39 protein-coding genes, 1 pseudogene and 1 riboswitch are annotated in these 44,299 nt (G+C 70.9%); of the genes and pseudogenes, 20 read left to right on the top strand and 20 right to left on the bottom strand.

Annotated features, from left to right (window positions below; all coding sequences use genetic code 11):
- Window positions 1–97: 97 nt before the first annotated feature.
- From cutA to ABZ664_RS14790, 6 genes are all read right to left on the bottom strand, one after another.
- On the bottom strand, window positions 98–2,488 hold the full coding sequence (gene cutA, locus ABZ664_RS14765) for an aerobic carbon-monoxide dehydrogenase large subunit (protein ID WP_362508600.1): 2,391 nt from the start codon (window positions 2,486–2,488) through the stop codon (window positions 98–100).
- Entirely contained in the window at window positions 2,485–2,961 is a 477-nt protein-coding gene (locus ABZ664_RS14770; RefSeq protein WP_362508603.1) for a (2Fe-2S)-binding protein, read from the bottom strand. Before ABZ664_RS14770 ends, cutA begins: the two co-directional genes overlap by 4 nt.
- A complete protein-coding gene (locus ABZ664_RS14775; RefSeq protein WP_362508606.1) occupies window positions 2,954–3,823 on the bottom strand; it encodes an FAD binding domain-containing protein in 870 nt (289 codons plus the stop codon). The genes ABZ664_RS14770 and ABZ664_RS14775 overlap by 8 nt, the downstream gene beginning before the upstream one ends.
- Window positions 3,820–5,208, bottom strand: a complete 1,389-nt coding sequence (locus tag ABZ664_RS14780; protein ID WP_362508608.1) for a solute carrier family 23 protein — start codon at window positions 5,206–5,208, stop codon at window positions 3,820–3,822. Before ABZ664_RS14780 ends, ABZ664_RS14775 begins: the two co-directional genes overlap by 4 nt.
- A gap of 211 nt (window positions 5,209–5,419) precedes the next feature.
- A complete protein-coding gene (locus ABZ664_RS14785) occupies window positions 5,420–5,701 on the bottom strand; it encodes an RNA-binding S4 domain-containing protein (protein WP_362508611.1) in 282 nt (93 codons plus the stop codon).
- A gap of 28 nt (window positions 5,702–5,729) precedes the next feature.
- Window positions 5,730–7,301, bottom strand: a complete 1,572-nt coding sequence (locus tag ABZ664_RS14790; RefSeq protein WP_362508614.1) for a PucR family transcriptional regulator ligand-binding domain-containing protein — start codon at window positions 7,299–7,301, stop codon at window positions 5,730–5,732.
- A 189-nt stretch (window positions 7,302–7,490) separates the two neighbouring features.
- Between ABZ664_RS14790 and ABZ664_RS14795 the strand changes: the two genes are divergently transcribed.
- The 5 genes from ABZ664_RS14795 (at window position 7,491) to ABZ664_RS14815 (ending at window position 15,240) form a co-directional block, all read left to right on the top strand.
- Window positions 7,491–8,402, top strand: a complete 912-nt coding sequence (locus ABZ664_RS14795; protein WP_362508617.1) for a DUF2877 domain-containing protein — start codon at window positions 7,491–7,493, stop codon at window positions 8,400–8,402.
- Window positions 8,389–9,846, top strand: coding sequence for an FdrA family protein (locus ABZ664_RS14800; RefSeq protein WP_362508620.1), 1,458 nt, complete (start codon window positions 8,389–8,391; stop codon window positions 9,844–9,846). The genes ABZ664_RS14795 and ABZ664_RS14800 overlap by 14 nt, the downstream gene beginning before the upstream one ends.
- Window positions 9,847–9,976: 130 nt before the next feature.
- Window positions 9,977–11,386, top strand: a complete 1,410-nt coding sequence (locus tag ABZ664_RS14805) for a DUF1116 domain-containing protein (protein WP_362508623.1) — start codon at window positions 9,977–9,979, stop codon at window positions 11,384–11,386.
- A 215-nt stretch (window positions 11,387–11,601) separates the two neighbouring features.
- Window positions 11,602–13,689 carry a protein kinase gene (locus tag ABZ664_RS14810; protein ID WP_362508626.1) on the top strand — a complete coding sequence of 696 codons (2,088 nt, stop codon included), beginning with the start codon at window positions 11,602–11,604 and terminating at the stop codon, window positions 13,687–13,689.
- A gap of 243 nt (window positions 13,690–13,932) precedes the next feature.
- Window positions 13,933–15,240 carry an MFS transporter gene (locus tag ABZ664_RS14815; protein WP_362508629.1) on the top strand — a complete coding sequence of 436 codons (1,308 nt, stop codon included), beginning with the start codon at window positions 13,933–13,935 and terminating at the stop codon, window positions 15,238–15,240.
- Between the two features lie 82 nt (window positions 15,241–15,322).
- Here the strand turns inward: ABZ664_RS14815 and ABZ664_RS14820 are convergent, their stop codons facing one another.
- The 3 genes from ABZ664_RS14820 to ABZ664_RS14830 all read right to left on the bottom strand — a co-directional run bounded on the left by ABZ664_RS14820 (window position 15,323) and on the right by ABZ664_RS14830 (window position 20,234).
- Complete coding sequence (locus ABZ664_RS14820; protein WP_362508632.1) at window positions 15,323–16,918, bottom strand: bifunctional 3'-5' exonuclease/DNA polymerase; 1,596 nt, start codon at window positions 16,916–16,918, stop codon at window positions 15,323–15,325.
- A 35-nt stretch (window positions 16,919–16,953) separates the two neighbouring features.
- Complete coding sequence (locus tag ABZ664_RS14825; RefSeq protein ID WP_362508635.1) at window positions 16,954–18,462, bottom strand: metallophosphoesterase; 1,509 nt, start codon at window positions 18,460–18,462, stop codon at window positions 16,954–16,956.
- Between the two features lie 197 nt (window positions 18,463–18,659).
- Window positions 18,660–20,234, bottom strand: a complete 1,575-nt coding sequence (locus ABZ664_RS14830; protein ID WP_362509228.1) for an FAD-binding oxidoreductase — start codon at window positions 20,232–20,234, stop codon at window positions 18,660–18,662.
- Window positions 20,235–20,280: 46 nt separating this feature from the next.
- On the opposite strand from ABZ664_RS14830, the gene ABZ664_RS14835 reads away from it, so the two are divergent.
- The 4 genes from ABZ664_RS14835 (at window position 20,281) to ABZ664_RS14850 (ending at window position 23,909) form a co-directional block, all read left to right on the top strand.
- Window positions 20,281–20,883: a TetR/AcrR family transcriptional regulator gene (locus tag ABZ664_RS14835; RefSeq protein ID WP_362508638.1), complete on the top strand. Its 603-nt coding sequence runs from the start codon at window positions 20,281–20,283 to the stop codon at window positions 20,881–20,883.
- Complete coding sequence (locus ABZ664_RS14840) at window positions 20,880–22,415, top strand: glycerol-3-phosphate dehydrogenase/oxidase (protein ID WP_362508641.1); 1,536 nt, start codon at window positions 20,880–20,882, stop codon at window positions 22,413–22,415. The genes ABZ664_RS14835 and ABZ664_RS14840 overlap by 4 nt, the downstream gene beginning before the upstream one ends.
- A 126-nt stretch (window positions 22,416–22,541) precedes the next feature.
- Window positions 22,542–23,489: a sucrase ferredoxin gene (locus ABZ664_RS14845; RefSeq protein ID WP_362508644.1), complete on the top strand. Its 948-nt coding sequence runs from the start codon at window positions 22,542–22,544 to the stop codon at window positions 23,487–23,489.
- A gap of 105 nt (window positions 23,490–23,594) precedes the next feature.
- On the top strand, window positions 23,595–23,909 hold the full coding sequence (locus ABZ664_RS14850) for a WhiB family transcriptional regulator (protein WP_012893126.1): 315 nt from the start codon (window positions 23,595–23,597) through the stop codon (window positions 23,907–23,909).
- A gap of 182 nt (window positions 23,910–24,091) precedes the next feature.
- Here the strand turns inward: ABZ664_RS14850 and rsgA are convergent, their stop codons facing one another.
- Both rsgA and glyA read right to left on the bottom strand, forming a co-directional pair.
- Window positions 24,092–25,210 carry a ribosome small subunit-dependent GTPase A gene (gene rsgA / locus ABZ664_RS14855; RefSeq protein WP_362508649.1) on the bottom strand — a complete coding sequence of 373 codons (1,119 nt, stop codon included), beginning with the start codon at window positions 25,208–25,210 and terminating at the stop codon, window positions 24,092–24,094.
- A 355-nt stretch (window positions 25,211–25,565) separates the two neighbouring features.
- Complete coding sequence (glyA, locus tag ABZ664_RS14860) at window positions 25,566–26,822, bottom strand: serine hydroxymethyltransferase (protein ID WP_362508652.1); 1,257 nt, start codon at window positions 26,820–26,822, stop codon at window positions 25,566–25,568.
- Between the two features lie 32 nt (window positions 26,823–26,854).
- A riboswitch (ZMP/ZTP riboswitch) is annotated at window positions 26,855–26,933 on the bottom strand.
- A 15-nt stretch (window positions 26,934–26,948) separates the two neighbouring features.
- Between glyA and ABZ664_RS14865 the strand changes: the two are divergent.
- Window positions 26,949–27,044, top strand: a pseudogene (locus ABZ664_RS14865) (IS5/IS1182 family transposase); the annotation flags it as partial.
- A gap of 89 nt (window positions 27,045–27,133) precedes the next feature.
- Here the strand turns inward: ABZ664_RS14865 and ABZ664_RS14870 are convergent.
- Genes ABZ664_RS14870 through ABZ664_RS14880 form a run of 3 tightly spaced genes read right to left on the bottom strand, consistent with a single transcriptional unit; the run spans window position 27,134 to window position 30,002 of the window.
- Window positions 27,134–28,681: an MFS transporter gene (locus ABZ664_RS14870; RefSeq protein WP_362508655.1), complete on the bottom strand. Its 1,548-nt coding sequence runs from the start codon at window positions 28,679–28,681 to the stop codon at window positions 27,134–27,136.
- Window positions 28,678–29,379, bottom strand: coding sequence for a hypothetical protein (locus tag ABZ664_RS14875; protein ID WP_362508658.1), 702 nt, complete (start codon window positions 29,377–29,379; stop codon window positions 28,678–28,680). The genes ABZ664_RS14870 and ABZ664_RS14875 overlap by 4 nt, the downstream gene beginning before the upstream one ends.
- A complete protein-coding gene (locus ABZ664_RS14880; RefSeq protein ID WP_362508661.1) occupies window positions 29,376–30,002 on the bottom strand; it encodes a helix-turn-helix domain-containing protein in 627 nt (208 codons plus the stop codon). The genes ABZ664_RS14875 and ABZ664_RS14880 overlap by 4 nt, the downstream gene beginning before the upstream one ends.
- 114 nt (window positions 30,003–30,116) lie before the next feature.
- Between ABZ664_RS14880 and ABZ664_RS14885 the strand changes: the two genes are divergently transcribed.
- Entirely contained in the window at window positions 30,117–30,767 is a 651-nt protein-coding gene (locus tag ABZ664_RS14885; RefSeq protein ID WP_362508664.1) for a DUF998 domain-containing protein, read from the top strand.
- 77 nt (window positions 30,768–30,844) lie between these two features.
- On the opposite strand, the gene ABZ664_RS14890 is transcribed toward ABZ664_RS14885, so the two are convergent.
- From ABZ664_RS14890 to ABZ664_RS14900, 3 genes are all read right to left on the bottom strand, one after another.
- A complete protein-coding gene (locus tag ABZ664_RS14890; protein ID WP_362508667.1) occupies window positions 30,845–31,120 on the bottom strand; it encodes a hypothetical protein in 276 nt (91 codons plus the stop codon).
- A gap of 98 nt (window positions 31,121–31,218) precedes the next feature.
- Window positions 31,219–32,229 (bottom strand): YihY/virulence factor BrkB family protein, encoded by a 1,011-nt coding sequence (locus ABZ664_RS14895; RefSeq protein ID WP_362508670.1) that lies wholly within the window; start codon window positions 32,227–32,229, stop codon window positions 31,219–31,221.
- A gap of 92 nt (window positions 32,230–32,321) precedes the next feature.
- Window positions 32,322–32,720 (bottom strand): YccF domain-containing protein, encoded by a 399-nt coding sequence (locus ABZ664_RS14900; RefSeq protein WP_350946724.1) that lies wholly within the window; start codon window positions 32,718–32,720, stop codon window positions 32,322–32,324.
- 190 nt (window positions 32,721–32,910) lie between these two features.
- On the opposite strand from ABZ664_RS14900, the gene ABZ664_RS14905 reads away from it, so the two are divergent.
- The 7 genes from ABZ664_RS14905 to ABZ664_RS14935 all read left to right on the top strand — a co-directional run bounded on the left by ABZ664_RS14905 (window position 32,911) and on the right by ABZ664_RS14935 (window position 38,417).
- Window positions 32,911–33,036, top strand: a complete 126-nt coding sequence (locus ABZ664_RS14905) for a hypothetical protein (RefSeq protein WP_350946723.1) — start codon at window positions 32,911–32,913, stop codon at window positions 33,034–33,036.
- 392 nt (window positions 33,037–33,428) lie between these two features.
- Window positions 33,429–35,111, top strand: coding sequence for a nitrite/sulfite reductase (locus tag ABZ664_RS14910; protein WP_362508675.1), 1,683 nt, complete (start codon window positions 33,429–33,431; stop codon window positions 35,109–35,111).
- 58 nt (window positions 35,112–35,169) lie between these two features.
- Window positions 35,170–35,313, top strand: a complete 144-nt coding sequence (locus tag ABZ664_RS14915) for a hypothetical protein (RefSeq protein WP_012893136.1) — start codon at window positions 35,170–35,172, stop codon at window positions 35,311–35,313.
- Window positions 35,310–35,486: a hypothetical protein gene (locus ABZ664_RS14920; RefSeq protein WP_362508679.1), complete on the top strand. Its 177-nt coding sequence runs from the start codon at window positions 35,310–35,312 to the stop codon at window positions 35,484–35,486. Before ABZ664_RS14915 ends, ABZ664_RS14920 begins: the two co-directional genes overlap by 4 nt.
- On the top strand, window positions 35,483–36,211 hold the full coding sequence (locus tag ABZ664_RS14925) for a phosphoadenylyl-sulfate reductase (RefSeq protein ID WP_350946719.1): 729 nt from the start codon (window positions 35,483–35,485) through the stop codon (window positions 36,209–36,211). The genes ABZ664_RS14920 and ABZ664_RS14925 overlap by 4 nt, the downstream gene beginning before the upstream one ends.
- Window positions 36,208–37,011, top strand: a complete 804-nt coding sequence (locus ABZ664_RS14930) for a sirohydrochlorin chelatase (RefSeq protein WP_362508682.1) — start codon at window positions 36,208–36,210, stop codon at window positions 37,009–37,011. The genes ABZ664_RS14925 and ABZ664_RS14930 overlap by 4 nt, the downstream gene beginning before the upstream one ends.
- A 164-nt stretch (window positions 37,012–37,175) precedes the next feature.
- Complete coding sequence (locus ABZ664_RS14935) at window positions 37,176–38,417, top strand: transposase (RefSeq protein WP_362509231.1); 1,242 nt, start codon at window positions 37,176–37,178, stop codon at window positions 38,415–38,417.
- Window positions 38,418–38,532: 115 nt separating this feature from the next.
- On the opposite strand, the gene ABZ664_RS14940 is transcribed toward ABZ664_RS14935, so the two are convergent.
- From ABZ664_RS14940 to ABZ664_RS14950, 3 genes are all read right to left on the bottom strand, one after another.
- Window positions 38,533–39,327 (bottom strand): hypothetical protein, encoded by a 795-nt coding sequence (locus ABZ664_RS14940; RefSeq protein ID WP_362508685.1) that lies wholly within the window; start codon window positions 39,325–39,327, stop codon window positions 38,533–38,535.
- A gap of 1 nt (window position 39,328) precedes the next feature.
- Complete coding sequence (locus ABZ664_RS14945; protein ID WP_362508687.1) at window positions 39,329–39,826, bottom strand: SigE family RNA polymerase sigma factor; 498 nt, start codon at window positions 39,824–39,826, stop codon at window positions 39,329–39,331.
- Between the two features lie 107 nt (window positions 39,827–39,933).
- Window positions 39,934–40,710 carry a DUF1707 domain-containing protein gene (locus tag ABZ664_RS14950; RefSeq protein ID WP_362508690.1) on the bottom strand — a complete coding sequence of 259 codons (777 nt, stop codon included), beginning with the start codon at window positions 40,708–40,710 and terminating at the stop codon, window positions 39,934–39,936.
- Between the two features lie 144 nt (window positions 40,711–40,854).
- On the opposite strand from ABZ664_RS14950, the gene ABZ664_RS14955 reads away from it, so the two are divergent.
- A complete protein-coding gene (locus tag ABZ664_RS14955; protein ID WP_362508693.1) occupies window positions 40,855–42,312 on the top strand; it encodes an ankyrin repeat domain-containing protein in 1,458 nt (485 codons plus the stop codon).
- 293 nt (window positions 42,313–42,605) lie between these two features.
- A complete protein-coding gene (locus tag ABZ664_RS14960; protein WP_362508697.1) occupies window positions 42,606–44,225 on the top strand; it encodes an isovaleryl-CoA dehydrogenase in 1,620 nt (539 codons plus the stop codon).
- Window positions 44,226–44,299: the final 74 nt, after the last annotated feature.

Below are 44,299 nucleotides of genomic sequence, written 5' to 3' on the forward strand. Positions count from 1 at the left end.
CATACCGGCAGGTGGGCGGTCTCGATGAGGGGCACCTCGGCGGCGTAAGGCATCAGGAAGTCCATGAACGAGGCGTTCAGCAACTGGCCGTCGGAGGTCAGGTCGTGGCGGCGCGGCGGAGGTCGAAGAGGTCCGACGGGGAGATGGGCATCTTGTCGATCCTGATCCCCTCGGCGTCCTCGATCGCCGAGGCGAGCACCGCCGAGACCGGGATGACCCCCGCCTCGCCCGCCCCCTTGATGCCGAGCGGGTTGAGCGGGGAGGGGGTCTCCAGGTGCGCGGTCTCGATGTGGGGCACCTCGGTGGCGTACGGCATGAGGAAGTCCATGAAGGAGGCGTTCAGCAGCTGGCCGTGGCCGTCGTAGATCATCTTCTCGTACAGGGCGCCGCCTACGCCCTGAGCGACCCCGCCGTGGATCTGACCCTCGACGATCATCGGGTTGATCAGCTTGCCGCAGTCGTGGACGACGGCGTAGCGCAGGATGCGGATCTCGGCGGTCAGCGGGTCGGTCTCGACGATGGCGGCGTGCATACCGGAGGCGAAGGTCGAGCGGATCGGCGAGTAGTAGTCGCGGCCCTCCAGCCCCGGCTCCTCCCCGTCGGCCACCGGCGGCCGGTCGTAGGACGCGGCGCCGGCGAACTGGGTGGCCCGCGCCGCCTCCTCGTCGAAGGCGTAGCGCAGCGGGTTGGACAGCACCGCCACGGTCGCCAGCGGGATCGAGGCGCCGGGGGTGCCCGCCACCCGCACCTCCCCGTCGACGATCTCCAGGTCGCGGGGGTCGGCCTCCAGCGCGTCGGCGGCGATCCGCAGGGCCTTCTCCCGCACCTTCCTGCAGGCCAGCGCGATCGCGTTGCCGCTCATCACCGCGGCGCGCGAGGCGAACGTGCCGACCGCGTAGCCGAACCTGCGGGTGTCGCCGGTGACGACCGAGACCCGTTCCATCGGTACGCCCAGCTCGGACGCGGCGATCTGCGCGAACACCGTCTCGTGGCCCTGGCCCTGGGAGGTGAGGCCGGTGGAGACGTGCACCCGGCCGTCGGAGGTGATCTGGACGTGCCCGCCCTCGTACGGGCCGACGCCGGTGCCCTCGACGTAGCAGCCGACGCCGATCCCGATCGTGCGGCCCTCCTCGGCCGCGCGGGCCTTCAACGCCGGGAAGTCGTCCCAGCCGATCAGCTCCTTGAGCATCCGCAGCGACTCGGGGTAGTCGCCGCTGTCGTAGATCAGCGGGCGGCCGTCCTGGAAGATCAGGCCCTGGTCGTAGGGGAACTCGTCGGGCTGGATGAAGTTGGCCGCGCGCACCGCCGTACGGTCGGCCCCCAGATACTCGGCGATGTGGTCCATCGTCCGTTCCATGCAGAAGACCCCCTGGGGGCGGCCCGCCCCGCGGTACGGGGTGACCTGCACGGTGTTGGTGTAGATCGAGGAGAACTCGACCCGGTAGGCGCCGATCCGGTAGGGGCCGAGCAGCTGGGTGGAGGTGATGATCGGCACGATGATCCCGTACGGCGTGTAGGCGCCGTGGTCGTGCAGGATCTCGACGTCCAGGCCGAGTACCCGGCCCTCGTCGTCGAAGCCGACCCGGACCGACTGCACCTGGGCCCGCTCGTGCGCGGAGGAGACGAAGTGCTCGCGCCGGTCCTCGGTCCACTTCACCTCGTGGCCCAGCGTCATCGCCGCCCACGGGACCAGGATCTCCTCCGGCCACGGGTGGACGATCTTCACGCCGAACCCGCCGCCCACGTCGGGGGCGATCACCTCGACCTTCGGCAGCGGCAGGCCGAGCTTGGCGGCGATGGCCATGCGGACGCTGGTGGAGGTCTGGGTGCTGGAGTGGACGCGCAGGGAGCTGTCGTCGGCGTCCCAGCGGGCGTGCACGCCGCGTCCCTCCAGCGGCATGGACGCGCTGCGCTCGATGTCGAGCCGGAAGGAGAGCGTGTGCGGCGCGGCGTCGATCGCCTCGCGCGCGCCGAGCCCGGCGTCCGAGGGCACCTCCTGGACCAGGTGCGCGCCGACGTTGCCCGGCACATCCTCGTGGACGAGCTGGGCGGACTGCGCGGCCTCCTCCACGCCGACCACCGGCTTGAGGATCTCGTAGTCGACCTGGATGAGCGCGCAGGCGTCCTCTGCGAGGTAGCGGTCGCGGGCGACGACCATCACGACGGGCTCGCCGACGTGCCTGACGATCTCGCGGGCGAGCGGGTACGCGGTGCGGCCGTGGGTGAGCGCCGGGTGCGGGATGAGCAGCGGCAGCGGCTGGGCGAGCGCGCCCGGCAGATCCTCCCAGGTGTAGATCGCCACCAGTCCCTCGACCTCGATGGCGGCCGAGACGTCGATGTCGCGGATCCTGGCGTGGGCGTGCGGGGAGCGGACGAACGCCGCCTCCAGCGCCCCGGCTCCCAGGTCGTCCAGGTACAGGCCCCTGCCGGTGAGCAGCCGGGGGTCCTCGCGCCGGATGACCGGTTCGCCGAACAGTCTCGTGGTCACGGCTCCTCCGCCATGATCTCGGCCGCGCGGTGGACGGACTTGACGATGTTCTGGTAGCCCGTGCACCGGCACAGGTTGCCGGAGATGCCCTCCAGCACCTCCTCGTCGGTCGGCGCCGGGTTGTCGCGCAGCAGCGCGGTCACCGTGCACAGGAAGCCGGGGGTGCAGAAGCCGCACTGCAGGCCGTGGCACTCGGCGAAGGCCCGCTGCACCGGCGAGAGCGTGCCATCCTCGTCGGCGAGTCCTTCGACGGTGGTGATGTCGCGCCCGTCCACGGTGACCGCGAACGTCAGGCAGGAGCGGACGGGCTCGCCGTCCAGCAACACCGTGCAGCACCCGCAGACGCCGTGCTCGCACCCGACGTGCGTACCGGTCAGGCCGAGGTCGTGCCGCAGGCAGTCCGACAGCAGCCGCCGCGCGGGGACCTCGGCCTGCCGGAGCACCCCGTTGACGGTCAGCGTGATCTCATGCATCCGCGGCCTCCCTGGCGGCGTCACGGAGTGCCTGCTCGGTGAGCACTCCGGCGAGGTGCCGCCGGTAGGCGGCGGTCGCGTGGATGTCGGCCTCGGGGTCGACCCGGTCCCGTACGACGCGGGCCGCCGAGGCCCAGTCGGCCGAGGCGGCCGGGCGGTGACCGACGGCCTCGGAGACGTCGACGAGCAGCGGCACCGGGCCCAGGCTCACGCACGCCACCGTCGCCGAGGTGATCCTCAGGTCGTCGTCCAGGACGACGAGCGCCGCGATCCCGGCCAGGGCGTAGTCGCCGTGCCTGCGGGCGACCTCGCGGAACGCGGTGCCCGAGCGCGGGGGCGGCGCGGGGAAGAACGCGGAGACGGCCAGCTCGCCGGGGGCGACCGCCGACTCCAGCGGGCCGGTGAAGAAGTCGGCGGCGGGGACGTCCCTGACGGCGCAGGGCCGCGCCAGGCGTACCGAGCCCCGCAGCAGGGCGAGGACGGCGGGCAGTTCGGCGGCGGGGTCGGCGTGGGCCAGGCTGCCGACCACGGTTCCCCGGTTGCGGATCACCGGGTGGGCCACCAGCCGGAGCGCCTTGCCCAGCAGCGGCTGGGCGGCGGCGGCCGATCCGTCGCGTTCCACCTGGGCGTGCCTGGCGAGGGCTCCGACGCGGACGCCCTCCGGTGTGACGTCGACGAACGCCAGCTCCCGCAGCCGGTTGATGTCGACCAGGTGGGCGGGGGCGGCGAGCCGCATATTCAGCATCGGGATCAGGCTCTGCCCCCCGGCGAGCACCTTGCCGTGCTCCCCGGCCTCGGCGAGGGCGTCGAGCGCCTCGCCGAGGGAGCGGGGAGCGTGGTATTCGAACGGGGCTGGCTTCACCCGGTGGCCTCTCGTTGCGGCTCCGACACCTGCGGACCGGCACCGCCGCCGCTGCCGCCCCGCCCGGCGATGACCCGGAGCAGGTGGTAGCCGGCCACCACCACGATGGTGCCGAGGGCGATGCCCTCCAGCGTGAAGTCCGAGCTGATCATATGCTTGACCGGGCCGATGGCGAGGATGATCCCCGCCCCGATCGGGACGAGGTTGACGGGGTCGGCGAAGTCGACCCGGTTCTCGATCCAGATCTTCGCGCCGAGCAGGCCGATCATGCCGTACAGGATGACGGTGATACCACCGAGCACGCCGCCCGGCGTGGCCGCGACCAGCGCGCCGAACTTCGGGCAGAGGCCGAACAGGATCGCGATGACGGCGGCGATGTAGTAGGCGGCCGTCGAGTAGACGCGAGTGGCGGCCATGACGCCGATGTTCTCGGCGTAGGTGGTGGTCGGGGAGCCGCCGAAGGTGCTGGCGACGACGGTGGCGGCGCCGTCGGCGGCGACCGCCCGGCCCATGTAGGGGTCGACGTCGGTCTTGGTCATCTCGCCGACGGCCTTGACGTGGCCGACGTTCTCGGCGACCAGCGCGATCACCGCCGGAAGGACGAGCAGCACGGCGGAGAACCTGAAGTCGGGGAAGTGCATGCTCGGCAGGCCGATCCAGTCGGCCGCCGCCACGCCTTCGAAGCTCACCCTGGGGTGCGTGTCGACCGCGCCGGTGCCCGCGTTGAAGGCGGTGATGTTCCCGAAGACCTTGTCGGCCAGCCAGGAGAGCGCGAAGCCGATGATCAGACCGAGCAGGATGGCGATCCTGCCGATGAAGCCCTTGAAGAGCACGATGATGACGAAGGTGACGGTCATCGTGATCAGGGCGATCCACTGGTCCTGCGGCCAGTAGATGTCGGCGACGACGTACGCCAGGCCGAAGCCGATCAGCATGACGACGGCGCCGGTGACGACCGGCGGGAAGACACGGTTGATGATCTGTACGCCGAGGAAGTGGATGGCCACGCCCACGAGCGCGAGGACGAGTCCGGCGACGAGGATGGCACCGGTGACGATCGCGTCGGTGGCGGGGGTGTCACCGCCCATGAGCGCCCGGATCGCGAGCACGCCGCCCACGAAAGACGCGCTGGTCCCGAGGTAGCTGGGGACCTTCCCCTTCACGATGAGCAGGAACATGATCGTTCCGACGCCCGAGAACATGATGGCGACGTTAGGGTCGAGTCCCATCACCAGGGGGAAGACGAAGGTCGCGCCGAACATCGCGACGACGTGCTGCGCCCCGAATCCGACCATCCGCGGCCATGACAGCCGCTCGTCGGGTTTGACCACCTCTCCTGGAGCGAGCGTCCTGCCGTCGCCGTGTTTCGTCCAACCTGCAACCATCGAGCCCCACCTTTCACCGGGCCGTCGGTCGGTGAACCACCCCGCGGGCTTCCCTCCGGCGAATCCCCTTACAGCTGTTGCGGGCACGTTAGGACCGAAAGCATGCCCTTACACCGTCATGATCTGCCAAATCTGCGGGGCGTACCAGTGGACAGCTCGCACACCGCGCACCTGCCGCCCCGGTGAGAGCCGCCCGCGGACCGCGGAGCGGTCACTTCCCGACCACGTGGATCTCGAAGCCGTCGCCGCTCACCACCTGGCCTTCACGGATCTTGCAGGTCTTGCGGAGCTCGACCTCGCCGTCCACCAGCACGTTGCCGTCGGCGATGAAGTGCTTGGCCTGACCGCCCGTCTCGGTGACGCCGCAGTATTTGAGCAGGTCGCACAGCGGGATGTATTCGGTTTCCAGCTCGAAGGTCTCGTTCACGCCGAACAGCTTAGATCCCGGGTACGCGCCCTCCTCGCCGCACCGGGCGCCGTCGTCGGATGCCACCGTCGGATGCCATCACCGGATGCCACTGTCAGATGCCGCGCATCCGCAGGACGTGCAGGGCGAGGGTGAGGTTCAGGCGCAGGTGGGCGTCCTCGGTGAAGCCGCCGAGCATGCGCTCCAGCTTGCCGATCCGGTAGCGCAGCGTGTTGTAGTGGAAGTGCAGCCTGCGCGCCGTCTCGGCCACGTTGAGGTTGGTCTCCAGCAGCACCTGCAGCGTACGGCGCAGGTCGGCGTTCTCCGCGTCGTCGTCGGAGGCGAGCGGGCCGAGCGTCTCGCGGACGAAGGCGTGCAGCTCGGCGGTGTCGTTGACCAGCGACAGCAGCCGGTAGACGCCGAGCTGGTCGAAGTTCGCGACCGCGCCGTTGCCGTGGAGCTGGCGGCCCACCCGCGCGGCCTTCAGCGCCTGGCCGTACGCCTCGGGCAGCGCCTCGGCCCCGATGGCGGTGCGGCTCGCGCCGGTGGAGAAGGTGGCGGGCAGGGACTCGGCGAAGGCCGCGGCGGCGTCCTTGGCGAGGCGGCCCGCGTCGACGGACGCGTCCACGATGGTGACGACCTCGTGGGAGAACCCGGCCACCGCGCCGCGGGCGTCGTGGCGGCGCATCGCACCGGTCCAGCAGGTGACGAGGCGATCCTGAGCGGCGCGCTCGTCGCCCTCGGGGTCGAGCTCGGCCACCAGCACGGTGACCGGGCGCTGCAGGTCCCAGCCGAAGGCCCTGGCCCGGGAGGCGACCCGTTCGGAGCCTCCCGCCCTGCCGGTGAGCACGTCGCGCAGGAAGTCGGCACGATACTTGCTCTCGACGGCGTTGACCGCCTCCTGCCGGGTGACCACCAGCGCGGCGACCGTAGCGGCACGTTCCAGAATTCCGACGTCGCTGTCACCGATCGCCCCGACCGGGCCGCAGGCGACGATCCTGCCGTGGTGGTGGCCGCCCGCCACGACCGGCACCGAGGCGTGGCGCCCGTCGGGGCGCTTCGAGGCCTCGCGCAGCGCGGCCACGTGTTCGACCGGCCCCGCCGCGGCCAGCACGTGCCCCGCCCCGTCCAGCACGGCCACCCCCGCGCCCAGCAGCCCGGCGACCTCGGCCGTCACCTCGCGCAGTCCTCCCCCGGCGAGCACGACCTGGACCAGTGCCCGGTGCGCCTCCTCGGCCCTGGCCAGCACCGCGGCCTGGCGGTTGAGGATGTCGGTCAGGACCTGGTTGAGGATGTCGTCGAAGCCGACGTCGTCGGGAAGCTGGATCAGCGGGAATCCCAGCCGGTCGGCCTGCTCCACCATCTCCTCGGGCAGTTCGTCGAGATAGCGGCCGAGTTTGATGGCGAGCGCGGCCAGGCCGCGCTCGTCGAGGTCGGCCACGAGCCTGCCGAGCGACTGGGGCGTGTTGCGCAGCGGGTAGCCGGTGGTGAGCAGCAGCTCGTGCGGCTTGACCCAGGCCAGGACGTCGGGCACCTCCATCACGTTGAGGCGCTGCACGACACGGTCCAGGCCCCGCTCCCCCGCGATCAGCCGGGCTCCCGCCAGTGTCGAGACGCCGAGGACCTCGCCGACGGCGACGCCGTGAATGATCGTTCCAGTGCTCGCCGGGCGTACGGGGGGTTCCATGAGGTGATTGTGACTGATGGACCCGTCTGTCAGGAAGAGCCAACCTTTGAGCGGAGTGTTGGCAGCTTTCTCCGTACGGCCTGCGTTCACGCCCGTTCTACCGTCTGCTCAATGGATGGGGGAGTCCGTGAGCGAGCGAACCGCTGGAGAGAGCACCTTCACACCTACGGGGCCTGCCGAGGAGCGCTCATGACCGTTGGAACACGCCCGAGGACGCCGAGGGCGCCGAAGACGCAGCGCGTACACCCGTGGACGCACGGGACCGGCGCGGCCAGTACGGCCCTGCGCCAGATGCTGGAAGCACCCCGCCGCCCGGCGCGGGTGCTGGCGGCCTTCCCGGCCGGCGTCTACCTTGAGGTACGCACGGAGATGGAACCGCAGGTCATCGCGGTGGTGACCGGGGAGGCCACCCGCCTGCCCAACGCGATGGTGGTCACCGACCCGATGCCTCGCGTCGCGGTGGGCGACGAGGCGTCCGTCGGAGACGGCTCGATCGACGTCGGACGGCTCAGCCTGCGGGCCCACCGCTGGTGGAACCCGGCCCCCCCGCTCGGCGCCGTGGAGGCGGCGCGGCTGGCCCGCTCGCTGCCCGCGATGGCGGAGTTGTGCGAGCGGTCGCCGAGGCGTCCCGGGCTGGAGGGCAACGGCGCGGCCGGCCTGCTGGCCCAGGGGTGCGCCGAGGGTTCGTTGCTGAAAAGCGTGATGGCCGCCGAGCAGTTGGTCGGCCTGGGTCCCGGGCTCACGCCGAGCGGCGACGACGTGCTCGCGGGGTTGCTGGTCGCGCTGCGTCACCTGGGCGGGGCGGTGGACGCGAGACGTGCCGTGTGGCTGGCCGACTGGCTCGCCGCCGCGGTCACCTTCGACGTGCGCGGCAGGACCACCCCCATCTCGGCGGCGCTGCTGCACTGCGCCGCCCGGGGCGAGGCGAGCGGTGAGGTGCTGGCCGTGCTGCGGGGTCTGGCGGGCCGGCACTCCCTGGAGCCGGCGCTGCACCGCCTCCTGCAACTGGGCCACACCTCCGGGGCCGATCTGGCGTGGGGACTGCGGATCGGGCTCGCGGCGGTGATCGATTTGGAAGGCGGGGGCAATGGCGAGTACTGACATGGTCCGGACGCGTACGGGGGTCTACCACGACTCCGTGAGCCTGATGCGGGTCAGCCGCACGGCGAGCGCGCTGCCCGGCGTGGAGGTCGCGGTGGTGGCGATGGCCACCGAACTCAACCTCCAGATCGCCTCCGAGCTGGGCTTCGACCTCCCCCAGGCCGGTCCCGCCGACCTGCTGATCGCGCTGCGCGGCGAGAGTGACGCCCTGGAGGCCGCGTCCGGGGAACTGGACGGGTTGCTGACCGCGCTGTCGGCCCCGTCCCCGTCCGCGGGCGGGGTCGGAGGCGGCGGCACCGCCGAGCTCCCTCCGCGCACCGTCCGCGCCGCGGCCCGCGAGCGCGCCGCCGACCTCGCCCTCGTCTCGGTTCCCGGCCCGCACGCGTTCGCCGAGGCGCTGGACGCGGTCGAGGCCGGACTGTCCGTAATGATCTTCAGTGACAACGTGCCGGTCGAGCAGGAGGTTCTGCTCAAGAGGCGCGCCGCCGAGCGCGGCGTGCTGGTCATGGGGCCCGACTGCGGCACCGCTGTGATCGGCGGGGCGGGCCTCGGCTTCGCGAACGTCCTGAGACCCGGCCCTGTCGGGCTGGTGGCGGCCTCGGGAACGGGCGCGCAGCAGGTGACCTGCCTGCTCGACCTCGCGGGAGTGGGGGTGTCCCACGTGCTCGGCGTGGGCGGTCGCGACCTGTCCGCGGACGTGGGCGGGCTGTCCACCCTGCGTGCCCTGGAGGCCCTCGACGCCGACCCCGCGACCGAGCTGATCGTCCTGATCTCCAAGCCTCCGGCCCCCCAGGTCGCGCGGGCCGTCGAGGAGGCCGTCGCGAGGCTCGGCACGCCGGTCGTGACCGCGCTGCTCGGTCCCGGCCAAACCGACCTCACCTCGGTGACCGAGGCCGCCCTGCGTGCCCTCGGCGTCCCGATCCCCACCTGGCCCTCCTGGCCCGCCCCCGGGACGACCGACGCGCCCCCCGGCCTCCCCGGCCTCCCCGAGACAGATGGCCCGGGCGCGGAAAGGAACGTGCGGGGAATCTACTCGGGCGGGACGCTGTGCGTGGAGGCGAGGCTCATCGCCGGGACCGGCGAGTTCACCGACTTCGGCGACGACGCCTACACGGTCGGCAGGGCCCATCCGATGATCGACCCGACGCTCCGCCTGGAGGCCCTGGCCGAGGTGCCGCCCGGCGACGTCGTCCTGCTCGACGTGGTTCTCGGCCACGGCTCCGACCCCGATCCCTCCGCCAGGCTCGCGCCCGCGATCGCCGAGGCCGTCGCCGGAGGCGTCACCGCGGTGGTGGCGCTGGTCGGCTCGGAAGGCGACCCGCAGGGGCTGGCCGCGCAGGCCGGGGCACTGAACGCGGCGGGGGCCGCGGTGTTCACGTCCAACGCCGAGGCGGCCGGGTACGCCGCGCGGGCGTCCGCCGGGATCACCGCGAACACTCGTTGATCGTTCGCCCTGTCCACACCGTTCGCACCTCCTCCTCGGAGGCGGAGGTTTCCGGGCTCGTTCCGGGCTCGTTTCAGGCTCGGGTCTCCGGGCCCGTTCCCGGCCCGGGTTTCAGCTTCGAGGAGAAGTGATGACGCTGTCCATGCTTTCCGGCGAGCCGGAAGTGATCACGGTGGGGGCCGACGTGCTCGGCGAGGCGCTGGACGCGCAGGCCGTCTCGCGGGTCCGGGTGGACTGGCGCCCGCCGATGCCCGGCACCGAGGCCGACCTGGCCAGGGTGCTGGCCGACCCGCGCAGGGTCCGCGCCAACGAGACGGCCGTGGGCCGCCTGGTCACGGCGCGGCCGCAGCTCGTCGGGGTACGGCCCGCGCACGAGGTGCTCGACCTGCCGAAGGGCACGTTCCTGCACGCCGGCCCGCCGATCGAGTGGGAGCGGGCGTCGGGACCGATGCGGGGCGCGCTCATCGGGGCGATGCTGCTGGAAGGGCTCGCCGCCGACCCCGAGGAGGCCGAGGAGCGGCTCGCCTCCGGGGGTGTCCGGTTCGACTCCTGCCACCACCACCGCGCCGTCGGGCCGATGGCGGGTGTGGTCACCCCGTCGATGTGGATGTTCGAGGTGCGCGACGCCGAGCATGGCGGCACCGCCTACTGCTCGCTCAACGAAGGGCTGGGCAAGGTGCTGCGCTACGGCGCGTACGGGCCCGAGGTGCTGGAGCGGCTGCGCTGGATGGCCGATGTGCTCGGCCCGGTGCTCCAGGCCACCCTGGAGCGGAGCGGGCCGCTCGATCTCAGGTCGCTCGCCGCGCAGGCCCTGCAGATGGGCGACGAGCTGCACAACCGCAACCGCGCCGCCACCTCGCTGATGGTGCGTGAGCTCGCCCCCGACGTGGTGGAGGCCGCGCCCGGCCACGCCGCCGAGGTCCTGCGCTTCGTCAACGGCAACGACCACTTCTTCCTCAACGCGGGCATGGCCGCGTGCAAGGTGAGCACGGACGCCGCGAGGAACGTCCCCGGTTCCACGATGGTCGTCGCGATGGCCCGCAACGGCACGGACTTCGGGATCCAGGTCTCCGGGCTGGGCGACCGCTGGTTCACCGGCCCCGCGGGCGTGCCTGACGGTCTCTATCTGGGCGCCTACGGCCCCGAGGACGCCAACCCCGACATCGGCGACTCGACGATCACCGAGACGGCGGGGCTGGGCGGCTTCGCGATGGCCGCGGCCCCGGCGATCGTGAGGTTCGTCGGCGGGAACGTGTCGGACGCGATGGCGGCCACCCGGTCCATGTACGAGATCACCCTGGCCGAGCATCCCGCGTACCAGATCCCGGGGCTGGACTTCCGGGGCACGCCGGTCGGCGTCGACGTCACGCTGGTGGCCAGGACCGGCCTGCTGCCCACCGTGAACACCGGTATCGCCGGACGGGTCTCGGGAACCGGGCAGGTCGGCGCGGGGCTGGTCAGTCCGCCCGCCTCGGCCTTCACCTCGGCCCTCGCCGCCCTCGCCGCGGCGGCCGATCATGAACACACGGCTACGTATTGATCTTTTGTCTATTAAGATTGGGTAAAGCTGACAATTTCTCCATCCGCCGGTAGCATTCGGCGACGTTCAGAGCGTGGACGCAAGATCAGTGATCTGAAGAGCACCGATCCTGACAAATACCGTCATACGCCTTCTCGGCATGCAAACTTCCATAACCAAATGCCCTCCCGATATCGTGTCCACCGCACAGGGCTGGTTTTGGGGAACGGGGAACGATGACCGATCGCTTGCTCGGGAGAAACCCCCTGGGGCCTGAGGGCGGCGATTCCGCGGGCGGAACACCGGAAGGCCAGGGCCGGCTGGTGGGCAGGCGCTACCGCCTGATGTCACCGGTCGGACGTGGCGGGATGGGCATGGTGTGGCACGCGCACGACGTCCTGCTCGACCGGGACGTCGCGGTCAAGGAGTTGATCCTTCCCTACGGCCTCGACCACGCGGGCAAGCAGGGAGCCCACCGGCGGATGCTGCGCGAGGCCCGCTCGGCGGCCCGGCTCAGCCACCCCGGCATCGTCACCGTCCACGACGTCGTCGAGGAGGACGGCCGCCCCTGGATCGTGATGGAGCTGGTCCGCGCCTGGTCGCTGGAGCAGGCCGTGCGGCAGAGCGGGCCACTGCCCGTGGTCCAGGCCGCGGAGATCGGCGTCCGGGTGCTCGACGCGCTCCGCCACGCCCACGCCGCCGGGATCATGCACCGCGACGTCAAGCCGGGCAACGTGCTGCTCACCTCCGACCGGGTGGTGCTCACCGACTTCGGCATCGCCGCGATCGAGGGAGACGTGACGGTCACCCAGACCGGCCTGATGATGGGCTCGCCCGCCTACATCCCGCCGGAACGGCTGTCGGGCCAGCCGTTCACGCAGGCCTCCGACCTGTGGTCCTTCGGCGCCACGCTTTATGCGGCGGTCGAGGGGCGCCCTCCCTACGAGGGACCGGACGCGGTGGCCGTGCTCGGCGCGATCCTCACCCAGGAGCCCAGCCGCCCGCAGCGGGCCGGTGCCCTCATCGCCGTCATCGAGGGCCTGCTCCGCAAGAACCCCGCCGACCGGATGAGCGCCTCGCAGGTGTCGGACCTGCTCGATCGGGTGCTGCGCAGCCACGGCTCCAGCACCCCGAACCGCGCGCCCAGCCCCATGCCCTCGTCGATGCCGATCCCGGGCGACTCCATGCCGATCCACCTGGTGCCCCCGCTGAACGTGCCGTCGGGGCCGCCCCCCTCCCGGATCATCGAGACGCCCTCGGGGCCGATCCGGGTCCCGTACGCCAACGACTCCTCGGGCGGCGACGCGCTCTCCGGCCCTTCGAGGTCGCACCGCGCGGACCTGCTCTCCTTCCCCGCCTCCGGCTCGGGCGGGTTCCCGCAGGCGGGCGGGGCCACCGGTCTGACCGGCGGGCACCAGCGCGGTTACGACGCGCTGCGCATCCCGGCCACCGGACCCGACGGCGACCCGTTCGACCCGCTGAGCAGTTTCTCCGGCGACCTGCACATCGCACCGTCGCCGGCACTGTCGCCCGCGCAGCCGTCCGCGCCGCGTCACGGCGGGCAGAGCGAGGCCTCCAGGGCTCGTGAGGCGACGCTCCGGCCCACCCCCTCGGCGCGGGAACCGTCCTCCCGCACCGCCGTACGGGACTCGCGGTCCGTCACCTCGCCCGGCCGGAGCGGGATGCGCGGGACCTCGCGCCGCGCCCGGGGAAACAGCGAGGGCGGCCCCGACTTCCGCCTGCTCATGCTCGGCGGGGGCGGCGTGCTGGCCATCGTGGTCGCCGGACTGCTCGTCTTCCTGCCCAGTGATACCTCCGACACCCCGGTCTCCACGATCCCGTCCCCGGCGATCTCCGCGGACGCGCCGGCGACGTCCACCGGGCCGAGCGAGGAGATCCCCGAGGGCTTCAAACTGGCGAGCGCCGCCGGCGTCTCCGGCGCGGTGCCCGGCGACTGGACGGTGAAGGCGAGCTCCGGCGGGGTGGTCACCTTCACCGGGCCGAAGAGCGGCGGGCAGACCATCGTCGTCGCCGAGGTGCCGGTCGAGGATCCGATGACGGCACTGGGCAGGGCCAGCAAGAAGGGCCTGGACGAATACACCGAGGTCGGCGTGACGGCGGTGAACTACCGCACGTGGAAGGCCGCGGACTGGGAGTACACCTACGTCCAGCCGAACGGCGTCCCGATGCACGGGCTGACGCGCTACGTCGCCCTCAACGGCCGGACCGCCTACCAGATCACGTTCAAGGTCCAGGACCTGGACTGGGAGAAGAACTCGGACATCCTGGAGACGTTCTTCGCCACCTTCAGCTCCGTCAGCTGATCTCGGCGACCGGCCGTCACCCCCGATCTTCCCGCCGTCCACCATCCTTCGCCTCACCACCGATCCCTCCCGCCGTTCGTCCTCCTTCGTCTCGTCACAGGTCTCATCGGCCGAACCCCGCCCCACCGTCCTTCACCCCCGCCTCACCGCCGTCCCGCCGCCGTCCCGGTCCCGCCCGCCGTCCACCATGCCGCTCCCGAAATGGTCTCGTGGCGCGGTCATGAGTGATGGCAGACTTCGCTCGTGACCGCGAACCCCACGAACACCACGCCCCCCGGCGCCTCCCCCGGCAGGAAGACGCGAGTCGCCGCCGTACAGCGGCGGACGCTCACCGTCCTGTCCGCCGCCCAGATCAGCGGCGGGATCGGAGTCGCCGTGGGGCTCACCTTCAGCTCGGTGACCGTGAGGGAGCTCTCCGGCTCCACGGCGCTCAGCGGGCTGGCCGGCACCGCGACCGTGCTGGGCGCGGCGCTGCTCGCGCTGCCCACCGCGAAATCGTCCGGGAGGAGTGGCAGGCGCGCCGGGCTCACCCTGGCCTACGGCTGCGCCCTGCTCGGCTGCCTGGTCTCGCTGCTCGCGGTCGCCCTGGGCTCCTGGCCGCTGCTGCTCGCCGGGCTGGTGCTGTTCGGCGCGGCCAGCGCGGGCAACCTCGCCTCGCGCTACGCCGCGACCGACCTGTCCCCGCCGGGGCACTCGGCCAGGCACCTCTCGCTGGTGGTGTGGGCCACCACCGTCGGGTCGGTCGCCGGGCCGAACCTGGCGGAACCGGCCGAGCGGTTCAGCACCGGGCTCGGGATGCCGTCGGGCAGCGGCCCGTTCGCCGTCGCCCTGGTGAGCTTCGCGATCGCCCTCGGCATCATCGTGGTCGCCCTGCGTCCCGACCCCCTGCTCCTGGCCCGCTCCGCATCTTCCGACGCGTCCCCCGACTCCGACACCCCCGCGCCAGGACCCGCCCCCTCGGGGAAGGGCGCCGGGACGTTCCGCACCGCCTGGCGGGTGCTGCGCGGGACACCCGTGGCGGCACGCGCGCTGGTCGCGATCGCGGTGAGCCACACCGCGATGGTCTCGATCATGTCCATGACCCCGGTCCACCTCGACCACGGCGGTTCGACGTACACGGTCATCGGGATCGTGATCAGCCTGCACATCGCGGGGATGTACGTCCTGTCGCCCGTGGTCGGCTGGCTGGCCGACCGGGTGGGCAGGACAACGGTGCTGGTAGCCGGGATGGGGTTGCTGCTGGCCGCGGCCGTCCTCGCGGGCGGGGCCGGGGCGCACGACGTCACGCAGGTGGCCATCGGGCTTCTCCTGCTCGGCCTCGGCTGGTCGTTCGGGCTGATCTCCGGCTCGGCGATGCTCAGCGAGGCCGTGCCGCTGGAACACCGCACCCCCGTGCAGGGCCTCTCCGACCTGCTGATGAACGTCTGCGGCGCGGCCGGCACCGTGATCGCCGGCGTGATCGTCGGTGGCCTGTCGTACGGCGTGCTCGGCGCGGCCGTCGCGGTCATGGTGACGGTCACCGGCGCCTGGCTCGCCCTCACCCGCGCCTGAGCCGCGACGGCCCTCACCCCGGTCCGCTCAACCGGCGCCCGGAAGTGTCCAAAACCGTCCGGGACGCCGGTCCCACCGGGCGTCACTTGGCGTCGGCGTAACACCTGACCGGGACGGCCAGCATGGGGAAGCGCACCGGGGTCGATCCGAACAACAACCGGGTCGCCTCCTCCGCGGCCTTGCCGACCGCCGCGACGACCTCCTCCGCCTGCTCGGCCGGGCAGTGCACCATCACCTCGTCGTGCTGGAAGAACACCAGCCTGGCCGGCTCGGGCAGCAGGCCGCGCAGCACGGCCATCAGCACGAGAGCCCACTCGGCCGCGGTCGCCTGGACGACGAAGTTGCGGGTGAACCGGCCGCGGTCGCGAGCCGCGCGGCCTCCCTCGGGGCCGGAGACCAGCTCCCGCCAGCGGGCGGAGGGCGGGGGCGAGGTGCGGCCCAGCCAGGAGCGGACCACCTTGCCCTCCTCCCCCGCCCTGGCGGCGTCCTCCACGAACTGGTAGGCGCGGGGAAAGCGCCGGCGCATCACGGCCAGCAGTTTGGGCGCGTCTCCGCTGGTGCCTCCGTACATCGCCGACAGCATCGCGATCTTGGCGTTGTCGCGCTCGCCGCCGAACGCCTGCGCCAGTGCCTGATAGAGATCTATCTGCCCGGCTGCCCTCGCGAGGCCGACGTCCCCCGCCATCGCGGCCAGCACACGCGGCTCCAGCTGGGCCGCGTCGGCGACGACGAGCGTCCAGCCGTCGTCGGCCACGATGACCTTGCGCATCAGCTTGTGGATCTGCAGGGCCCCGCCACCGTTGGTCGCCCACCGGCCCGTCACCACGCCGCCCACCACGTATTCGGGCCGGAAGCGGTGGTCGCGCACCCACTGGTCGGCCCAGGCCCAGCCGTGGAAGCTGTAGAACCTGGCCATCTCCTTGTAGGCGAGCAGGGGCGCGACGCCCGGGTGCTCGACCTGCTTGATGTCGTGGGCCCTGGTGGAGGCGACGGGCACGCCCGCCGCCTTGAACGCCCTCACGATCTGCTGCGGGGAGTCGGGGTTGAACGGCGTGCCGAACGCCGCCGCCACCTCGTCGGCCAGGGCCTGGAGCTTGGCGGGTCGCATGCCGTGCACAGGACGCGGGCCGAGCAGGCCGGTCAGCAGCTCGTCGTGCACGTCCCGACGCCAGGGCATCCCCTCCCTCGCCATCTCCGCGGCGACCAGCGCCCCGGCCGACTCCGCGGCGACCAGGAGCCGGAACCGCCCGGGGTCGGCGGTCGCCTCCACGCGCCGCAGCTGGTCGGCGTAGACCTCGGCGACCAGGTTCGCGTCCGGCGGGGGCGCCTCCTCCTCGAAAAGGGTGGCCTGCCGCGCCTGGGGTCCGTGGGGATCGTCGGGCACGGGCAGGCCGTGCAGCCGGGCGTAGGCCGCGGGGGCAGACCTCGGCTCGCCGAACCGCCCCTCGTGGGCGAGGAGCAGGCCCTCGGTCAGCGCGAGGTCGTGGCAGCGCGCGAGCCGCACCCCCGCGGCGAGCAAGGCGGGGTAGACCTCCCGCGTGTCGGCCCAGATCCAGCGCGGCCCACGGGCCTCCAGCTCGCGGACGGCCGAGGCCAGATCGGCGACGGCCTCGGCGGGCTCGCCGTCCACACGCAGCACGCCCCCACCCCCGGGAACCGCCGCGACCGACACGTGCATACGCCCACCCTGCCACGCCGGTACGACATTCTCGATCAGACGAGCGGTATGACGATCTCGTCCTCGACCGGGGGTTCGATCTCCTGCCGCAGGCAGCCGGTGGCGGCGAAGCAGCGGATCGTCAGAGCCTCCGAGGTGACCGAGACGTGCAGGAAGCTCTTGAAGAACGGCGGGGTGTCCCAGTCGGACAGCTCCGACAGGTAGCGGTGGAACGTCCTGCCCACCGGCAGCCGCAGCGGCATCGGCCAGCCGCCGAGGATCCTGGCGGCCCACCGCATCCGCCGGGTGATCGGCACGGCGGGGATGTCCCTCACCGGGGTGTTGCCGATCCGCCGGGACATCAGCGCCGCGCTCTCGTCGGGCGTGAGGTAGAGCCACCGCATGCGCAGCCGGTCGCTGTAGAGCCCGCTGTAGAACGAGAGCGAGTCACCGCGCAGCGGGTAACAGCGGTAGTCGTCCTCGTGCACACCGCCCACGGTGACCCTCGGGATGGTGTGGGTGGCGTGCATGAAGGCCCCTGAGCCGCCCGCCACGAGATACTGGATGGTCCGGTCCCCGACCTTGACCGGGAAGCGCTGGTAGTTGTGCACGTCGCCGCCTATCGCCGCGACGTAGTTGTGCGCGGGGTCGGTGACGATGTCGTCGATGGTGCCGCCGCCGGCCAGCTTCGACGGTTTGTAATCGTTACGGCTGTAGATGGGCTTTCCGGTGATCAGCACCTTGGGCCGGGGGTCGCGGGAGACCTCGCGCAGCCAACCGGCCTGCTCGGAGTCGATGTCGCCGCGGATACCGGTGTCCACCCCGACGATGAGCAGCCCCGGGGTCTCCATCGCCCAGTAGGGGGTGGGCTGCACGGCCCGCTGCTCCGGCTTCGCCCGCAGCTCGCGCGCCCTCGCCAGCCGGGCCTCGTCGATCTTCTCCGGCTTGCGCCAGAGCAGGCCGCGCAACCCCGAGGGCGACAGCTTGAACCCCTCGTTCTCGGCCTCCAGCGCCGGGGCCTCGCAGAAGACACGCATGAAACCACCGAGTCCGTCGTACCAGTCGTGGTTGCCGGGGATCGCGTAGATCGGCGCCCGATAGTCCTGGTACGGGCGAAAGAACTTGTCCTCGTACTCGTTGCCCGAGCCGGTGGGGTAGATCACGTCGCTGGCGACGACCGCGAACGCGGTGCCCTCACCGACTTTGAGCATGCCCGGCACCACGGCGTACTGCGAGGCGTCGCCCTCCCCTGTGTCGCCGAGGACGAGGAAGGAGAACTCGGGGCCGACGTCCATCGGGATGCGGAAGGAGGGGTCGACGCCCCGGTCCCGCTGCGAGCCCACCCAGCGCGCCCTCACCTGCCCCGAGGGGTCTCCGAACAGGATCGCGAGGACCTCGTTCCGTGACCGCCAGATGGTGCGCGGGTTCAGCCAGGAGAAGGTCTCCTTACTGGGCAGCAGGTCCTTGAAGGTGCCCGTCTCGGCGCAGGACCAGCCCGCCCCCTCCTTCGACACCCGGGAGGAGACCTCACGCCCGCGCTCCGCCGCCTGTCTTATGTCAACCATGGCCCATATCTTGGCAATGATCTTAAAGAGCCGCATACCTCTCGGGAAAGGCGGCCGATCTCGAAGCCGTCGGGGGCCGTCGGGGGCCGTCGGGGTAGGTCCGGGTCGCGGCCTGCGCGGCGGAGCGCCATCGAACGTGCGGGCCGGATCGGAGCCTGCCCTGCCCTTCCGTGCCCCTCTGTTACCCTCTGCGCCCGTTATCCACCCGGCGGGACGAGAACACCGGGGTTGAGGATGCCCTCGGGGTCGAGCCTGCCCTTGATCCCGCGCAGGATCTCCACGCCCAGGTCGCCGATCTCGGTCGCGTAGGCCTCCCGGTGGTCGCGGCCGACGCCGTGGTGGTGCGAGACGGTGCCCCCGGCCGCGACAATCGCCTCGTTGACCGACCGCTTGGCCTCCTCCCACTGCCCGACGGGGTCGTCGCCCTGCGCCGTGACGACCGTGAAGTACAGGGAGGCGCCGGTGCCGTACACGTGGGAGATGTGGCACATGACCAGCGGCGAGCCGAGCGAGGCGTGCAGCGAGAGCCGTACGGCGTCGTAGAGGCGGGGCAGGTTGGACCAGAACCCGGCCGTCTCCAGGGTCTCGACGGTCGCGCCGGCGGCGAGCAGCGAGTCGCGCAGATAGGGCGCCGAGTAGCGTCCGTGAACCCATGACTCCCCCGGATCCGTGCCGAGGGGGACGCCTCCGAGCCCGGACAGCACGGCGGCGACCCGCTCGCGCAGGGCGGGCACCTCGGAGAAGCCCTCGTATCCGGCGATCGCCAGACAACCCGCGCCGGTCGGCGAGGCGCCTATCTCGCCGGGGCGCGCCAGGCCCACCATCGTCTCGGTCTCGTCGGACAGGCGCAGCACGGTGGGCACGACGCCCTGCTGGACGAGGTGTCGCAGCGCGGCCGATCCCTCCGCGAACGACGCGAACCGCCACCCCTCGTAGACCCGTTCCTCGGGCGCGGGCCGGACGCGGAGTCTCAGGGAGGTGATCACGCCGAAGGCCCCCTCCGAGCCGAGGATCACCTGGCGCAGGTCGGGCCCGGCCGCCGACTTGGGCGCCCGGCCCAGCTCAAGGGTCCCGCGCGGAGTGGCCACGGTCATGCCGACCACCATGTCGTCGAAGCGCCCGTACCCGGCCGAGGCCTGCCCGCTGGAACGGGCGGCGGCGAAACCTCCCAGCGTGGCGTACTCGAACGACTGCGGAAAGTGACCTAGGGTGAACCCGTGCCCGGCCAGAAGCCGCTCGGCCCTCGGGGCCCGGAGCCCTGGCTCCATCTCCGCGACCATCGACTCGGCGTCGACGGCGATCAGCCGGTCCAGACGGGCCAGGTCCAGCGCGACGACACCGGCGAAGCCCTGTCTGCTCGCGACCAGGCCGCCGACCACGGAGGTTCCGCCCCCGAAGGGGACCACGGCGATCCGGCGGGCGGCGCAGACGGCCAGCACCTCCAGCACCTCGCGGTGCGAACCGGGCAGCACCACCGCGTCGGGCGCGTCGGAACCGTCTCCGGCGCGCATGCGCATCAGGTCGGGGGTGGACTTGCCACGGGTGTGCCGGACGCGGGCCTCGTCGTCGGAGCGCACGTGATCGGCGCCGACGACGCCGCACAGTTCCGCGTGCACGGGCGGCGAGAGGGTCACGGCGGGCAACCGCACCTCGCCGAACTCGGCGGCCCGCTCTGGACGCGGACTCACGCCCAGCACGTCGTGGAGCAGTTTTCTCACCGGTTCCGGCAGGTCGGCGGCCTTGCCGGGGTCCCCCCAGCCGGACCAGAGCATGGGCTCGGTGGCACTCGTCTGATTTTCCACGCTTACACTGTGACATATGACGTCTATTCGTCACAATGCGGACGCGGAGAGCGGTGGCCAGGTGCTGGACGCCGCCCGCGAGGTGGTCCTCGCGGTAGGGGTGCGACGCGCCACGCTCACCGACGTGGCACGCAGGGCCGGGCTGTCCCGCATGACGATCTACCGCCGCTGGCCCGACATGCGTGCCCTCGTCGCCGACCTGATGACCCACGAGTGGGTGCGCGTCGCGGACCGGTTCGCGACCGGAGACCCTGTCACCTCCGCGGTGGCGGCGGTACGGGCGCTGCGCGACCACCCGCTCTGGCGAAAGATCGTCGAGGTGGACCCGGAGCTGCTCCTGCCCTACCTGCTGGACCGCAGGGGGGCGAGCCACGAGGCCATGCTCGCGCTCGTCGAGGCGGCGATCGTCCGAGGCCAGGAGGGGGACACCGTGCGGCACGGTGACCCGGCGAGGATGGCCAGGGCCGTGTTGCTCACCGCCCAGTCGTTCCTTCTCTCCGGCCCGACCATGCTCGACCCTGCCGGTCCCGACACCCCGGACGGCACGGTCGGTCCGGTCAGCCTGGACGATCTGGACGCCGAGCTCGCCACGCTCCTGGAAAGGTACCTGCGACCGTGAACTCCTCTCTCAACGCCACCCGCCGCGCACGCGAGCTGACCGAGGTACGCGACCTCGTGGTGGACGTACTGGTGGTTGGGCTGGGCGCGACCGGCGCCGGGGCGGCGCTCGACGCGGCCTCCCGAGGCCTCTCCGTCGCCGCGATCGACGCCCACGACATCGCCTTCGGGACCTCCAGGTGGAGTTCCAAGATGATCCACGGCGGGCTCCGCTACCTGGCCAAAGGACAGGTCGGGGTGGCGTACGAGAGCGCGGTGGAGCGCGGGCACCTACTCGGGCGCACCGCGCCGCACCTGGTCAGCGCCCATCCCTACCTGCTGCCGCTCGCCCCCGAGGTCTCCCGCCGCCAGGCGGCGCTGCTGATGACCGGATACCGCCTCGGCGAGGGGCTGCGGGTCGCGGCACGCACGCCCCGCCACCTCCTGCCCGGCCCCTCACGGATCTCCGCCGCGCAGGCTCTCGCCCTCGCCTCGCCGCTGGACTCGCGCGGGCTGCGCGGCGCCCTGCTGTCATGGGACGGGCGCCTGACCGACGACGCCCGCCTGGTGATCGCTGTGGCCAGGACGGCCGCGGCCCACGGGGCGAGGATACTGACGCGCTGCCGTGCGCTGGAGCTGTCGGGCGACGGCGCGCTGGTCCGTGACGAACTCGACGGGGACATCTTCACCATCCGGGCCAGGACGGTGGTCAACGCCACCGGCGTCTGGGCCGCCGGACTGCACCCGGGCATCCGGCTGAGCCCTTCGCGCGGCACCCACCTGGTGCTGCGACCGGAGACGCTGCCCGGCCTGGCCGCGGGGCTGCACGTGCCGGTTCCCGGGGAGAGCAACCGTTTCGTCCTCGTCCTTCCCCAGCCCGACGGGCGGGTCTACGTCGGGCTCACCGACGAGGCGGTGGACGGCCCCGTCCCCGACGTGCCGCAGGCACCGGAGGAGGACGTGACCTTCCTGCTGTCCATCCTGAACTCCGTGCTGGAGGAGCCGATCCGGCGCGAGGACGTCGCCGGGACCTACGCGGGGCTGCGGCCACTGCTCGCAGGCGCCGGCGGCGGGCGCAGCGCCGACCTGTCCAGGAGGCACACGCTGCTGAGCACGCCGGACGGGCTGGTGACGATCGTGGGCGGCAAGCTCACCACCTACCGGCGGATGGCCGAGGACGCGGTCGACCGGGCCGTGTCACTGGGCCGGCTCGACGCGGGACCGAGCCGCACGGCGGATCTTCCCCTCGTCGGGGCCGGCGGCGCACGCCCTCACAAGGACGCGAACGGCGACGAGCGCGAGGGCCGGGAGGCGGACCGGCTGCTTGAGCGGTACGGGAGCGAGGCGTCCGCCGTACGCTCCCTGATGGCGGAGGACCCCTGGCTGGCCGAGCCCGGGCCGACCGGGGTCACCGGGGCCGAGCTCGTCTGGGGCGTCAGGCACGAGGGCGCCCTGGACGTGGACGACCTCCTGGACCGGCGGACCAGGGTCGGCCTCGTCCTGCGGGACCGCGACGCGGCCCTCCCCCTGGCGCGTGCCGCACTGGCCTACTGACGCCTGCCCGCCGGAGCCGGAAAGGCCACCGGCGTGTCGCCTTCACCCACCCGTGATCGTTTCGTTCCTCGCCACCCTTCTCTCACCATTAGGTTAGTCTTACCTAAGTCAGAGCGAGGAGAGATCGTGAGCACGGGGAGTGTCGTGGGCAGGGCGGACAGAGCCGTCAAGGGGTGCATCCACCCTCCGGGCTGTCATACCGGTGAGCTGCCGGTCCACGCCAGCGCGACCGTCGGAGCCCGCTTCTGGCTGCTCATCGAGCACCCCGGCCCCTGGGCCTCCCACCTGGAAGACTGCGACCTTCCCAAGGAAGTTCACACTCTTATCAAACGGGCCACGCGGCTCGGCATCCGCCCCCAGCTGATCCGCCGCCCGGGGCGCAGAAACCTCGCGGAAACCGGCATTCACGTCATGGTCGCCGACTCCGGGTCGGCCGAACCATGGATCGCCGAAGGCGTCATCGCAGGTCCGGACGATCTTAACCTTGACAGCGTGGTGGCCGGAGTGGTCCCGGAGTCCTGCATACTTGTGAGTGAGCCGGTTTTTCTGGTCTGCACGCATGCCAAGCGCAACGCGTGCTGCGCCCGCATTGGACTACCCCTCGCTCGGTCCTTGGCAAAAACATTGCCGGACACAGTATGGGAAACATCACATGTTGGCGGCGATCGATACGCCGCCAACCTCGTGTGCTTGCCACACGGGCTTTACTACGGCAGCATGTCTCAGGCTGCTGCGATCGCGGCAGCCAACGCGTACCGGTCCGGCGAGGTCATCCTCGACCGTTTCCGGGGACGCGCAGGCATCCCTGAGCCACTGCAGGCCGCTGAGCATTTCATCCGCGTTCATACGGGTGATCTCTCGGTTGGCGGAGTGGCCGTGGAATCCTCCAGGTTGGACGGCGCCGTCACCGAGGCATTTGTGCGCGGTAATGGCACCCGTTTTCGGGTAGTGGTTGAACCCATGACGCTGACAACGCCATGCGGTACGGCTTGCGCCGATACGATCACTACCTACCGGCTGGTCACGCTGGACAGGGTAGCCCCTGTGCGGTACGCCACGTCCGCGCTGACCTGACCTGAGGGAACATCACGGCCAATCCAGGCGTTGTCCTCAGGGACGTCACAAGCGTCCAATGCGGCATCAACCAGAAATACCCTCTCACTATAAGGTGGTTTTCTCATGTCTCAGGTACGTCGGCAGACCGCCCGGCCTCGGCCCAGCTGGGGCTGGCAGGATGACGCCGCGTGCCGGGGCGAGGACCTCGTGCTCTTCTTCGGTCCCGACGGCGAGCGTCAGCCCGAGCGTGACATCCGCGAGCGTAAGGCCAAGGCGATCTGTGCCCAGTGCCCTGTTCGCGCCGAGTGCCTGGACTACGCGCTCTCCCGTCCGGAGAAGTACGGCACCTGGGGCGGTCTGAACGAGGACGAGCGCGCCTCCGAGCGTCGCCGTCGTATGCGCCGCGCCGCCAGCGCCGGCATCAGTGCCGTCGCCTGAGCAGTACCTCCACCCGGCTTCCCCCGCACGTGTGATCTCGCGAACCCCCTGCGAGATCACACGTTGTCGCGTCGGGCCCCGCGCGTGCGGCCCCCCGGAACGGGCGACCGCACGGCGGGTTTCCCCCGCGCTTTCGGTTCCCATCAGGGCCCATCGGTTCCCGTCAGGGCCCTTTTCGCGTTTCAGGGCCTGTTGCGGCCCGCCTTCCGCATCTCCTTGGTGATGCTCTTCCATTTGCCCTGAAGCTCCTTGCGGAGCCGCGCGTCAGTCCTGGACGCCATCCACGCGGCCTCCCGCTGAAGCTTGTTCCAGCTTTCCAGCCGCCGCTCGGGAAGCGTGCCGTCCTCGATCGCGGCGATCACGGCGCAGCCCGGCTCGCTGTCGTGGTGGCAGTCGCCGAACCTGCACCGGGCGGCGAGCTCCTCCAGGTCCGAGAAGACCATGTCCACGCCCTCGCCCATGTCGTACAGGCCGATGCGGCGGATACCCGGTGTGTCGATGATGAGCCCGCCTCCCGCGAGCGGGATGAGCTCGCGGTGCACGGTGGTGTGACGGCCCCGGCCGTCGCCGGCCCTGACCTGCTGGGTCTCCATCACCCCCTCCCCCGCCAGGGCGTTGACGAGCGTCGACTTGCCCGCCCCCGAGGCGCCCAGCACCACTGCGGTGCGCGTGCCCTCAAGGTAGCCGCGGACGATGTCGACGCCCTCGCCCGTGACGGAGCAGACCGGGTGCACGTCCACACCCGGCGCCGCCGAGGCGACCTCGTCCATCAGGAAGCCGAGGCCCTCGCCGATCAGGTCGGACTTGGTGACGAGCACCACGGGGCGCCCCCCGCTCTCCCAGGCGAGCGCGAGCAGCCGCTCGATCCTGCCCAGGTCGGCGGTGTCGGTGGCGTGCAGGGCGGGTTCCGCGACGAAGACGACGTCGACGTTGGCGGCGAGCACCTGGCCCTGGGAGTCGCCGGAGAGCCCGCCCCTGGAGACCCTGGCGACGCCGCCGCGCACGAACGCGGTGCGCCGGGGCAGAAGCGCCTCCAGCTCGAAACGGCCCTCGGCCAGGCGGCGGAGCCCGGCCCAGTCACCGACGCAGGGCAGGGCCACGGGATCGGCGGCGGCGTCGCGCCGCACCCTGGCGCCGTAGTGGGCCCGGAGATGACCGGAGGCCGTCAGCACCTCGGCGGCACCGCGATCGACGCGGGACACCCGGGCGGGGGTCAGGCCTGCGGGAAGCTCGGCGGCGAGAGAGTCGTTCCAGCCGAGCGAGGTGAGAACGGATGAAGAAGAGATGATTGGCGAAGACAACGTAAGCACCCTTGTGGAAGGCCGGGTGCCTCGTCGCGAATCGGCTAGGCGGGCACCCGGAGGTTGATGGACGGCAGGCTCACCAGAACAACCCGCATGCTTCCCACCTCCTGTCGCCTCGTGGCCGCGCGTTTCTCGAACGGCTTCTCCGGGAGAACCCTAGCGCACCGCCTCCCGTCCGGCGCAAACACATTTACCGCCTCCCCCGGGCTGAGCCCGGGGGGTTTCAACCGGCCCGCAGCCGGGGCGCCGCCCGGCGCGGCGCGAACCGGCAAAGATCCCCCCAAGGGCGGTACCGATGATCGCCATCGGGGTGGAGATCACCCCGATGGCGGCCCGCCCTGCGGGGGTACGGTCACAGACCGGGGGCGGGGAAGTGGGAGGTGAGCTCCCTGACCTCTCCGTGGACCCGGGTGATGACGTGCTTGGCCTCGTCCTCGTCCTTGGCCAGGGCGGTGACGACCTGGTCGATCCAGGCGCCGATCTGCCGCATCTCGGCGACGCCCATGCCCCGGCTGGTCACGCCCGCGGTGCCGATGCGGATGCCCGAGGGGTCGAACGGCTTGCGCGTGTCGAAGGGCACGCTGTTGTAGTTGGTCTCCAGCCCGGCCTTGTCGAGGGCCTGGGCGGCGGGCTTGCCGCCGATGCCCTTGGGGGTGAGGTCGAACAGGATGAGGTGGTTGTCGGTGCCGCCGGAGACCAGGTCGAAGCCCCGGGCCAGGAGTTCCTCGGCCAGCGCCCGCGCGTTCAGGACCACCTGGCGGGCGTAGTCCCTGAACTCGTCGGTCGACGCCTCCTTGAGCGCCACCGCGATGGCCGCGGTGGTGTGGTTGTGCGGGCCGCCCTGCAGGCCGGGGAAGACGGCCTTGTTGAGTGCGGTGGCGTGCTCGTCGGAGGTGGCCATGAGCATGGCGCCCCGGGGACCGCGCAGGGTCTTGTGGGTGGTGGTGGAGATGACGTCCGCGTGGCCCACGGGCGACGGGTGTGCGCCACCGGCCACCAGGCCCGCGATGTGCGCGATGTCGGCGGCGAGCACCGCCCCGACCTCGCGGGCGATCTCGGCGAAGGCCGGGAAGTCGATCGTGCGCGGCACCGCGGTGCCACCGCAGAAGATCAGCTTGGGCCGTTCGCGCAGGGCGATCTCGCGCACCTCGTCCATGTCGACGCGGCCGGTGTCCTGCCGCACGCCGTAGCGGACCGGGTTGAACCACTTGCCGGTGGCCGAGACCGACCAGCCGTGGGTCAGATGGCCGCCGAACGGCAGGCCCATGCCCATCACGGTCTCGCCCGGCTTCAGGAAGGCCAGGTAGATGGCGAGGTTGGCGGGTGAGCCCGAGTAGGGCTGCACGTTGGCGTGGTTCACGCCGAACAGGGCCTTGGCCCTGTCGATGGCAAGGGTCTCGATCTGGTCGATGACCTGCTGGCCCTCGTAGTAACGCTTGCCGGCGTAGCCCTCGGAGTACTTGTTGGTCAGGACGCTGCCGGTGGCCTCGAGGACGGCCTTGGAGACGTAGTTCTCCGAGGCGATCAGCTTGACGGTGTCGGTTTGCCGCCGCTCCTCGGCCTTGATGAGTTCGGCGATCTGCGGATCCACGCTGGAAAGAGCACTCATGCGCCTTCACTCCCCTGTCGTCGTCGACATCGCGCGAAGACCCAGGCGCTCGGCCTCCTCGCCCTTTCGCTCCCCGGTGGTCTCTCCCACCTTATGCGCCAGTCGCGGCTTAGACGATAGCGGACTAGGTGGGTGGTGGAGATGGCGCTGTCCTGGCTGATGACGTATCGGCGGCTGGCCCGTGATTATGAGCGTCAGCCGCCGATCAGCGAGGCGATGATCCGATGGGCCGTGACCAACGTGCCGGCACGGCCCATCACCCTAGGTCATCCCGCTCATGTTCCGCTGATCGATGGACGTACGCGGCCCCGTCATCGCGCGTACACCTCGCCAACCTGCTCACCTGGATCGGCTGCCTGGTTTCGCAGCGTGAGGTACGCCAGGACGGCAAGGCCGAGGAACACGCCTGCGGCGGTTCCGCCGACGATGTGCACGGCATGGGCGAAGGCTTCATAGGCGGCTTCCGCGAGCGGGCGACCAGCCGCTTCGGGGAGTGCGGCGGCTGCGGCGAGGGCGCTCTCGAGCCCTGCCAGCGCGCTCTGCGGCTGATCGGGGGTGAGCACGGGCGAGAGGTGGGCTCGGTACGCCAACGTGGCGACACTGCCGAGCGTCGCCACACCGAGCGCCACGCCCAGCTCACCGCTGGTCTCGGAGATCGACGCCGCGGAGCCGGCCTTCTCCTCCGGGGCGGCGGTCATCAGCGCGTTGGCGCCGAGCGACATGGGCGCGGCCACACCGAACGAAGCCAACGACATCCCGATGACCAGCGGAGTGAACTGCCCGACCTGGGCCTGGGTAAGCAGCGTGAAACCGATCGCGCCCACGATCAAACCGGCTGCCATCACCGTCGCGGGCTGCAACTTCTTGGCCAGGACCGGTGCCGTGACGAAGCCGAGGATCATGGTGATGTTCTGGGGGATGAGCCACAGGCCGGCCTCGAAGGGCGACAGCTTCGCCACCGACTGGAGGTAGACCGCGGACACCAGCGAGGTGCCGGACATGACGACGCCCCCGAGGCCCGTCAGTGCCAGCGCACCGCTGAACGCCGCGTTCTTGAACAGGCCAAGGTCGACCAGAGGTTGCGAGAGATGGCGCTGACGCCGAAGGAAGGTGTATCCGACCACCAGGCCCGTGATGACGGAGAGGCAGGGAAAGAGCGTCCAGCCGGTCCGGGCAAGCTCCTTGATTCCCCAAGCCATCGACAGGATGGCGAGCAGGGAGAGGGTGACGCTCGGCAGGTCGATCATGCCGTGGCCGTTGTCCTTGGATTCCGGGAGGAGCCCTGGTCCCACCGCGAGCAGAAGCAGCATCACCGGCACACCGATGAGGAAGACCGAGCCCCAGCCGAAGGTGTCGATCAGGGTGCCGCCGATGATCGGTCCGACGAGCATGCCGATCATGAAGCAGCCGAACCAGACGCCGAGCGCCATCGGCATCGCGCCGGTGTCAGCGAAGATCGTGCGGATGGTGGCCAGCGTCGTCGGCATCAGCGTCGCACCCGCGATCCCCATGAGCGCCCGGGCTGCGATGAGCATCTCCGGGCTGGTCGAGAACGCGGCGATCGTGGAGGCGACGCCGAATGCCGCGGCGCCGATGAGCATGAGTTTGCGGCGGCCGATCCGATCGCCGAGCGAGCCCATCGTGATGAGGAACCCGGCGAGCATGAACGAGTAGATGTCCAGGATCCACAGTTGGTGGGTCGCGGTCGCGCCGAGTTCGCGGGTCAGCGTCGGCAGGCCGAGATAGAGCACGCTTACGTCGATCGACAGTAGCAGTGCGGGCAGCGCGAGGACGAAGAGGCCGGCCCACGCCTTCTTCGTGGGCTTCCTCTCGCTGGCCGCCTGGGACTCGGTCGTCATCGCGCCGCCACCGTCCCGTAGAGGTTCCGCAGCCAGCCGGCCCAAGCGTCCGACGCCTCCTGCTCCGGGCGCGCCTGATCGCCGTACTCGTACGCACCGATCGCGACCGGCGCACCGAAGTGGTTGCGGCCGAAGACCCGCAAGAGCGTGTCCTCGGTGCGTACGCCGATGAAGGTGTCGTTGTGGAAATCCAGCACTCCCTGCTTGGCGTCGGCGCCCGGCACCGGCAGGGTGAGCTTGGAGCCCGCGGGTGTGCTCGGATGGATGCCCCAGGCGGCGCGGACCTTGTCGAGCGCGTCGGTCGTGATCGACGACTCCGGCGCCAGGACTTCGAAGTGCCGGAAGCGCCGGCCGGGGAAGTGCGTAAGGTACTGCACGAGCGTGTGCATGTACAACTCGGTGTGGCGGCGCGCCCCGTCGTACTGGTTTTCCCAGTCATCGGTGAAGATGCCGCTGTGCACGTACCGGATGTAGGAGCCGGTCTGGGTCTGCTCGATGTCGAACTCGATCTGGTTGAACCAGTCGCCGATCTCCATGCGTAGCACGCTCCGGCGCGGCGGCTCCCATACGAGTGCCGTGGTGTCGGTCATGTCGAACGGCATCGACCAGGCATCCGAGTCTCGCGTCACCGCGTCCCAGACATCCTGCGGCGTAGCTGACAGGGCACCTTCGTGCTCTATTCGGAAGTCCTTGCTCATGATTCGATCTCCGTGTTCGGGCGCGCAGCGTTGACTGCGGCGACCGGCTTGACTTGCGGGTGAAGTGCGACGACCAGGCGATGGCGGCGGCCGGTGGGGGCGTGTTCGTCGTGGTACTTGCTCACCAGGGTCGCCGTCATCCGGGCGAGTTCGTCGACGAACGAGGCTCGCTCCCGGGCGGAGGCGAAGACGACCTCGCCGTCGATCGCGAACGTGGCCACCTGCGTGTTGGCGCGGGTGGCGCCGCCGATGAGCTGCCCGATGTCGCGAACGAGGCGCACCACGACGGCGAGAAGCCAGCTCGCCGACTGCTGGTCTGGTGAGCGTCGCGGGTCGGGGGTGAGCTCGCGGAGCACGTCTGGCGTGATCACGTAACTGAGAGCCGAAGCCTGATAGAGCCTCTCGACCATGTTGCCCTTGCGGCGCTCCTCCACCAGCTCCGCCAGGCCGCGGCTCTCAAGCGTCCGCAGGTGGTAGTTCACCTTCTGGCGAGGAAGGCCGACCCGCTCGGCGAGCATGCTCGCCGACGCGGGGGACGCGAGCTCGGCCAGCAGCCGAGCCCGTATCGGCACGAGCATGACCTGAGCCCTTGCCCGGTCGTCGATCACCTCCACTGCATGCATGGCGCACAGTCTGTTCGCCAATGCCTAGTTTTGTCTAGACGATAATTTTCTGATTGACAAAATAAACTATCGGCTGCTTCCATGCCAGCCAACGCCACCCGAAGGAATCGATCAATGCCCCGCTCCCGATTCGCCCTGGTCCCTGGACTCCTTGCGACCGCCCTGTTCATCTCCGTATCGACGGTCGAAGCGTTCACTCGGCCGGCATTCGATCTGACTCGCCACGCGATTAGCATGCTCAGCCTCGGCGACCGAGGCTGGGTGATGGCGGCCAACTTCGTCATCACCGGGATCCTGGTCGTCGTTCTGGCGATGGGTCTGGCCAGAGAACGCGCCGGCCGACCCGCCGGCCCCACCCTCATCGCACTCTTCGGCGCCGGCCTCATCTTGGCCGGCTTCTTCCCCGCGCCGGCCGGCCTCGGATTCCCGCAGGGCACTCCGCATGACCTGGAACCGGTGATGACGACCACGGCGATCGTGCACGCCATCGCCTTCAACCTCGCGTTCAGCGCCCTGATCGCCGCGACGTTCGTGTTCGGGTACGCCTACGGCCGCGAGCGGAAGCGCGTCTGGCAGACCATGTCGATCGCGACCGGCGCGGCCCTGCCGACCCTCATCTTCTCGGGCATGGCGGTGCTGATCCCGACAGGAGTCGCGTTCTACGCGGCAGCGACCCTCGCCTGGCTCTGGCTCGCGGCGATCACGCTTGAGCACATGAGGCAGGTCCGCGTTCCCGCCAAGCGGCGCCCGCGCGCGACCGTCTGAGGAGCCCAACGCCGGTACCCGCGTTCCAGACTGGACAGGCAGGAATGGCGCATACGCGCCAAAACCAATCGCGCTGGTCAGCGCGATGTACTCCTCGTCGCAGGGGTGCTGGGTGGCGGTGATCGCGGACGAGAAGGCCAGGGTGATGTGCCGATACCAGGCCGTCCAAGGGTGCGCAGGCGCGGGTCTTGGCCGTAGACCTCATCCCCGCTCACCCACCGCGCGCTCAGCCCGGCGTCCGGCGCATCGGCGATCATCTCGACCGCCAGGGCGGGTTCGGCGGCGATGCGGCTCATCAGGTCGTTGAAGGTGACCATCCAGCCGTCAGGATCCACGGTATCGGCCACGGCCATCACGCGATCTTCGGGTGTCTTCACAAACTCCGAGTGATCACGTGGTGGCCGTCTTCATGCCACCTCACCGTCCAAGATCGCAAAGTGCCGCTGGAGTACTAAGCCACGCGCCCGGCGCGACCTGCGCCATCGACAGGCCAGAGCCGGTCGACCTCGGCGTTGAGCGTGGCGCCGATGAGCACGGCCAGCGCGGTGATGTAGAGCCACAGCAGCACGGCGATGGGGGCGGCGAGCGAGCCGTAGATGGAGACGGGCGAGAACCAGGCGGCGAGGACCGCGCGCAGCACGGCGGCGCAGGCGATCCAGATGACGAGCGCGAGCATCGCCCCCGGAAGCTCGCGCCACCAGCGCGTGCGTACGGGCACGCTCACGTGGTAGAGCAGGGTGAGGAAGATCACCGAGCCGATGACCACCACCGGCCAGTAGAGGATGTCGACCAGCACGGTGTAGTCGGCCGGCAGGGCTCCGCGCAGCGCGGCCGGGCCGAGGACGAGCACCGGCATCACCACGAGGCCGATCAGCAGACCCGCCAGGTAGAACCCGAAGGACATCAGGCGGGTGCGGATGATGCCGCGCTCCTCGCCGAGACCGTAGGCGACCGAGATCAGGTCGACGTAGACGAACAGCGCCCGCGAGCCCGACCAGAGCGCGAGCAGGAAGCCCAGGGAGATCAGCGAGACCTGGTTCTCGGGTTTCAGCACGTCCTCGATGAGGGGGGTGACGACGGTGTCCACGGCGTTGTCGGTGAACAGCAGGTGGGCCTGCTCGTCGATCCAGTCGCTGACGTTCTTGACCGTCTCGGGGCCGAACACCCGGGTCAGCTGACCGAGCATGCCGACCAGGCCGAGCATGAACGGCGGCAGTGACAGCAGCGCGAAGAAGGCCGCCTCACCCGCCAGGCCGGTGACGCGGTAGGTGACGCCCGCGTTCGTGGTCGCGACGATCAGGGTCCACACGTCGGTGCCGCGGATCCACGAGAGCAGCGCCCGCAGCCTGCCCCAGACGTCCCTGCGCAACCAAGCGACGCCGGCGCGTAACCGCACCCCGGGCCCGCGCGGGGGGCGCCGCTCGGGCCCGGGCCGATGAGCCGGGGCATCAGTGGACGTCATGCCACACAACGGTATTCCTAGCCGCTCTTGATCACGAGTCAGGCGGGCAACGATCGAATCTCACCCATTGCCCTCGGCATCCGCGGCGAAACCTACCTGCGGTAGAACGCCTCGGCGTCGTCGACGTCGACGATGCGCGCGCCCAGGGGCAGCAGGGAGACCGGGATCAGCTTCAGGTTGGCCAGGCCCATCGGGATGCCGATGATCGACAGGAAGAGCGGGATCGAGGTCAGCAGGTGCCCGATCGCGAGCCAGACGCCGGCCACGACGAACCAGATCACGTTGCCGATGGTCGACAGCGCGCCCGCGTCGGGGTCGCGCACCACGGTCCTGCCGAAGGGCCACAGCGCGTAGGCGGCGATCCGGAACGACGCGATGCCGAACGGGATCGTGATGATCAGGACACAGCACACGATTCCCGCGAGTACGTAGCCGATCGCCAGCCAGATCCCCGCGAAGACCAACCAAATGACGTTCAACAGTGTCCGCATATTTACGAGCATGTCAGGCGAAAGGGCGCCTGCTCCATCCGGCGCCTCCCTGGAAAGCCCCTGATCCGGACCCCGACCCGAGTGGGGCGCCCGTTTCGCCCCGACGCTCCGGTGAAGTCCCTGTCGATCGCGGCTCAGGTCCGGGGGGAGCCGAGCGGTGTCCCGGCGGGAAAGGGCACAGAATGGAGCCATGATCTGCGAGGACTGCAAGGAACGGCGGCACGACGAGTGCCGGGGAGGCTCGTGGTGCGACTGCCAGCACCAGCCCGTCCACGAGCCCCGGGAGTCGGCGCTCGACTGGCCCCGCCAGGGCTGATTCGCACCCCCGCGTCCGCCACACCCGTCGAGACCCCGCCGGACGGCGGGGTCTCGACGGGTGGCTGCCCCCGCTCCCCGCGCGACTCCCGATACCACGTCCGCGTCCAGATGGTGGACCCCACATTGGACATCCACCGTGCCCAAGGTATCGTCGTAGACATGCCAGCGGACCCCTTGCTCGTCGTGCGACGCCACGTCGACCTCCTGCGTGTCCGTAGCGCCATCTGTTGTGACGTCCGTTAACAGTCGCCCCCTGCTGATTTCACCCAGCTCGGCCGCGTAACAGGCGTCCTCCTCTGAGTAATCGACCCCCGCACTCGACGATGAGGCGGGAGGTGCCGCCTGTGCGCGTCCGGAAATCATTCCATCGAGCCACAAAAGGACGCGCGCATGACGACCCCAGCCCGGTCGGCGAACCGACATCACAAGCGCCCGCGCGGCGAAGGTCAGTGGGCTCTCGGTTACCGTGAGCCGCTGAACAAGAACGAGGAGAACAAGAAGAACGACGACGGGCTCAACGTCCGTCAGCGGATCATCGACGTCTACTCCAAGCGCGGCTTCGACTCCATCGACCCATCCGACCTGCGCGGCCGGATGCGCTGGTTCGGGCTCTACACCCAGCGCAAGCCCGGGATCGACGGCGGCAAGACCGCGATCCTGGAGCCGGAGGAGCTCGACGACCGCTACTTCATGCTCCGGGTCAGGATCGACGGCGGCCGGCTCAACCTGGCCCAGCTGCGCGTCATCGCCGACATCTCCAACCTCTACGGCAGGGGCACCGCCGATGTCACCGACCGGCAGAACATCCAGCTGCACTGGATCGAGATCGAGGCCGTTCCCGACATCTGGGAGCGTCTGGAGTCGGTGGGCCTGTCCACCACGGAGGCCTGTGGCGACACCCCGCGCGTCATCCTGGGCTGCCCGCTGGCCGGGATCGACACCGACGAGGTCATCGACGGTTCCGCGCAGATCCAGGAGATCCACGACACCTACATCGGCGACCCCGCCTACTCCAACCTGCCGCGCAAGTTCAAGGCTGCGGTGAGCGGGTGCCCGGCGCACTGCACCGTGCACGAGATCAACGACGTGGCGTTCGTGGGCGTGGTTAACGAGAACGGCGAGCGCGGCTTCGACCTGTGGGTGGGCGGCGGCCTGTCCACCAACCCGATGCTGGGCAAGCGGCTGGGCGTCTTCCTCACCCCGGACCAGGTCGCCCCCGCCTACGGTGGCGTGATCGGTATCTTCCGCGACTACGGCTACCGCCGCCTGCGCCACCGGGCCAGGATCAAGTTCCTGATCAACGACTGGGGCCCGGAGAAGTTCCGCGACGTCCTGGAGAAGGAATACCTGGGATACGTCCTGCCCGACGGCCCCGCGCCCGAGCAGCCGCGCGGCGGCCGCCGGGACCACGTGGGCGTCTTCCCGCAGAAGGACGGCAACTTCTACGTCGGCTTCGCCCCGAAGGTCGGCCGCCTCGACGGCGACAAGCTGAACCTCATCGCCGACATCGCCGAGCGGCACGGTTCCGACCGGGTGCACACCACGGTCGAGCAGAAGATGGTCATCCTCGACGTGGCGCCCGACAGGGTCGACAGCCTCGTCGCCGAGCTGGAGGCGGGCGACCTGCAGGTCAACCCCTCCACCTTCCGCCGCCAGACCATGGCGTGCACCGGGATCGAGTTCTGCAAGCTCGCCATCGTCGAGACCAAGGTCACCGCGGCCAACCTGATCGACGAGCTGGAGCAGCGGCTGCCCGACTTCAAGAGCCCGCTCACCATCAACGTCAACGGCTGCCCCAACTCCTGCGCCCGCATCCAGGTCGCCGACATCGGCCTCAAGGGCCAGCTCGTCGTGAACGACAAGGGCGAGCAGGTCGAGGGCTTCCAGATCCACCTGGGCGGCTCGCTGGGCGTCAACCCCGGCTTCGGCCGCAAGGTCCGCGGCCTGAAGGCCACCTCCGAGGAGCTTCCCGACTACGTGGAGCGCGTGCTCCGCAACTTCGAGAAGCAGAAGGACGAGGACGAGACCTTCTCCGACTGGGTGCAGCGCGCCGACGACGCGGACCTGAAGTGAACGGCCGACACGCCGCCCTTTCGGTAACGGGCCAGATGAGCCGGGCGAGGAGGAGCGGATGAGCGAGCGAGCCGTTCCCTTCCACTGCCCGTACTGCGGTGAGGAAGACCTGGAGCCCTACGAGGGCGACGGTGGCTGGTACTGCCGGTCGTGCGTGCGCGCCTTCAAGCTGAAGTTTCTCGGAATCGGGGTGCGCTCGTGACGCACGGCGAATCCGACGCGGCGAACGTGACGGCCGCGCAGACCTCTCCGACCGGTGAGGTCACCGCGACCGGCACGGCCCGCACGGTGAGTTCCGGCACGACGACGAGCGCGACGGCCCGCGAGGCACGACCTGCCCGCGCGGCGAACGAGGATTGGATGAGCGAGCGATGACACTGGTGGACATCGAAGTCGGGTTACGTCAGCAGCGCGGGACGCTCGACCTGCAGGAGATCGTCGAGTCGGCCGCACGGTTCCTTGAGGACGCCTCGGCCCTTGAGATCATCCGCTGGGCGGCGGCGACCTTCGGCGACCGGCTCTGCCTGACCGCCTCCATGAGCGACGCCCTGCTGATCGACCTGGTCAGCCGGGTCAAGCCCGGCGTGGACGTGCTGTTCATCGACACCGGATACCACTTCGCCGAGACGATCGGCACCCGTGACGCCGTCCGGCAGGTCTACGACGTGAACGTGATCGACGTGAAGCCGTCCCGTACCGTGGCGGAGCAGGAGCGCGACCTGGGTCCGCGCCTGTTCGGGCGCAACCCCGACCTGTGCTGCTACCTGCGCAAGGTCGAGCCGCTCAATCGCGCCCTGGAGCCGTACCTCGCCTGGGTCTCCGGCATCCGCCGCGACGAGGCCGTCACCCGCGCCGGCGTCAAGGTCGTCGAGTGGGACGCCAAGCGTCAGATGGTCAAGATCAACCCGATCGCCCGGTGGACGCAGGACGACGTCGACAACTACATGGCCGACAACGGGGTGCTGATCAACCCGCTGCACTACGACGACTACCCCTCGATCGGCTGCGCTCCCTGCACCCGCCAGGTCGCCCCGGGAGAGGACCCGCGCAGCGGTCGCTGGGCGGGCATGGGCAAGACCGAGTGCGGGCTCCACGTATGACCTGGCGTGCCACCGGCGCCGCTCCCGGGACACCGCTGGTCGCGGTGGCGCACGGGTCCCGTGACCCGCGCGCCGCCGCGACGGTGGAGGCCCTGCTCGACCTGGTACGGGACGCGCGGCCCGAGCTCCTCGTACGCACCGCCTACCTCGACCACGCCTCCCCGACGCTTCCCATGGCGCTGTCGGGGCTCACCGAGGCGGCGGTGCTGCCGCTGCTGCTCACCGAGGCCTACCACAGCCGGGTCGACATCCCCGGCGCGCTGGCCGAGGCGACGGCGCGCCGGCCCCTGCTGCGCGTGCACGCGGGCGCCACGCTCGGCCCGCACCCGCTGCTCGTCGCCGCGCTGGAGCGGCGCCTTGCCGAGGCGGGCGTGGAGCCCGGGGAGCCCGGCACCGCCGTGGTGCTGGTCTCGGCCGGTTCCAGCGACCGGCGGGCCAACGCGACGGTCGCCGGGATCGCCGGAGACTGGGCGAGGCTGCGCGGCTGGCGGTCGGTGACGGCCGCCTACGCCTCGGCCGCCGGTCCCACCCCCGAGGAGGCCGTGCTGCGCCTGCGGCGCTCGGGCGCCTCGCGGATCGTGGTCGCCCCCTACCTGCTCGCCCCCGGCCACTTCGCCGACAGGATCCGCCGCGAGACCCTGGCGGCGGGCGCCGACGCCGTCGCCGATGTGCTGGGCGCCGCCCCCGAGGTCGCCGCGGTGCTGCTCGAACGCTACCGAAATGCGGGCCAGTGCTCCGGCCTTCAGGCCTGGGGTGAAGGCCGGCGCGGGAGTGCCCTCCAGGGCGTGGGCGTGCCCTGACCTTCCTGGTCTTGCCGCTCGGCCCACCAGGTGCAGGACACCGGGGCGGCGCGGGGCTCCCCGTGCGTGGATTCGCCGGTGAAGGGGGCGACGTCGATCTGGCATCCCAACTGGTCGTGGAGTTGTCGAGCGCTCAGGCGTTGCGTCATGCGACCATCGCCACCGTGCAGCTTCGTTACCGGTATCGGCTCTATCCCGACGCCGCTCAGTGCCAGGCGCTGGCGCGGGCGTTCGGGTGCGCGCCGGTGGTGTTCAACGACGGGTTGCGCGCCCGTCAGGACGCCCACCGGGCAGGCCTGGCGTATGTCTGCGACGCGGAGTTGTCCCGGCGTCTGAGCGTCGCGAAGGCGACGCCGGAGCGGGCGTGGCTGGGCGAGGTGTCCAGCGTGGTTCTTCAGCAGGCTTTGGCCGACCTGAACGCCGCCTACCGCAACTTCTTCGCCTCCATCACCGGTAAGCGCAAAGGGGCGAAGGTCGGCCTGCCCCGGTTCCGATCACGCAAGGATGCCCGCCAGGCGATCCGTTTCACCCGCAACGCCCGCTTCGCCGTCACGGCGGGCGGGAGGTTGCGCCTGCCGAAGATCGGTGAGGTGGTGGTGCGCTGGTCGCGCCCGCTGCCCGCCGAGCCGTCGTCGGTGACGGTGATCAAGGATGCGGCCGGGCGGTACTTCGCCTCGTTCGCGGTCGAGACCGGTGATGAGCCGCTGCCCGAGACGGTGTCCGAGGTCGGCGTGGATTTGGGTCTCACTCATTTCGCGGTGTTGTCGGACGGCCGGAAGATCGACAACCCGCGTCTCCTGCGCCGGGCGGCCAAGAGGCTCCGTAAGGCGCAAAAGGCCCTGAGTCGTACGGTGAAGGGGTCGGCCAACCGCGCCAAGGCCGTTGTCAAGGTCGCCCGCGCGCATGCCCGGGTGGCTGATGCGCGCCGGGACTTCGCCCACAAGCTCTCCACCCAGTTGATCGGTGACAACCAAGCCGTCTACGTGGAGGATCTGTCGGTCAAGGGACTGGCCCGCACCCGGCTGGCCAGGTCGGTGCACGACGTGGGCTGGTCGCAGTTCGTGAACATGCTGGAGTACAAGGCGAAGCGGTACGGGCGGACCTTCGCCAAGGTCGGCCGGTGGTTCCCCTCCTCCAAGCGATGCTCGCAGTGTGCGACCGTGGTCAGCGCCCTGCCTCTGGGCGTCCGGGAGTGGGCGTGCCCGTGCGGGGCGGTCCATGACCGTGACGTCAACGCCGCACGCAACATTTTGATCGAGGGTCGACGGACCGTCGCCGCTGGACGGAAACCCGCCGCCGACAGGCGGCGGGAGGCGGAGACGTTAAACGCCCGTGGAGGTGACGTAAGACCACCGCTCGCGGTGGCCGACGCCGATGAAGCAGGTAGCCACAGAGGTGCCGCATGACGCGGCACGGACTGAATCCCCGGCCCTTCAGGCCGGGGAGCGCGTCAAGAACTCGCCACCCACCGACACCCCGCCCTCGCCTGAGCGCGGCCCCCACCCTCGGGACCCCCGGGGTTCACCCGGGGGGTGCCTTGTCCCTGCCCTCGCAGGTCAGGCGGACTATCTCCCCGGTACGCGGATCCAGCTGACGCACGTTGTCCCGGCAGAGCGGGTAGATCATCTCCCGTACCCTGAGCGACCAGTCGAGAGGGAAGGACTCCGCCGCGGCGAGTTGCTCCTCCCAGCCGTCGAAGAGGCCGTCCATCGCCTGGGCCAACTGGCTCACCGTCCTGCCCGCTGCGTCGATCTCGCCGGGCAGTATGGCCGCGGTCACGACCTGCTCCCCTGCAGGACGGTCGCCGCCCCCCGCCGCACCGCTCGGGTTCTCGGTGAAGACCTCCACGACGTTTCCATCGGGATCGGTTCCGCAGAGACGCCACAGCGCGGGGCCGTCGCCGATCCAGACGACCGCCCGCCGTATCGGCCCGGAGCAGCGGACACTGACCTTCAGCGAATTGTTCCAGGACATGACGCGAAGTTCCTCGCGTACCCCGCCGGTCCTGTAGTCGCCGCTCGCGACCTCGTCTCCCGGAAACGGCCCACCCAGCGGCTGTGACGTCGTCGGGACCATGGGAGACGGCCGGGCCATGACGCCGGTCCAGATGCCGAGGTCGTCGGCGACGCCGCCCGCAGGGGTGTTGAGGGCCACCACGGCGACGATGACGGCCGCTACCGCACTGCCCGCCGTCCAGCGGCGGCGCCTGATCGCGCGGGCGTGCCGGTGGACACCGGCGACGGTCACGCCCCTGTTGTGGCCCTCCCCCTCGTCCTCGTTCAGGATCTCGCGCAACTCGGATTCGGTGATCGTCATCTCAGCTCCCCGTGGTGATCGCGGCGACGGCCGCGGGATCGACGCGCAGCTTGCGCAGTGCTCTGCTGGCCTGGCTTCGTACGGTCGCCACCGAGCAGCCGAGGATCTCGGCGATCCGCTGGTCGGGCAGGTCCGCGAAGTAACGCAGGACGATCACAGCCCGCTGTCTGCCGGGAAGCCCGGCCAGAACCTGCCGGACCGCCTCCCGGTTGGCCACCGCGTCCATCGTGTCGCCGTCCGGCATCTCGGGGAGGACCGCGCTCGGCAGCTCTCCGCGCCATCTGCGGCGCCACCAGGTGGCGTGGGTGTTGACCAGGATGCGGTAGACGTACGGGTCCGGATCGTCGCCCACCCTCCGCCAGGCGAGCCATGCCTTGGCCAGGGCCGTCTGTACCAGGTCCTCCGCCGTGCCCCAGTCGCGGCACAACAGGTGGGCGGCCCGTAACAGGCGCGCCGAGCGCTGCTCCACGTAGTGCTCGAAGTCAGCCCGATCTCGCATCGGGGGATCCTCACTGTCGGTGTATGTCACCGATCACTACGCCCCGGGGATCCCGGGATGTTGCACGTGCTCCGAAGTTGCCCTGGAGCGAGAGGTGAAGCGGCCTCTCAGAGGTGGGGTAGTTGAGGGGGGTGGGGAGGCTGAGGCGGCGCCGGGGGCCACGGGGGCCTCGGACGCTCCTCGTTGGAGGGGTGGATCTGGTGGGGGCCGGGCCCTGCCCGGTGGTGGCCGTATTCGCCGGTGAGTTCGGCGCGCATCTCGTCCCACTGCTTCCGCCAGGCCGCCATCGCCTTCTTGAGTGGCTTGGCCTTGGAGTCCCCGACCACCTTGACGCTTCCCATGAGGGCGTAGGCCGCGACCCGGACGAGCGGCGCGTTCGTGCCCGGGGGTGCCTCGATGACCTGGACCTTCTTGTCTCCCATGATGGCGATGCCGTCGATCTCGACGTCCACCCCGTCCGGAACGATGATCTTCACGTCACCCATGATCGCGGCGGCCATGATGTCGACCACCCCCGTGCGCACCTCCGCCTGGCGCAGGTCGAGCAGCACGTCGCCCATCACGGCGACGGCGCCGAGTGGCTTGTCGATCCGCCAGGTGCCGCGCCGCTTGGAACTGCTCATCACTGCCACGAACCAGCGCCGCACCGGGCCGCCCTCCCTCGCCGAGGGCGGGGGGTAGGCGGGTGCGGGCGCCGGGCGGCCGCCGGGCAGGTCGGAGGTGATCACCGCCAGCTCGGCCTGGGTGACGGCGGTGTAGGCCGCCTCGGTACGCTCGGTCAGCTCCCCGAGGGTGAGACGGCCCTCGACGGAGGCGACCCGCAACCACTCGACGGCGGCTTCCCGCTCCGCGTCCGAGACCCGCATTTCCCCGGGATTATTCATAACTCACAACATATCGCGAGTTGTTCCGGCGTGCGGATCCCCCTGAGGGAGGAAACTCGACAATCAGATCGGATGACGCCTCCCGTCAGGGCACGGGACCGGCGTACGGCCGTGCCGGGGAGGCACGCCATATGATCCGGAGGCATGTACCGAGAACTCCTGGACGCGGTGGCGGCCAACGACGCCGAGCGGGTCGAGCGGCTGCTGCGGAGCGGCACGAGCGCCGACCCCGACGGCACGGAAGAGCCCACCGCCCTTTACCTGGCATCGAACCAGGGCCGCGTGGACATCGTGCGCGCGCTGCTGGCCCACGGAGCCGACCCCAACCGGATCAGTGGCGGCGAGGACGAGGGACTGCCCCTGTCCGTGGCCTCCGCCTGGGACCATGTCGAGGTCCTGCGGGCGCTGCTCGCCGCCGGCGCCGACGTGTCCGGACGGGAGGCCGGCGGATGGACCGCCCTGCTCTGGGCGGCCGCCAACGGGCGGGCGGACGCGGCCGGCGCGCTGCTCGCCGCGGGAGCGAGCCCCGAGGACGCCAACGAGAGCGGCGACACCCCGCTCACCCTGGCCGCCCGGCGCGGCGCCCTGGGCGTCGTACAGACGCTGCTGCAGGCCGGCGCCGAGGCCGACCGGCCCGACGGCGACGGCGACACGCCGCTGTCCATCGCCTACGACTGGCTGGGCACCCAGCTGGAGAGCGCGCTTCTCGAGCAGCTCACCGAGCAGGCCCCAGAGGGCTCGCAGTTCGTCGTGGGCCGCAGCAGGGCGAAGGACGGCACCGACCTGGTGACCGTCGCGGCGGTGGGACCCGACGGGACCCGCGTCGCCGAACTCACCTGCCAGCGCGGGCACGCGGCCGTCGCCACCCTGCTGGAGGACGCCACGGGCGAGCGGCTGCCGTTCGACGAGCTGGTCGAGCGGGCGATGCCCTACCGGGACATCGACGAGGAGGCCGAGACCTGGTGGACCGTGGCGAGCTCGCTGAGCAGGCGCGACGACGGTGAGACCTTCGACGCGACGGCACGGCTGTGCTCGAACGAGGACCCACGCAAGCGGGAGTTCGCCGTCGACGTGATCGCCCAGCTCGGCTTCACCGAGAACGAGAAACCGTTCCTGGAGGAGTCGCTGCCGATTCTGCGCCGGATGGCGGCCACCGAGGGCGACGAGCGGGTGCTGCGCTCGGTGCTCGGCGCGCTCGGTCACCACGCCGACCCGCGTGCCCTGCCCGAGGTGCTGGAGATCATCACCGCCGACGGCTGGACCCGCACCCAGGCCGACCCCGCCGCGCTCGCCGCCGTCCTGCCCCCGGGGCACGCCGAAGGGCTCGCGCTGCTCATCTCCATGACCGAGGATCCCGACGCCGAGGTGCGCGACTGGGCCACCATGGGCCTGGCGGGCCTGACGGAGGACCCCAAGGACAGCGAGCGGATCCGCGACGCGCTCGCCGCCAGGCTCGACGACGAGGACCTGAACACGGTCGCCGAGGCCACGCGCGGCCTCGCCACCCGGGGTGACACGCGAGCCCAGCGGGGCGCGGAGCGCGTGCTCGCGGAGAGCGACGAGGACGACGACTACGTCCGCGACCTGGTCAAGAATCCCTGACGCGCGGGCGGGGGCCTCACCCGGCGGTCCGCCCCCGCCCTCGCCCCCGCTCTCGCCTCGTCCCTGCGCCGTCGGGACGAGCGCGGATCTTCCCGCGTGGTCGAGAGTGGTCCGTACGCGTGCCCGCATGGTCGGCGCCGGACGCGTAGGGCGGGGTGAACTTCCGGAAGCCGGTGTCCAACAGTGGACGTAAATCGGATATAGCACTCAATAAAGGGCAACAGTCCTCCGGCAGGATGCTGAGATGAGCCCAGAGACCGGCGACGAGCCGAATGAGTTACCGGAGGCCGCACGTGACCCATGACGTCTTCAACCAGGCTCACCCGCTCACCGGACACGACGTGTCCGCCGACGCCGCCCTGATGGACGGCGTGCAGCGCGAGGGGGCGGGATGGGCCACCGGGGAACTGCGCCGGCTCGGTCTTCTCGCCGGCTCGGAACAGGCCCAGGAGTGGGGAAGGCTCGCGAACGAGCACCCGCCCGTCCTGCGCACCCACGACCGCTACGGGAGGCGGATCGACGAGGTGGAGTTCCATCCCGCCTGGCACGAGCTGATGACCGTCGCCGTCGACAACGGCATGCACGCCACCCCGTGGGCGAGCGCCAGACCGGGCGCGCACGTGGCCCGCGCCGCCAAGTTCTACGTCTGGAGCCAGGTCGAGGCCGGACACGGCTGCCCGATCTCGATGACCTACGCCTCGATCGCCGCGCTGCGTCACAGCCCGGCGCTCGCCGCCGACTGGGAGCCACTGCTGGCCTCGCGGAGCTACGACTTCGGGCTGCGCCCGCCGCTCGGCAAGCGCGGCGTGCTCGCGGGAATGGCGATGACCGAGAAGCAGGGCGGCTCCGACGTTCGCGCGGGCACCACCCGCGCCGAACCGCTGGGCGACAGGAGCTACGCCCTGACCGGGCACAAGTGGTTCAGCTCCGCTCCGATGTGCGACGTGTTCCTCGTCCTCGCCCAGGCCCCCGGCGGGCTGTCGTGCTTCCTGCTCCCCCGCGTCCTTCCCGACGGCACCCGCAACGCCGTCCACCTGATGCGGCTGAAGGACAAGCTGGGCAACAGGTCCAACGCCAGCGCCGAGGTGGAGTACCACGGCGCGACGGCCTATCTGGTGGGCGAGGAGGGACGGGGATTGCGGACCATCCTGGAGATGGTCAACATGACCCGGCTGGACTGCGTGATCGGTTCGGCGGCCGGCATGCGGTACGGCGTCACGCAGGCCGTCCACCACACCCGGCACCGCGGGGCGTTCGGCAGGAAACTCGCCGACCAGCCGCTGATGCGCAACGTCCTGGCCGAACTCGCCCTGGAGTCGGAGGCGGCGACCGTCCTGATGACGCGGCTGGCCGGTGCCACCGACCGGGCCATCGCCGGCGACCAGGCCGAGGCCGCGCTGCGCCGCACCGCGCTGGCCGTGAGCAAGTACTGGATCTGCAAGCGCGCTCCGGCGCACGCGGCGGAGGCGCTGGAGTGCCTGGGAGGAAACGGCTACGTCGAGGAGTCGCAGATGCCCAGGTTGTTTCGTGAATCGCCGCTGAACGGCATCTGGGAGGGATCGGGGAACGTCGCGGCGCTCGACGTGCTGCGCGCCCTGGGCCGCGAGCCCGAGGCGCGGGAGGCGTTCTTCGCCGAGGTCGCGCTCGCCGCCGGCGCCGACCGGCACCTGGACGCCGCCGCCGACCGCCTGCGCAAGTCCCTGGACGACACCACCGACTTCGAGGTCCGCGCCCGGCGCGTCGCCGAGGACATGGCGCTGGTGCTGCAGGGCTCCCTGCTCGTGCGACTCGCCCCCGCGGCCGTCGCCGACGCCTTCTGCGTCTCCCGCCTGGCCGGGGACACCGGCCGCGCCTTCGGCACCCTGCCCGCCGGCCTGGATCTGGACGTCCTGCTCGACCGCGCCTCCTTCTGACCTCCGGTGCCCGGCCGTGTCCGGGGCGCGCCCCGGACACCGCCCGGGGCCCCCGCCCGGGAGGGGTGGGGGGT

Origin of the sequence: Streptosporangium sp. NPDC006930 (assembly GCF_040635605.1) — a bacterium.
Lineage (GTDB): Bacteria > Actinomycetota > Actinomycetes > Streptosporangiales > Streptosporangiaceae > Streptosporangium.

Bases quoted from the DNA above. Each gene is read 5' to 3' on its own strand.
- ABZ664_RS14940 (WP_362508685.1), bottom strand. From the start codon at position 39,327: ATGACGATCACCGAATCCGAGTTGCGCGAGATCCTGAACGAGGACGAG.
- ABZ664_RS14790 (WP_362508614.1), bottom strand. From the start codon at position 7,301: ATGGAACCCCCCGTACGCCCGGCGAGCACTGGAACGATCATTCACGGC.
- ABZ664_RS14795 (WP_362508617.1), top strand. From the start codon at position 7,491: ATGACCGTTGGAACACGCCCGAGGACGCCGAGGGCGCCGAAGACGCAG.
- ABZ664_RS14870 (WP_362508655.1), bottom strand. From the start codon at position 28,681: ATGACGACCGAGTCCCAGGCGGCCAGCGAGAGGAAGCCCACGAAGAAG.
- ABZ664_RS14800 (WP_362508620.1), top strand. From the start codon at position 8,389: ATGGCGAGTACTGACATGGTCCGGACGCGTACGGGGGTCTACCACGAC.
- ABZ664_RS14805 (WP_362508623.1), top strand. From the start codon at position 9,977: ATGACGCTGTCCATGCTTTCCGGCGAGCCGGAAGTGATCACGGTGGGG.
- glyA (WP_362508652.1), bottom strand. From the start codon at position 26,822: ATGAGTGCTCTTTCCAGCGTGGATCCGCAGATCGCCGAACTCATCAAG.
- ABZ664_RS14850 (WP_012893126.1), top strand. From the start codon at position 23,595: ATGTCTCAGGTACGTCGGCAGACCGCCCGGCCTCGGCCCAGCTGGGGC.
- ABZ664_RS14895 (WP_362508670.1), bottom strand. From the start codon at position 32,229: ATGACGTCCACTGATGCCCCGGCTCATCGGCCCGGGCCCGAGCGGCGC.
- ABZ664_RS14900 (WP_350946724.1), bottom strand. From the start codon at position 32,720: ATGCGGACACTGTTGAACGTCATTTGGTTGGTCTTCGCGGGGATCTGG.
- ABZ664_RS14915 (WP_012893136.1), top strand. From the start codon at position 35,170: ATGAGCGAGCGAGCCGTTCCCTTCCACTGCCCGTACTGCGGTGAGGAA.
- ABZ664_RS14885 (WP_362508664.1), top strand. From the start codon at position 30,117: ATGCCCCGCTCCCGATTCGCCCTGGTCCCTGGACTCCTTGCGACCGCC.
- ABZ664_RS14945 (WP_362508687.1), bottom strand. From the start codon at position 39,826: ATGCGAGATCGGGCTGACTTCGAGCACTACGTGGAGCAGCGCTCGGCG.
- ABZ664_RS14925 (WP_350946719.1), top strand. From the start codon at position 35,483: ATGACACTGGTGGACATCGAAGTCGGGTTACGTCAGCAGCGCGGGACG.
- ABZ664_RS14830 (WP_362509228.1), bottom strand. From the start codon at position 20,234: ATGCTCTGGTCCGGCTGGGGGGACCCCGGCAAGGCCGCCGACCTGCCG.
- ABZ664_RS14770 (WP_362508603.1), bottom strand. From the start codon at position 2,961: ATGCATGAGATCACGCTGACCGTCAACGGGGTGCTCCGGCAGGCCGAG.
- ABZ664_RS14780 (WP_362508608.1), bottom strand. From the start codon at position 5,208: ATGGTTGCAGGTTGGACGAAACACGGCGACGGCAGGACGCTCGCTCCA.
- ABZ664_RS14910 (WP_362508675.1), top strand. From the start codon at position 33,429: ATGACGACCCCAGCCCGGTCGGCGAACCGACATCACAAGCGCCCGCGC.
- ABZ664_RS14810 (WP_362508626.1), top strand. From the start codon at position 11,602: ATGACCGATCGCTTGCTCGGGAGAAACCCCCTGGGGCCTGAGGGCGGC.
- ABZ664_RS14835 (WP_362508638.1), top strand. From the start codon at position 20,281: ATGACGTCTATTCGTCACAATGCGGACGCGGAGAGCGGTGGCCAGGTG.
- ABZ664_RS14825 (WP_362508635.1), bottom strand. From the start codon at position 18,462: ATGGTTGACATAAGACAGGCGGCGGAGCGCGGGCGTGAGGTCTCCTCC.
- ABZ664_RS14930 (WP_362508682.1), top strand. From the start codon at position 36,208: ATGACCTGGCGTGCCACCGGCGCCGCTCCCGGGACACCGCTGGTCGCG.
- ABZ664_RS14880 (WP_362508661.1), bottom strand. From the start codon at position 30,002: ATGCATGCAGTGGAGGTGATCGACGACCGGGCAAGGGCTCAGGTCATG.
- ABZ664_RS14890 (WP_362508667.1), bottom strand. From the start codon at position 31,120: ATGGCCGTGGCCGATACCGTGGATCCTGACGGCTGGATGGTCACCTTC.
- ABZ664_RS14905 (WP_350946723.1), top strand. From the start codon at position 32,911: ATGATCTGCGAGGACTGCAAGGAACGGCGGCACGACGAGTGCCGGGGA.
- ABZ664_RS14875 (WP_362508658.1), bottom strand. From the start codon at position 29,379: ATGAGCAAGGACTTCCGAATAGAGCACGAAGGTGCCCTGTCAGCTACG.
- ABZ664_RS14820 (WP_362508632.1), bottom strand. From the start codon at position 16,918: ATGCACGTGTCGGTCGCGGCGGTTCCCGGGGGTGGGGGCGTGCTGCGT.
- ABZ664_RS14950 (WP_362508690.1), bottom strand. From the start codon at position 40,710: ATGAATAATCCCGGGGAAATGCGGGTCTCGGACGCGGAGCGGGAAGCC.
- ABZ664_RS14955 (WP_362508693.1), top strand. From the start codon at position 40,855: ATGTACCGAGAACTCCTGGACGCGGTGGCGGCCAACGACGCCGAGCGG.